The sequence below is a fragment of the Cupriavidus sp. 94F1 genome (assembly GCF_057798875.1).
Genome location: NZ_JBYOJT010000013.1, coordinates 55,709 through 111,339, shown reverse-complemented (window position 1 = coordinate 111,339; position 55,631 = coordinate 55,709). Strand labels below are relative to the sequence as shown.

Below are 55,631 nucleotides of genomic sequence, written 5' to 3'. Positions count from 1 at the left end.
CGCGGCTCTGGTCGACGAATGCCATCTTCACGGTCGGCCCGATCTTGATCTCGCCGCTGTCGGGCTGTTCCTTGCCGGTCAGCATCTTGAAGAACGTCGACTTGCCGGCGCCGTTCGGGCCGATGATGCCGACGATGGCGCCCGGCGGCACCTTGAAGCTCAGGTTCTCGATCAGCATGCGGTCGCCAAAGCCCTTGCTGACGTTGTCGAACTCGATGACCTCGTTACCCAGGCGCTCGCCCACGGGGATGAAGATTTCCTGGGTTTCGTTGCGCTTCTGGTATTCCTGGCTGTTCAGTTCGTCGAAACGGGCCAGACGCGCCTTGGACTTGGCCTGGCGGCCCTTCGGGTTCTGGCGCACCCACTCCAGTTCCTTGTTCAGCGCCTTCTGGCGGGCCGACTCGGTGGCCTCTTCCTGCTTCAGGCGGTCTTCCTTCTGCTCCAGCCACGAGCTGTAATTGCCCTTCCAGGGGATGCCGTGGCCGCGGTCCAGTTCCAGAATCCACTCGGCGGCGTTGTCCAGGAAGTAGCGATCGTGGGTGACGGCCACCACGGTGCCCGGGAAGCGCGTCAGGAACTGTTCGAGCCAGTCCACCGATTCGGCGTCCAGGTGGTTGGTCGGTTCGTCGAGCAGCAGCATGTCGGGGCGCGACAGCAGCAGGCGGCACAGCGCCACGCGGCGCTTCTCGCCACCGGACAGATGGCCGATCCTGGCGTCCCACGGCGGCAGGCGCAGCGCGTCGGCGGCAATTTCGAGCTGAAGTTCGACGTTGTTGCCGTCGCTGGCGGCCAGGATCGCCTCGTACTTGGCCTGGTCGGCGGCCAGCGCGTCGAAGTCTGCGTCCGGCTCGGCGTACGCGGCGTAGATCTCGTCAAGCTTCTTGCGGGCCTCGAACACGCCGCCCAGGGCTTCTTCCACCGATTCGCGGACGGTCTGCTCGGGGTCGAGCTGCGGTTCCTGCGGCAGGTAGCCGATGTTCAGGTTCGGCATCGGCGTGGCCTCGCCTTCGATCTCCTTGTCGAGACCGGCCATGATCTTCAGCAGCGTGGACTTGCCCGAGCCGTTCAGGCCCAGCACGCCGATCTTGGCACCGGGGAAGAAGGACAGCGAGATGTCCTTGAGAATGTGACGCTTGGGCGGAACGATCTTGCCCACGCGGTTCATGGTGAAAACGTACTGTGCCATGGAGCGTGTTCGGTTGGATTCGGTTGGAATGCGGGGAATGGCGGGAGTGTAGCAAACGGACCGGCCCCCATCGGCCCCCCATCGGCCGCTACTCGCCCGGCCCGGCGGCCGATGGCCGCGGCCGGTACAATGGCGGGTTTCGCATCGACGCAGTTTTTACCCCGATTCCCATGAGCAAACCCGCCCTGACCCTCAAGTTCAAGTGCAAGAAGTGCGCAAAACCCGTCACGCTGTATCTGCAGAAGACGTCGGCGTGCTCGCACATCACCCCGTACCAGGGCTTCTGCAAGTGCGGCGAGATGATGCGCCACGCCCTGGGCGACAAGGATGCCGTGGAGTCGTTCGTGCATTCGATGGATAACAGCTGGATGCATCACCACCATCACCACCACTGACATGACCGAAGGCTGGCGGCCGGGCGTGAAAGACCCGATGCGATTCCTGGGCGGCTATCCGCCCAACGTGCTCGACCAAGTGCGCGCCGCGATGGCGGCCGGCACGCTGGGCGACCACATCGCGCGCCGCTACCCCGGGCGTCACACGATCCAGACCGACCGCGCGCTCTACGAATACACGGCCGAGATCAAGCAGGAATACCTGCGCAGCGCCCCGCCGCTGCACAAGGTGGGCTACGACGCGCGGCTCGACACCGCGCAGCACGCGCTGGGCCTGCACACGGCCATCTCGCGCGTGCAGGGCGGCAAGCTGAAGGCGAAGAAGGAAATCCGCGTGGCGTCGCTATTCAAGGAGGCGCCGCCCGAATTTCTACGGATGATCGTGGTGCACGAACTGGCGCACCTGAAGGAATCGGACCACAACAAGGCGTTCTATCGGCTCTGCGAGCATATGGAACCGCAGTATCACCAGCTGGAATTCGATACGCGCCTGTTCCTGGCGTGGCGGGAAACGGACAAGGCGGACAGCCGCGAAGCTGCCCGCCCGTGAGTCCGCCGACTACTGCTCGCAGTCGATTCTTCAAATTTCAGATCCTCAGTCGCAGCTGTAGCGGAACCTGTCGTTCAGCGCGAGCGGCAGCACCAGCGTGTGCAGGTTCAGCGCCTGGGCCTTGGCACAGAGCTTCTGCCGCGTGGCGGCATCTTTCCACTTCGACTGGTATTCGACGTTGAACACGGGCTTGCCCTGCACGGTGAAGGCCGAATAGCCGCTGCACTCGTTGTACTGGAAGCACTGCTCGTTGACCGCGAAATCGAACGACGGCGCCAGGTCGCTCAACTGCGCGACGGCGTTCTTCAGGCCAATGGCCAGGCCCCGGGCATGCGCCTGATCGGCCAGGAAGCGGTTGTAGTCGAGCTGCGTGGCGGCGGTGAGCGGCAGGCCCGGGTTGTTGGTATAGCCATCGACGTTGTCGGCGTCGATACCATCGCAGCCCTTCGATATCGCCAGGTCCATGCGCGCCTGCATGATGGCGCGTACGTTGGCCGAGCGCGTATCGAGCCAGCGTTCGCCCGCCCAGCCATCGAGCGCGTTGCCCATGTCCGCGGGCTTGAACTTCGCGTAGTCGGGGCGCCAGTCCTCGCTGCTGCCCGCAGAGAAATAGCACACCACCCGCTTGCCCTGCGCCTTCAGCGCATCGACAGTGGCTTGCGGTGTATCGAACAGGTCGATGTCGTACACCGCGACGTTGTAGCTGGTGTTGATCGCGCCTTGCAGCTGAAGCTGCCACGTGTCGGTGAGCGAGGGCATCCACCGCGTGGGACTGGCCGTGACATTGGCGGTGACATTGCTGCTGACGGCCTGCCTGGAAAGCGTGGACGCCTCGGACACGCGCACCACCGATCCGCCACTATCGTCCCCACCCCCGCCGCAAGCGGCCAGCGTGGCGACGAGACTTGCCAGGGCCAGACGCACCGGGCGACGGCCTGCCAGTTTGCTATGCATGTTTGACCTCTCCTGTTGTACCCAACAAAGCACTACCACTGATGTCTTGCCCTTTTTGGAAAGGGTCAATCTGGCGTGACGCCGATTATGCGCGAGACAAGCGCCGATGCCATCGCCTTGAGGTTGACCGCCTCAGCGATGGCACCGGACTCCGCAATCCCCGTTGGGGCTTGCCTGCTTTAGCGATATCGGATGCGCGCATGGAAACTGGAGCATTCTTCGAAGGGGGGCGCGTAACGGCTGTCAGGGGCTGAATGAGCAGTCGTTCAGTAGCTAAACGGACACATTCTGGAAATCGAGCAGCAGGCCGAGGGCAATGACGAGGCGCCGGACGCGGCTATCCTGATGGCTGGCTCTTACAATCCCGCCACGGCTACCGCCAAGCAGAAGCATCGCACTGTCATCGGTGGGCGTATCGGTCATCGAATCGACTGGTTGCCGACAGTGGCAGGTCAAGCGCAACTCGCGGCGAATCGTCAGAGCACCATAGGATCTCAACCAACAAGAACGGCCCCAGCCATGTTCCATCTTCACTGCACACGCAAGCTACTGAACCGGTTGAACCAGAAGCCTGTCGATACAACCGGCGATGCGGCAGCGTCAACACTGGGAAACTGGTATGCAACGGCATTGTTTTGGCGGCCACAGGCAGCGCTATTTGTTAACGAGCACACCCTCCTGCCGGTGCTGATGCCCCTGGCACCCGCCGCAACACTGACGACACGCTTTCCGGCCTCACTGGCGGCCGCATTCCGATCGCACGGTTGGGGCGACATGCAGATTGAACCGGAAATATGGCACATGCGGGAATGCGAAATCGCTAAGACCACCAACCGAAGCGTAGTGGGCATGCTCAATGAGTTCACGTTCCTGGCACAGGTATGGCGTGATCAGCACGGTGCGCTTGATCTTCACGATCTTTCAATGCGGCTGGCGGACGTTCCCTGCGGGCCGCTACGCTATGACAGCCCAGCACAACGCGTGCGTGCCCTTGCACTTATGGGATAACACCCTATGCCGCCGCTGGAAACAGCTTCGTCATGAACAAGGAATCGCCACTGCCCGTCACCACCAATTGATGCGTAGCCCGTGTGGCGGCGATATAGAACAATCGTGCCTCCTGTTCGAGGTCTGCTTCCTCAGCAGACAGCAACCCCGCCCCAGGAATCGCGACAAAGGGGTACTCCAGCCCCTTGCTGGCATGCATCGTCAGCACTGTCACAGCGTCAGCAGTCGGTGAATAGGACTTCTTGTCACGCTGCTGCCATTGGTGAGGGATCTTGGCTCGAGCCAATGCATCAACGCAGGTTTGCCCCACCGACCAGGTGCGATAAACGATCGCCATGTCCTGCCACGCAACCCCTTGTTGATGGGCCTGCGCCATACGGCGAGCGATCTCAGCCGCCTCGTCTTTGATGGACGGCAGCTTGATCAGCTGCGGAGGTGGTCCGTCACGGCCGCAGCTGACCGGTCGGATCAGCGGCACGCCGTCGTCATCGGTGGCCTTCGGGTCAAGGATGTCCTTGGCGATCAGCGCTGCCAATTCGAGGATCTGCCGGGTGTTGCGGTAGTTGATCTTGAGAATCGTCGTGCGACCTTGCGCCTGCACGCCGACACTCTTGAAGCTGAAGCCGCGATGGCTTGACCGCTTGAAGATCGATTGCGCATCGTCATACAGGACCAGCAGGTGATTGCTCTCGGGCGATACCATCTGCACCACGAGCTTGAACCAGCCCGGCTCAAAATCGTGCCCCTCATCAATCAGCACCGCTCCGTACTGATTTTTCGGGATATGGCCACGATCAACACTGTCGATCACACGCTGGACCAACGCCGGAAAGAAGGCCTCGCCCTCCGCATTGGGACGAGGTTGGTTGTAGGTCTTCAGCTGATCGAAGCACCATCCGTGGAAGTGGCGGACGGAGACTTTCTCCGACAGGCCCTTGGCCTCCATCCAGCTTTTCAGCCGCTTCGACAGCGGTTCGCTGAAGCACAAAATCAAGACTGGCTTCTCCGACGTGCCGGCAAGGTACTCGGCACGGTAGCCCAGGATCATCGTCTTGCCCGAGCCGGCGACGCCATGGATGACGCGATGGCCATCACCCAAGCTTCGTGCAAGCTGCTCCTGCTGAATATCCATCACCGCCATGATGTCCGGCAACTCGGGCTCATTGCCAAACAGTTCTTGCTGCTTGGCTGATATGCGGACCTCCGGAAAAAGAATCCAGCGAATCCGGTCAATTTGCGGCACGGTCAGCTTATCTCGAAACCGGTACGGGAACATGTTCCACAGGCGCTCCTGGAAACGCTCCGCATCCACCGATTCGGTCATCTCATCGGAGCAGATCACGCGAGCAGGCGGAATTGCATTATCCAAATGCCCATCCGTGAACTGCTTGCGCGTCATGAACGGAAACACTACACCGTACGTCCAGGGAAACCGCAACTTTCCTTGATACGGGTGTCCTGGCGGATTCACAAGCTGCGGATCACGTTCGAGGGCGTGAATGATATCCGTGGTGTAACGTCTGGCCTGCTCAAGCGGATTAGTGACATCCTTGAGGCCATAATCACCTTGGATAGTCCAATCTCCGAGCGTCGCCCGAGCAATGGTGCTCGGCTTCCAGTCCTTCACTTCGAGCACAAGCAGACCATGTAATGGGTGCAGGATTACAAAATCCGGATATTTCTCGAGCGAGGCGATCCGTACGTCGTACCAGATCTTGTAATCGTCATCGAGCTTCTGCTCGAGTCGCTCCGCAAGACGCCTCTCACCCGGCCACATTTTGCCAACACAAGAGGAGAGTGAGGGAACGATGGTTGCCGTTGCCATAAATCAGGACCTTGGAATTTCAGTCCTCTAATCTATCATGCGCCCGCAGTCCTACTGGGGTCTTCCCGCCGGTTAGCAGCATTGGCTGTGCTGCCAGGATCATGGCGATTGCCTCTACAGGTATTTTTAAATCTCCCCCGATATGTTGTGGGTGGGAGCCATTCAGGGTAATAGCGGAGATCAACAGCCCAAAATAACAAGTGGGCAGATATAAGAGGACGCGACTTGCAAAACGCGGCGCCGCAGAAATATGGTCATGGAGCCCCGGTCGATTTTCCGCGTATTTTGTGGCCTAGACCATGGCAAAGGCATGCGAAGTCGGCAACATTGGCGTCTGGCGCAGCGCTTCTGCGCTGCGGATGCTGTGGGCTTCTCAGACGAAGCGCGTGACAGATGAGCACCGCTGCAAACGTGGCAAACCAATGCCCCCGACTTTATCAGATGGTCGCCAATGTAAGCAGTGATTCCCCGAGTAGTGGAGGCTTTGGAGGATATAGCTACAGGAGCAGGACTTGTGGTCACGGACCGGCCTCGGTTCCAACGGCGCACGCGTCGCAGTCGTCAAACAGCATCAAGAACCTCAACACTGTACTGACCCTTTTACTTCCGGTCACTCCAAAAACAAAGGGGTTACGCAAAACTTGCGTAACCCCTTGAATTCTTTGGTGCCGGCTGCAGGACTCGAACCCGCCACCTGATGATTACAAATCAACTGCTCTACCTGATGAGCTAAGCCGGCATGTTTGGTGCAGACCGCGATTCTACTGCATGCGGTGTGTCTTGGCGATGGCTTATTTGACCACCTTCAGGGACGGCTTCTTGCCGCCGATGCGGGGTACGGGCGGCGGGTTCGGGTCGTCGTCCGAGCCCTCTGCGCCCTCTTCCGCCGTGACCGGTGCTGGCGTGTCGGCGTCTACCGGGGCCAGTTTCGGGGGCGGGTTGTTTTCGCGTTCCGTGGCGGCCTGGGTTTCGGGGACGCTGCGTTCCACCGGGAATGCCATGCCCTGGCCGTTTTCGCGCGCATAGATCGCCAGCACGTTTTCCACGGGCACGTCGATCTTGCGCGAAACGCCACCGAAGCGTGCGCTGAAGGTAATCCACTCGTTGCCCATGTCCAGGCCGCTGGTCGCGTCGAAGCTCACGTTCAGCACGATTTCGTTGTTCTTTACGAACTCGCGCGGCACGTTGGTGTTGCCGTCGACAAAGACTGCGATATACGGCGTGAAGCCGTTATCGGTACACCATTCGTAAATGGCGCGGATCAGGTAGGGCTTGGTGGAAGTTTCTGGCATTACGCTTGTGCGGTGGCGTCGGGTCCGTCTTAGCGACGCATGACCTTTTCAGACGGGGTCAGTGCTTCGATGTAGGCCGGGCGGCTGAAGATGCGTTCCGCGTACTTCAGCAGCGGCGCGGCGTTCTTCGACAGTTCGATGCCGTAATGGTCGAGGCGCCACAGCAGCGGGGCGATGGCCACGTCGAGCATCGAGAACTCTTCGCCCAGCATGTACTTGTTCTTGACGAAGATTGGTGCAAGCTGCGTCAGGCGGTCGCGGATGGCGGCGCGGGCACGCTCGTGGTTCTTCTCGGCGGCCTTGCCCTTTTCGTTCTCCAGCACGTAGACGTGGGTGAACAGTTCCTTTTCGAAGTTGAACAGGAACAGGCGAGCGCGCGCACGCTGCACCGGGTCGGCCGGCATCAGCTGCGGGTGCGGGAATCGCTCGTCGATGTACTCGTTGATGATGTTCGATTCGTACAGGATCAGGTCGCGCTCGACGAGGATCGGCACCTGGCCGTACGGGTTCATCACCGAAATGTCTTCCGGCTTGTTGAACAGGTCAACGTCGCGAATCTCGAAATCCATGCCCTTTTCGAACAGGACAAGGCGGCAACGTTGGGAAAACGGGCAAGTGGTACCCGAATACAACACCATCATGGTTGAATTCCTTGGGTGTGAAGTGCGCCAAATCTATTGAAATTTGACGAACTTGGCGGTGCTAACTCTGGACAGGGCAAACATTCTGTCAGAACGGCCCATTGAAAAGCAAATTAGTTACAAATAGCCGATCGGGCTTGCAGGTGTCTTCTGCGACGCTTTCGACCCGGATAGCGCAAAACGAAAGGGCCGGCGCGGTGCTGCACTGCTGCAACTTCCGCGCCGGCCCTTTGGGTGGCGAGTCCTGCGTTGTTACATATTGCGTTACAACTGCCGGCCCTCGCGCGCGCGGGCTTACTTCACATCTTTCCAGTACGCGGCGTTCAGGCGCCAAGCGAACACGGTGAGCACGCCCAGGAACAGCAGTACCCAGACGCCCAGGCGCTTGCGGTGGCTCTGGGCCGGCTCGGCCATCCAGTTCAGGTAGTTCACCAGATCGGCCACGGCCTGGTCGTATTCCTGCGTGCTCATCTTGCCCGGCGTGATCTGCTCCCATCCGGCCAGTTTGTGCACCTTTTCGCCGTGTTCTTCCACCTCGGTGTACTTGGGCGCGCGCTGACCCTGCAGTTCCCACAGCACATGCGGCATGCCCACGCTCGGGAAGACCAGGTTGTTCCAGCCCGTGGCGCGCGCGTCGTCTCGGTAGAAGGTGCGCAGGTACGTGTAGAGCCAGTCGTTGCCGCGGGCACGCGCGATAACCGACAGGTCCGGCGGAATGGCGCCGAAGAAGGCCTTGGCATCCTTCGGCGGCATGGCGATCGTCATCGTTTCGCCAACCTTGTCGGCCGAGAACAGCAGGTTCTGGCGGATCTGATCGTCCGTCAGGTCCAAGTCCTTGAGCCGGTTGTAGCGCATCATCGACGCGCCGTGGCAGTTCAGGCAGTAGTTGACGAACAGCTTGGCGCCACGCTGCAGCGACGATACGTCGCTCGTGTCCAGCGGGGCCGGTTCCAGCGGATAACCGCCTTCTGAGGCCATCGCGGGCAGCGCGGCAAGGCATGCGCCGACCAGTGCGAAGATCGAAAGCAACTTTTTCATCTTGTGTCCTTGTCCTCTTGTAGGGTCGCAGCGTCTTAGTGCGGATGGAACGTGACGCGCTCCGGCACCGGCTTGAACGTGCCGGCACGGCTCCACAGCGGCATGGTCAGGAAGAAGGCGAAGTACAGCAGCGTACCGAGTTGCGACACCTTCTCGCCCACCGGCGACGGCGGTTGGACGCCGAGGTAGCCGAGGACCAGGAACACCACCACGAAGACGATCAGGATCGACTTGTGGAAAGCGGGACGATAGCGGATGGACTTGACCGGCGAGCAGTCGAGCCACGGCATGAAGAACAGCACGATGACCGAGCCGCCCATCACCAGCACGCCCCAGAACTTGGCGTCGATGAAATAGAAGCCGACGGCCAGCACCACCAGCACGGCGATCGAGCCGATGCGGATGCGTGCGTCCTTCGTGCGCAGGAACACCATGCCCAGCACGACCGCGAAGAACAGCCACAGGATCGGCAGGAAGTTCGACGTCGTGGCGCGCAGCATCGAGTAGAACGGCGTGAAGTACCACACCGGCGCAATGTGCGGCGGCGTCTTCAGCGGATCGGCCGGGAAGAAGTTGTTGGCTTCCAGGAAGTAGCCGCCAACTTCCGGGAAGAAGAAGATCACGGCCGAGAAGATGATCAGGAAGCCGGTCACGCCCAGCAGGTCATGCACCGAGTAGTACGGGTGGAACGGGATACCGTCCAGCGGGATGCCGTTCTCGTCTTTCTTCGCCTTGATCTCCACGCCGTCCGGGTTGTTCGAACCCACTTCATGCAGCGCGATGATGTGCGCCACTACCAGGCCCAGCAGCACCAGCGGCACGGCAATGACGTGGAACGAGAAGAAGCGGTTCAGCGTGGCATCGCTCACCACGTAGTCGCCGCGGATGAACAGCGACAGGTCCTGGCCGATCACCGGGATCGCCGAGAACAGGTTCACGATCACCTGCGCGCCCCAGTACGACATCTGGCCCCACGGCAGCAGGTAGCCCATGAACGCTTCGGCCATCAGGCACAGGAAGATCAGGCAGCCGAAGATCCAGACCAGCTCGCGCGGCTTGCGGTACGAGCCGTACAGCAGCCCGCGGAACATGTGCAGGTACACCACGACGAAGAACGCCGAGGCGCCGGTGGAATGCATGTAGCGCACCAGCCAGCCCCACGGGACCTCGCGCATGATGAACTCCACGCTGGCGAACGCCACGGGAATGCCGGCCGCGTTGAGCGTGCCGTCTGGCTTGTAGTTCATCACCAGGAAGATGCCGGTGACGATCTGGATGACCAGCACCAGCAGCGCCAGCGATCCGAAGAAGTACCAGAAGTTGAAGTTCTTCGGTGCGTAATACTTGGAGAGGTGGTCTTCCCAAAGCTGCGTCGCGGGGAAACGGGCGTCGATCCAGCCCAGCAGCCCGGTAGTCTTGACTTCTTTTTCGGCCGCCATGATCACGCTTCTCCTTTCTCGTCCTTGCCGATCACGATCTTGGTGTCGGACAGGAACTGGTACGGGGGTACGTCAAGATTCTGCGGGGCAGGCTTGTTCTTGAACACGCGGCCTGCCAGATCGAAGGTGGAACCGTGGCAGGGGCACAGGAAGCCGGGGTCCGCGCCAAGCTGCGGGTTGGCGCCCGAGGCAAACGGGCCCGAGGGCGAACAGCCAAGATGGGAGCAGATGCCGACCACGACCAGCAGGTCCTTGTGTTCGGCGCGCGAACGGGTCTCGTTCTTGCAATAGTCCGGCGTCTTCATGGTGAAGGGAACGTCCGAACCGGGGTCCGCTACCTCTGCGTCGGTCTTCTTGAGCGAGGCAAGCATTTCGGGGGTACGGCGCAGGATCCAGACCGGTTTGCCGCGCCATTCAACCGTCATCATTTCGCCGGGTTTCAGGCCGCCCACGTCGGCTTCGACGGGCGCCCCGGCGGCCTTGGCCTTTTCCGACGGTGCAAAGGTGCTGACGAACGGTACTGCTACTGCAACGCCTCCTACGCCGCCCGCGACTGAGGTCGCGATCAACCAATTGCGGCGACCTTTGTCTACGTTCTTCACGTCTTGCTGGTCACTCATTCCAAACCCCAGGGGATGTCATCAATTGAATCCTGCGTCAACAAAAAATTATACCTGAGGCACATCTGGCGACGATAGGCGAACTACTGATAGCCGTGGCGCCGATAATCGTTCATGGGATCGGATGGGGAATCGCAGCGGAAAGCGTTCTAATGCGGCATCCAGACTTGCACTCGAGGTTGCGATGATGCAGGCTTTGTCAAATACAAACGTTAATCTGGAACAACAAATTGGAGAAAAACCGATGGGAATGATGAGCGAGTTCCGAACTTTCGCGATGCGCGGCAACGTGATCGACCTGGCTGTGGGTGTGATCATCGGCGCTGCGTTCGGGAAGATCGTCGATTCTGTCGTCAACGACCTGATCATGCCGCTGGTGGGCCGCGTCGTGGGCAAGCTCGATTTTTCGAACATGTTCGTCATGCTGGCCGAGCCGCCGCCGGGTGTGCCGCACACCCTCGATGCCTTGAAGAAGGCAGGCGTGCCGGTGTTCGCCTACGGCAATTTCCTGACCATTGTGGTCAACTTTGTCATCCTCGCGTTCATCATCTTCCTGATGGTCCGGGCGTTCAACAAGATGCGCGAGAAGGAGCAGGAAGCGCCGAAGCCGGCCGAAACGCCCGAGGACATCAAGCTGCTGCGTGAAATTCGCGACAGCCTGAAGGCCCCGCGCGCCTGATTGCGCCCGAGCGGGTCCGATCTGGCCGAAAATTCCGGGGCCCGGCTGCTCAGACCGGGTTCGGAATATCGATAAAGGTGTGGCGCAGGTCGAAACGTTGCACCAGATGTTCGCCCACGGCCCGGATGCCATACCGTTCCGTGGCGTGGTGGCCGGCTGCGATATAGGCTACCCCGCTCTCTCGCGCCAGATGCGTGGTGGGCTCCGACACTTCCCCGCTCAGGTAAACATCCACGCCCGCCGCGACGGCTGCCGCGAAATACCCCTGCGCGCCGCCGGTGCACCAACCCACGCTGCGAACCATCTGATCCGGATCGCCAAGGGTGAGCGGTTCGCGGTCGAGCACGCCGCCCACGTGGGCGGCGAAGGCGTGCAGCGGCATCGGCTGCGGCAACGTGCCCGTCCAGCCCAGTTGGTCGTCGCTGAAACGACCGTTCGGTGCGATGCCCAGTTGCAGGCCCAGTTGCGCGTTGTTGCCCAGTTCCGCGTGATTATCCAGCGGCAGGTGGAAGGCCATCAGGTTGATGTCGGCCGCTAGGAGTTTCTTCAATCTCGCGTGTTTTTGACCGATGACACGTGCATCTTCGTTCTTCCAGAAGTAACCGTGATGCACCAGGATGGCGTCGGCGCCGGCCTCGATGGCAGCGTCGATCAGCGCCAGGCTGGCGGTGACGCCCGTCACGATGTGGGTGACTTCGGGGCGACCTTGCACTTGGAGCCCATTCGGGCAATAGTCCTTGAAGCGGGAAACTTCCAGCAGGTCGTTCAAGTACAATTCCAGCTCTTTGGTTTTCATTTTCTGGTCAAAACTCCGATATGTTGCGCCGATTCTGGCTGTTCTTTGCTCAGGCCGTCACGGTCGTGCTGGCCGTGTGGTTTGTGATAGCCACGCTCAAACCCGAATGGCTGCAACGCGGGCGGGTGGCCGTGCAGTCGGGGTCGCCTATCGTGGCACTGAAGGAAGTCGTGCCCAGCGTGGCCGGCTCTGCAGCGCAGGGTTCCTATAGCGATGCCGCCAAGGAAGCGATGCCTGCGGTGGTCAACATCTTCACCAGCAAGAACGGCACGAAACGGTCGCCCAACCCCCAGGCGGAGGATCCGTGGTTCCGGTTCTTCTTTGGCGATCGGCTGCCGGAACGCCAGGAGCCGGTGTCCAGCCTGGGTTCAGGCGTGATCGTCAGCGCCGAGGGTTACATTCTAACCAACCACCATGTGGTGGATGGCGCCGATGAAATCGAGGTGGCGCTGACCGACGGTCGCAAGGCCAACGCGAAGGTCGTGGGTTCCGATCCCGAGACCGATCTGGCCGTCCTGAAGATCACGCTCAAGGATCTGCCCGCGATCACGCTGGGCCGCATCGAGAACGTGAAGGTGGGCGATGTGGTGCTGGCCATCGGCAATCCGTTCGGCGTCGGCCAGACCGTGACGATGGGTATCGTCTCGGCGCTGGGACGCAGCCACCTTGGCATCAATACCTTCGAAAACTTCATCCAGACCGACGCAGCCATCAACCCGGGCAACTCGGGCGGCGCGCTGGTGGATGCGCAGGGCAACCTGCTGGGTATCAACACCGCGATCTATTCACGCTCCGGCGGCTCGCTGGGTATCGGTTTCGCTATTCCCGTATCGACGGCCAAGCAGGTGATGGAATCGATCATCTCGACCGGCAGCGTGACGCGCGGCTGGATCGGCGTGGAGCCCCAGGACCTGACGCCGGAGATCGCCGAATCGTTTGGCCTGGATGCGAAGGAAGGTGCGCTGATCGCCGCAGTAGTCCAGGGCGGGCCAGCCGACAAGGCCGGCGTGAAGCCTGGCGACGTACTGGTATCGGTCGACAACCAGGTGATTTCGGATACGACTGCGCTGCTCAATGCCATCGCGCAGCTCAAGCCGGGTGCCGAAGTCAAGATGAAGGTGATTCGCCGTGGCAAGCCGGCCGACATCGCGGTGATGATCGGCAAGCGCCCGCCGCCGCCGCGCCGCGCCATGCCGCTGGACGAGGAAGAGTGATGGGTAGCAGGCGGTTTCGCTGCCGCCCTACGGCTAGCTCTAGCTGACGCTCAGCCGAACCCTTAGCGTTACGGCTTCAAAGCGAAAGCCCCTGCCAGTGATGGCCGGGGCTTTTTGTATTCTGGCAGGTGTCCAGCGGCAGTCGATATGACATGCGATGTGGGCTGCGAGCCGATGAAGCGCGCCGGAAACAGTTGCGGCGATCGCTCTCCCCTCGTGCCAGGTGTGCATCTTGTAGCGTGAGACCTGCGGCAAGGGCGCAGGACAGGAACGCTACACGAGATCGAATTACGCGCGCACCATTCCTACCGCCTTGATGCTGTACAGATGCCCTCGGGAATGATCAGCTGGGGCAACCGCGCGCGCGGGGTGTCGATGGGGGCCGCCCCGGCGTCACGATACGGGCCCACGCCGCATTTCGCCTCGCCAGCCACCGCACCCATACGTGAGCCGTGAACCGTGACGCGCAGAGCTATTCGCCGCGCCAAAAACAAAACGCCGGCATCCTTTCGGATACCGGCGTTTTGATCAAGCCGAATCTGAAGCGGGCTTACACCCGCATCAAATTAGAACTTGTGGCGAACACCAACCACAGCGCCGAACTGGTTGTACGAACCTTGCGTCGTACCGAAGCCCGAACCACCTTGGTTGCCGGTTTGACCCGACGACACGCCCAGGGTCGAACCGTCCTTGTTCTTGGCGTACGACAGGTTCAGGTACGCGTCGGTGCGCTTCGAGAAGGCGTAGTCCGTCGACACCACGAACGACCACGGATCAGCCTTGGTGTTGCGGAAGTCTTGGTAGTAAGCGGCGCCCGTCAGCGACAGAGCCGGGGTCAGCTGGTAGCCAGCACCCAGCCAGTACAGGTTCGACACCGTAGCGTTCGACAGCGTACCGTTGTTGGTGGTCACGCCACCCGGCAGGATCGCGCCCGACAGAGCGTGGGCGTAACGATAACCAGCGAACACCTTGGCCGGGCCGAAGGCATACGTACCAGCCACCGAAGCGCGCTGGATCTTGGCGTTCGGGTTCGTACCCGCACCGGCCACCGGAGCGCCCAGGTTGGTTTCGTCGAAGATCGCGCCGATCGAGAACGGGCCGCCGTTGTAAATCAGGCTGGCGCTGTACTCACGACCGGTGTGGTAGTTACCCGGGATTTCTCCCGAAACGCCTTGGAAGGCGTTGGCCGTACCAACGGTGTTGGCGCCGGTGCTGTACAGCAGCGAGCCGGTCAGGCCACCGAACGTGCCGGTGTACTTGATCGAGTTGTCAGCGCGGCTCGAGAAGCCAGCGTCTTGAGCGGTGATCGAGTAGTTCGTCGAGATGGCCATCGGATCGAAGGCCAGACCGAAGTCATAGAACGGCGTCTGATGACGGCCCAGGCTCAGCGTACCGTACTGGCTTTGCAGACCCACGAAAGCTTGACGACCGAACAGACGGCCACCTTGACCCGACGTGCCGGTGTCCAGGTTGAAACCGCTTTCCAGCACGAAGACGCCCTTCAGGCCACCGCCCAGGTCTTCCACGCCGCGCAGGCCCCAACGGCTGCCGGACATGTTGCCCGAGGTCAGGCGAACTACGTCGTGGCTACCGGTCACGCCCGGCTGGTGGTTAGCGTACTCAACGCCAGCGTCAACCACACCGTACAGGGTCACGCTCGACTGGGCATAGGCACCGCCGGCGGCCAGAGCGGCAACGGCAGCTGCAAACAGTTTCATCTTCATATCGACACTTTCCTTGTCAACTGATTGGGAAATCTTGGTTGCCCAAGTGCTTGGGCGACGCATTAACCTTCACGTCTGCGTCGTATTATGTGTCACCCCCCCAGCGCGTCAGAAGTCTTTTTCGCCGTAAACACGGTTTACCGACGCTTCTTGTTGTGACGAAGCAACAGCAAACACGGGGGATTTCACCAATTTGGTGCAAAACACAGCATTCAGACTATCCGGATACAGCCCGTTAACAACTGTCCCGGAACTCAGTCTGCCTGCGTTTCACCTTCGGCAGGGGCGCCAAGCGGCTGCCTTGTCACAAAACGGGCCATCAACAGGCCCAGCTCGTACAGTGCCACTAGCGGAACGGCGAGCAACAGTTGTGACATCACATCAGGCGGCGTGACCACGGCGGCGATGATGAATGCGCCAACAATCACGTACGGACGGATCTGCTTGAGTTTTTCCAGTTCCACCACGCCGAACTTCACCAGCACGATCACCACCACCGGCACCTCGAAGGTGATGCCGAATGCCAGGAAGGTCGTCATGGCAAAGCTCAGGTACTTGTCGATGTCGGTCGACATCTCGGCCCCGAGCGGCGCGTTGTAGTGCGCCATGAAGTGGAACACCGTCGGGAACACCAGAAAGTATGCGAAGGCCACGCCGCACAGGAACAGCACGTAGCTGCTGCTCACCAGCGGCAGGATCAGCTTCTTCTCATGCTGGTACAGCCCCGGCGCGACAAAGCGCCAGATCTGGTAGAGCACCCATGGCAGCGCGATCAGGAACGACACCAGCATCGTGACCTTCATCGGCACGAAAAACGAACCGGTGACATCGGTCACGATCATGCGGCCGTTCTTGGGCAGCGACTGCGTCAGCGGCGCCGAGAACAGGTTGAAGATTTCCGCCGCCCAGTAGACCAGGCCAAGAAAGACGATGATGACCCCCGCCACCGCCTTCACCAGCCGCTCGCGCAGCTCGATCAGGTGGGAAATGAAGGTCTCTTGCTGGGACTCGTCGTTGGGATCGTGGGAGTCGTTGGGGTCTTGGGTGCCCGCCATGCTTACTCGAAGAAGGAACGGTTACGGCCGCTGGCCGTGCGATGACGCTTGACGCGGGCCGCGCCGGACTGCACCCACACGCGCACGTTCTGCTGGCGCTTGAACCAGATCGGCCGCGCGCCCTGCTTGACGCGCCAGCTCTTGCGGCCGTTATGGGATTTGTGCGCGCTGTCCCAGCTGGGCACATAGCCGGCGCTGACGCCGCTGGCGTCGGATCCGCCCGTGCCGGAAGCCTCCACACCGCCCAGTGCCTCGTTCAGCGCCTGGGTGTGTTCGTTGACTTCCTTGTGGATGGTCTGCTCGACGTCGCGCGCGGCGTTCTCGAATTCCGTGCGCATCTTGCGCAGTTCCTCGAGTTCGACCTCGCGGCTGACCTCGGCCTTGACGTCATTGATATAGCGTTGTGCGCGACCGACTAGGGCGCCGACCGTGCGCGCCACCTTTGGCAGACGCTCGGGGCCGATCACGATCAGCGCCACGGCGCCGATCAGTGCCAGCTTGGAAATGCCGAGATCGATCATGCGAAAACCGGAACTGAGACACAGGATTGGCGGGCCGCGCCGTGCGCGGCCGCCGGGAGGATGGCTGACAAGAAAAAAACGGCCGGCGGATTATTCCTGGCGCTGCTTTTCCTTGGCTTCCACGTCGATCGTGGTGGCGTCGCGCAGTTCCTTGGCCGCGGCGGCGGGCTTGGCGCCAGGTTCCTCGGCGTTGCCGTCCTTCATGCCATCCTTGAAGCCCTTCACCGCGCCACCCAGGTCCTGGCCGATATTGCGCAGCTTCTTGGTACCGAAGACGAGCATGACGATCACCAGCACGATCAGCCAGTGCCAAATGCTAAACGAACCCATTTCTTGCTCCTGATAAAGCCGCGGGCGTCGGAATATGATCGCCCGGCCCCGTAGTTCCGTCCTTCAAAGGCCGCGTCGGGGCGACGGTACCCGACGCAACATCTGGCCGGGACATCGCTGCCCCAGCCCCTTCTCATGCCAGGCTTCCCGAACCTGCGTTCAGAACGCCGGTGACTTCCACTGGTCGCGCGGGCCGCCGAGTACGTGCAGATGGAGATGGAACACCTCCTGTCCGCCGTCCGTGCCGGTGTTGATCACCGTACGGAAGCCGTTGTTGCAGCCGGCAAGGCGTGCCAGTTCGGGCACCTTGAGCATTATTCTAGCAAGCACATCCGCATCGCCGGACCCGCAGTCAGCCAGCGAATCGACATGCGATTTCGGAATGACCAGAAAGTGTACCGGCGCCTTGGGATGGATATCGTGAAACGCCAGCAGATCGTCGTCCTCGTACAGCTTGCTGGACGGGATCTGACCGGCCACGATCTTGCAGAAAATGCAATTGTCCTGGGATTTCATGAAGTTCTTGTTGCAGCTTGTCAGCACACTGCACCAAATTGTGCCGTCCTGCTGCCACTTTTGTCGCGATCTTGCCGGTCTGGCTTCAGAACGGCTCGCCCGGATACATCGGCCTGCGGTCGTTCAGGTACAGCCAGCCCTTGACGATACGATACAGTATCCACAGTGACAAAATGCAGAAAACGGCGATTGCCACGGGGAACAGCAACACCGTCACGAACATGATGCCGCCCGCCACGTACCAGACGATCGACCACCAGAACGTGCGGATCTGCCACGCAAAGTGCGAGGCATACACCGTTCCCCGGGTGTCATCGCGCTTTACGTAGTTGACGATGATGGCGATCAGCGCCGTAATGCCGCCCGTAAACCAGTGGATCGCATACAGCGCATAAAGGATGTGCGTCAGCTTGCGCAATCCGTCGAGCTTGTCCGCATCAGCGGTTGTCGTCACCTGCGTGGTGTAGTCCGTCGCCATCGTGCCCTCCAGCGTTGCACCGCGTTATGCCGTGTCCGGAACATTCCGGGCGGCCATAGGCTCAATGCTACTCCTTGCGACTGGCTTTCTCGACCAGCCCCGACAGCCCCTCGCGGCGCGCCAGTTCGTTGACCACGTCGGCCGGCGTGGCGCCGATATGCGAGAGCAGCACCATCGTGTGGAACCAGAGATCGGCCACTTCGTAGACCACCTTGCCCACGGCTTCGTCGGCCAGGCCGGCCGCGCGGGCGTCCTTGGCCGCCATTACGGTCTCGGTGGCTTCCTCGCCGATCTTCTTCAGGATGGCGTCGTCGCCCTTCCTGAACAGCTTGGCCACATAGGATTTGTCGGGGTCGCCGCCGTTTTCGGGCTTGCGCGATTCCAGCGTGGCGGCCACGCGGGCCAGCACGTCTGCCGAGTATGCCGAGCCAGTCGTTTGCGTGTCCTGGCTCATGGCTTGGCCGCGTAGATCGCCGAAGGGTCCTTGATCACCGGCTCGACGGTATGCCAGTCGCCCGACTCGACGTCGCCTTCGAACTTCTGGAAGAAACACGAGTGCCGGCCGGTATGGCAGGCAATGCTGTCGATCTGGGTGACCTTCAGCAGGACCACGTCCTCGTCGCAATCCAGCCGGATTTCGTGCACCTTCTGCACGTGGCCCGACTCCTCGCCCTTGTGCCACAGGCGCTTGCGCGAGCGCGACCAGAACACGGCCTCGCCCAACTCAACCGTGCGCTGCAGCGCCTCGCGGTTCATGAACGCGAACATCAGCACGTCATTGGACCCCGTCTCCTGGACGATCACCGGCACCAGGCCGTTGTCGTCCCACTTCACCTTGTTCAACCACTTCTTTGCCATGATCAGATCCGGACGGGGATGCCCTCGCGGGCCATGAATGCCTTTGCTTCGCCAACGGTGTGCTGGCCGTAGTGGAAGATGCTGGCCGCCAGCACCGCATCCGCGTGACCGAGCTTGATGCCATCGGCCAGATCCTGCAGGCCGCCCACGCCACCTGATGCAATAACGGGTACCGGCACGGCGTCGCTGACCGCGCGCGTCAGTTCCAGGTCGAATCCGCTCTTGGTGCCGTCGCGGTCCATGCTGGTCAGCAGGATTTCGCCGGCGCCGCGGCGCGCCATCTCGCGGGCCCACTCCACGGCGTCCAGGCCGGTCGCCTTGCGTCCGCCGTGGGTAAAGACTTCCCAGCGGGCCGGCTCGCCCGGCGCCGAACTGCGCTTGGCATCGATGGCCACCACGATGCACTGCGAGCCGTACTTGCCGGTCGCATCTGAAACCAGTTGCGGATTGGCGATGGCCGACGAATTCACGCTGATCTTGTCCGCCCCGGCATTGAGCAGCCGGCGCACGTCTTCCACGGCGCGCACGCCGCCGCCCACGGTCAGCGGGATGAACACCTGCGAAGCCACGGCCTCGATGATATGAAGGATCAGGTCGCGACCGTCGCTGGTCGCGGTGATGTCGAGAAAAGTGATTTCATCGGCACCCTGCTCGTCATAGCGGCGAGCGATTTCCACGGGGTCGCCAGCATCGCGCAGTTCGACGAAGTTGACACCCTTGACCACCCGCCCGTTGGTGACGTCGAGGCAGGGGATGATACGTTTGGCTAGCATGTGGTTCCTTGCCTGCCGCGCCCGCCCGGGGCACGGCTGGTTGTGGCGTCCTGCCTGGTGGCGTGACGCGGCCGCCGGTTACTCGGCCGTCAGCTTGTCCGCGTGCGCCTGGGCGTCGGCAAAGACCAGGTCGCCCGAATAGATCGCGCGGCCGCAGATCACACCTTCCACGCCCTCGCCTTCCACGGCGCAGAGCTGGTCGATGTCGGCCATGTTCGACAGGCCGCCGCTGGCGATCACCGGGATCGACATCGACTGGGCCAGCTTGACCGTGGCGTCGATGTTGATGCCCTGCAGCATGCCGTCGCGGCCGATGTCGGTGTAGATGATGGCTTCCACGCCGTAGTCTTCGTACTTGCGTGCCAGATCCGCCACTTCATGGCCCGTCAGCTTGCTCCAGCCATCGGTGGCCACCTTGCCGTCCTTGGCATCGAGCCCGACGATGATGTGGCCGCCGAACGCCGAGCAGGCGTCCTTCAGGAATCCGGGGTTCTTCACGGCCGCGGTGCCGATGATCACGTACGACAGGCCGTCGTCGAGCCAGCGTTCGATCGTGTTCAGATCGCGGATACCCCCGCCGAGCTGGACCGGAATCTCGTCGCCGACTTCCGCGATGATGGCCTTGATGGCTGCCTCGTTGCGGGGCTTGCCAACAAAGGCGCCGTTCAGGTCGACCAGATGCAGGCGACGCGCACCCTGGTTCACCCAGTGACGTGCCATGGCGGCGGGATCTTCGGAAAAGACGGTAGCCTGGTCCATATCGCCTTGTTTGAGGCGTACACACTGACCGTCCTTCAGGTCGATGGCCGGAATGAGCAACATAGCGTAACGAGCGTGGTGGTTGTGTAAAGGAAAAGGGCAGCGATGCCAGCGCGGGCTGCGCGGGCGCTCAGGTCATGTCAGTTTTGCAGTGGATGCAGTCTGGGTCGGTGGCTCTGAACGGCAGGTATCGCTGTTGATCTTGTGGCGCTTCTGGTAACAGGTGCTTCTGACGCTTTACGGATTCCAGTGCACGAAATTCCGGTATAGCTGCAAACCCATCGCGGCGCTCTTCTCCGGGTGGAACTGCGTGGCGAAAATATTATCGCGTGCCACCGCGCTGGTAAACACGACGCCATAGTCCGTCTCGCCGGCAATATGCGCGGGCTCCTGCGCCTGCACATAATAGCTGTGCACGAAGTAAAACCAGCTGTTGTCCGGGATGCCCTGCCACATCGGGTGCGCCATTGCCTGCCGCACGCGGTTCCAGCCCATCTGCGGCACCTTGAAGCGCGAGCCATCCGGCTGCATCATCCCTTCCAGTTCAAAGCGGATCACCTCGCCCGGCATCAGGCCCAGGGCTGGCGTGCTGGCCGCGCCCGACCTGACTTCACTGCTGCGTTCGAACAGCATCTGTTCGCCAACGCACACACCCAGCATCGGCTTCGACGCCGCGGCCTCCAGCACGGCCTGCTGCAGCCCCGAATCTCCCAGGGCGCCCATGCAGTCGGGCATCGCACCCTGCCCCGGCAGCACCACGCGGTCCGCCGCGCGGATCGCCTCGGGGCGGTCCACAACCTGCACGTCCGCTTCCGGTGCCGCGGCACGCAGAGCCTGCGCCACCGAGCGCAGGTTGCCCATGCCGTAATCCACAATTGCTATGGTAGTCATGATTTCAAAACAGGCAACAATGTCTTCAGCCCGTCCACAATGAATTCAACGGCCAGCGCCGACAGGATCAACCCCATCAGGCGCGTGCCGATATTGATCCCGGTCCTGCCAACCACCCGTGCGATGGGGTCCGCCGCACGGAACGTGCCATACACCACCAGCCCCAGCAGCACGCCGATCCCGACCAGGATCAGCAGCTCGTACCAGTGATTCGTCTTGCCCGCATACACGATCACGGTGCTGATCGATCCCGGCCCGGTCAGCAACGGCAGCGCCAGCGGCACCACCGCGATACTGGTCTTGGCCTCGGCCTCGTCCTCTTCCTCGGGCGTGGCCTTGGTCCGGCCCGTCTGGGCGTTGAGCATGTTCATGGCCATCATGATCATGATCAGCCCGCCGCCCACCTGCAGCGACGCCACCGAGATATTGAAGAACTCGATGATCTGCTGGCCCAGCAACGCCGACAAGCCCACCACGATCGCCACGGCAATCGACGCCGTCTTGATCGTCTTCAGCTTCTCCGCCTCGGTCTGCTGGCTGGTCAGGCTGATGAAGAACGGGATCGCCCCGATCGGATTGATCAGCGCCAGCAGCGAGATGAAAGACTTGAGCGTATCCATCGGATGCGGGTGTGTCCGGGGTTGTCAGCGTCGCCGCAACCAGCCGGCACGCCTGCTATATGGGGGCGCAGGTCAGTGTTTCAGGTCAGACACCAGTATGGGTCAGAGCGTACCCTTGGTCGATGGAATCTGGTTGGCCGCACGCGGATCCAGCTCCACCGCCATGCGCAACGCACGGCCAAAGGCCTTGAACACCGTTTCGCACTGGTGGTGGGCGTTGATGCCGCGCAGGTTGTCGATATGGAGCGTCACCCCGGCGTGGTTGACGAAGCCGCGGAAGAACTCGATCGTCAGGTCGACGTCGAAGCTGCCCACCCGGGCGCGCGTGAACGGCACGTGGAATTCCAGCCCCGGGCGGCCCGAGAAGTCGATCACCACGCGCGACAGGCACTCGTCCAGCGGCACATAGCTGTGGCCGTAGCGGGTGATGCCCTTCTTGTCGCCGATGGCGCGCGCCACGGCCTGGCCCAGCGTAATGCCGACGTCTTCCACCGTGTGGTGGTCGTCGATATGGGTGTCGCCCGTGGCCTCCACCTCCAGGTCGAACATGCCATGCCGGGCAATCTGGTCCAGCATGTGGTCGAGGAATGGCACGCCGGAAGCCAGCTTCTGGCGGCCGGTGCCATCAAGGTTCAGCGAAACGCGGATTTGCGTTTCCGAGGTATTGCGGGTGACCTCTGCAACACGCATGGTGGGGTTAATCCTGCAATGAGGCACGGAATGCCTCAAGAAACTGCGCGTTTTCTTCGGGGGTGCTGACCGTCACGCGCAGACAGTTGGCCAGCAATGCGTGCATTTTACTCACGTTCTTGATCAATACCTTCCGCGCCAGCACGCGCTCGAACGTCTGTGCCGCATCCGGCACGCGCACCAGCAGGAAGTTGGCGGCGCTCGGGTAGACCGTCACGCCCGGCATGGCCGCCATGGCGTCGGCCAGCTTCGCGCGCTCGGCACGCAGCTGGGCGGCCTGGTCGTCCAGCACATCCACATGTTCCAGCGCGAACAGCGCGGTGGCTTCGGTCAGCACGTTGACGTTGTACGGCGGGCGCACCTTGTCCAGTTGCGACAGCCATTCCGGCGACCCCGCCATGTAGCCCAGGCGGATACCGGCGAGCCCCAGCTTCGACACCGTGCGCATCACCAGCAGGTTGCCGAACCCGGTCAGGCGCGGCATCCAGCTTTCCTGGGCGAACGGCTGGTAGGCCTCGTCCACCACCACCAGGCTCTGGCATACCTCGCCCTGCGCGGCGCGCACGATCGCTTCCATGTCGGCGGCGTCGAACAGGTTGCCGGTGGGGTTGTTCGGGTAGGCCAGATAGATGATGGCGGGCTTGTGCTCGGCCATCGCGGCCAGCATGGCGGCGCGGTCCAGCGTGAAATCCGCACGCAACGGCACGCCGACAAACCCGAGGCCCGCAAACTGAGCCGACATCGCATACATGACGAAGCCAGGCACCGGCGCCAGCACCTTGGCACCCGGCTTCGATGCGGCCAGCGAAATGATGCTGATCAGTTCGTCCGAACCGTTGCCCAGCATCACGTCCATGCCGGCTGGCACCTTCATGACCGACTTGAGCTGCGCGCGCAGCGCCTCGCTGCTGGGCACCGGGTAGCGGTTCAGGGCCACCTCGCCCAGCCGCGCGGCCAGTTGGCCGCGCAGGTCGGGCGGCAGCCGGTACGGGTTCTCCATCGCGTCGAGCTTCACCAGTCCGTGCGAGTCGGCGACATGATAGGCGCCCATGGCGCGCACGTCGTCACGGATGATGCGTTCGATCAGGGATGGGTCTACGGCTGGCATGATGGTCCTATGGTTTCGTGCCTTGCGGCATGTCTTAACGCTTGAATCGGTACTCGGCGCTGCGCGCGTGGGCCTGCAGCCCCTCGCCATAGGCCAGTTCGGCGGCGATCTGGCCCAGCATCTGCGCCCCGCCCTCGCTGACCTCGATCAGGCTCGAACGCTTCTGGAAGTCGTACACGCCCAGCGGCGACGAGAAGCGCGCGGTGCGCGAGGTGGGCAGCACGTGGTTCGGGCCCGCGCAGTAGTCGCCCAGCGACTCGCTGGTATAGCGGCCCAGGAAGATGGCGCCCGCATGGCGGATCTTCTCGCTCCACTGGCGCGGGTGTTCGGCCGAAATCTCCAGGTGCTCGGGCGCGATGGCGTTGGCGATCTCGCAGGCTTCTTCCATGTCGCGCACCTTGACCAGGGCACCGCGCCCGGCCAGCGAGGCGGCGATGACTTCGCGGCGCGGCATCGTCGGCAACTGGCGCTGGATGCTCTCTTCCACGCGGTTCAGGTAGGCCTCGTCCGGACACAGCAGGATCGACTGCGCCAGTTCGTCGTGCTCGGCCTGCGAGAACAGGTCCATGGCCACCCAGTCCGGATCGGTCGTGCCGTCGCAGATCACCAGGATTTCCGACGGGCCGGCGATCATGTCGATGCCGACCGTGCCGAACACGCGGCGCTTGGCGGCGGCCACATAGGCATTGCCCGGGCCGACGATCTTGTCCACCTGCGGCAGCGTGGCGGTACCGAACGCCAGCGCGCCCACGGCCTGCGCGCCGCCGATCGTGAACACCCGGTCCACGCCGGCGATCTGCGCGGCGGCCAGCACCAGTTCGTTGCGCACGCCACCGGGCGTGGGCACGACCATGATCACTTCCTTGACGCCAGCCACGCGCGCGGGGATCGCATTCATCAGCACCGACGACGGGTAAGCGGCCTTGCCGCCGGGCACGTACAGGCCCACGCGGTCCAGCGGGGTCACCTTCTGGCCCAGCATGGTGCCGTCGGCCTCGGTGTATTCCCAGCTATGGCTGCCGCATTCGATCTTCTGCTTCTCGTGGTAGGCGCGCACGCGGGCGGCGGCGGCCTCCAGCGCGGCGCGGCGCTTCGGCTCCAGGTCTTCCAGCGCCGCTTCCAGTTGGGATTGCGACAGCTCCAGCGCGCCCATCGAGGGGGCTTCCAGGCGGTCGAAACGGCGCGTGTATTCGAGCACGGCCTCGTCGCCGCGGCGGCGCACGTCAGCCAGGATATCGGCAGCGGCGCGATCGATGGCCTCGTCTTCCGACGCCTCGAACGCCAGCACCTGGCGCAGGGCATCGGCAAAGCCGGGCTCGGTCGAGTCGAGCCGGCGGATCGACAGGTTTTCCATATCGGTGTCGTTCATGACTGCTTGTCCTCGGGGAATCCCTGACGGATTCCCGGTCGGGTTCAACTTGTGCGTACCTCAGGCGAGCGCCGCCGAGGCCCGTTCGAATGCTTCCAGGATCGGCGCCAACCGTTCCCGTTTGAGCTTCAGCGCCGCCTGGTTGACCACCAGGCGAGACGAGATCTGCACGATCTCCTCCACTTCGACCAGGTTGTTCGCGCGCAGCGTGCCGCCGGTGCTGACCAGGTCGACGATGGCATCGGACAGCCCCACCAGCGGGCCCAGCTCCATCGAGCCGTACAGCTTTATCAGGTCCACGTGCACGCCCTTCTTGGCGAAGTGCTCGCGGGCGGTCTGCACGTACTTGGTGGCCACGGCCAGGCGCGCGCCCTGCCGCACCGCGTTGGCGTAGTCGAACCCGGCAGGCACCGCCACCGACATGCGGCAGCGCGCGATGTTCAGGTCGATCGGCGCGTACAGGCCGGTCATGCCGTGCTCCATCAGCACGTCCTTGCCGGCCACGCCGAAGTCGGCCGCGCCATACTGCACGTAGGTCGGCACGTCCGACGCGCGCACGATGATCACGCGCACGGCCGGGTCCGACGTGGGCAGGATCAGCTTGCGCGAGGTCTCGGGGTCCTCGGTCACCTGAATGCCGGCCGCGGCCAGCAGCGGCAGCGTTTCGGTAAAGATGCGGCCCTTGGACAGTGCCAGCGTCAGCTGGTTGGGCGAGGCGTTGAAAGCGGGACTCATCGTCAGTTCTTCAAGGTTCGGGGCGGCTTGGGGCGGCGGCTTCTGGTTCAGGCGATCCGGCGGATCTTCGCGCCGACGGCCGACAGCTTGTCTTCCATGCGGTCGTAGCCGCGATCCAGGTGGTAGATGCGGTCGATCGTCGTTTCGCCATCGGCCACCAGGCCGGCAATGACGAGACTGGCCGATGCACGCAGGTCGGTGGCCATCACGTTGGCGCCCGACAGGCGCGGCACGCCGGTCACCACCGCGGTGTTGCCCTCGGCCGTGATGTTCGCGCCCAGACGGTTCAGCTCCTGCACGTGCATGAAGCGGTTTTCGAAGATCGTCTCGGTGATGCGCGCCGTGCCTTCGGCCACCGCGTTCAGGGCCATGAACTGGGCCTGCATGTCGGTCGGGAAGGCCGGGTATTCCGACGTCCGGAAGCTCACGGCCTGCGGCCGTTGCGGCATGGCCAGGCGGATCCAGTCGTCGCCGGTCTCGACCGTGGCACCGGTCTCGCGCAGCTTGATCAGCACGGCGTCCAGGATCAGCGGCGGGACGTCGCGCACGACGATGTCGCCCAGCGACGCGGCGGCCGCGCACAGGAACGTGCCGGCCTCGATACGGTCGGCCACCACGCTGTGCTGCGCGCCGTGGAGCTTGTCCACGCCCTGCACGATCAGGCGGTCGGTGCCGATGCCCTCGATTTTCGCGCCCATCTTGACCAGCAGTTCGGCCAGATCGGTCACCTCGGGCTCGCGGGCGGCGTTTTCCAGCACGGTCTCGCCTTCGGCCAGCGTGGCGGCCATCAGCAGGTTCTCGGTGCCGGTCACGGTGATCATGTCCGTCACCACGCGGGCGCCCTTCAGGCGGCTGGCGCGGGCGTGGATGAAGCCGTGCTCGATGGTGATTTCCGCACCCATGGCCTGCAGGCCCTTGATGTGCTGGTCCACGGGGCGTGCGCCAATGCCGCAGCCGCCCGGCAACGACACGCGGGCCTCGCCGAAGCGGGCCACCAGCGGGCCCAGCACCAGGATCGACGCGCGCATGGTCTTCACGAGGTCGTAGGAAGCTTCAGGCGAATTGATGTCGGCGCCGTTCAGCGTGGCCACGCCATTGACCATGTCGGCCTGCATGCCCATCTGGCGCAGCAGCTTGAGCATGGTGCGCGTGTCCTGCAGGTCGGGCACGTTGGAAAGCGATACGGTATCGGCGGTCAGCAGGCCGGCACACAGGATGGGCAGGGCGGCGTTCTTGGCGCCCGAGACGCGGACTTCGCCCTTGAGCGGCCCGTTGCCCTGGATCTGGAATTTGTCCATGTTTCTGTCTTGTCAGCCGGCGGCGTCGGACCCGCCGGTATGTTGTCTTGTGAGGGATCGACGCCTTACTTGGCGCCGTCGGCCTGCCATTCGGCCGGCGTCAGCGTCTTCATCGACAGCGCATGGATCTCGGCGCGCATGCGGTCGCCCAGCGCCGCGTAGACGCGCTGGTGCCGCTGGATCAGGCGCTTGCCCTCGAATTCCCCGCTCACGATCGTGGCGAAGAAGTGCTGGCCGTCGCCCTCCACGTGCAGATGTTCGCAGGGCAATCCTTGGGCAATGTAATCCCTGACTTGTTCCGGAGTAGGCAGCATGTCTGTCTCTGTGAATTCGGTGATTTGCGGCAAATCAGTGCCGCAGCTTGTAACCCTTGCGCAGCAGGCGCAGCGCCAGCGCGGCCAGCACCACGAACGCCACGACCACCACGGCCAGGCTGTGCAGCGGCGGCACGTCGGACACGCCGAAGAAGCCGAAGCGGAAGCCGTCGATCATGTAGAAGAACGGGTTGGCGTGCGACACGGCCTGCCAGAACGGCGGCAAGGAATGAATCGAATAGAACACGCCGGACAGGAACGTGGCCGGCATGATCAGAAAGTTCTGGAAAGCGGCCAGCTGGTCGAACTTCTCGGCCCAGATGCCGGCGATCAGGCCCAGCGTGCCCAGGATGCCCGCGCCGGCCAGCCCGAACACCAGGATCCAGAGCGGATGCGCAAAATGCAGGTGTGCAAACCAGGCGGTCACCAGCAGCACGCCCAGGCCCACGCAGAGCCCGCGGATGATCGACGCCGCCACATAGGCGCCGAACATTTCCCAATGCGACAGCGGCGGCAGCAGGATGAACACCAGGTTGCCGGTAATCTTGGACTGGATCAGCGACGACGAACTGTTGGCGAACGCATTCTGCAGCACGCTCATCATCACCAGGCCCGGCACCAGGAAGGCGGTATAGCTGATCTGGTCGTAGACGCGCACGCGGTCTTCGAGCACATGGCCAAAGATCAGCAGGTACAGCACGGCGGTCAGCACCGGCGCGGCCACGGTCTGGAACGATACCTTCCAGAAGCGCAGCACTTCCTTGTAGAGCAGCGTGCGGAAGCCGACCAGGCCGCCGACTTTCATCGATGCCAGACGCCGTTCCTCGCGCTGGGCCACATTGATCTCGGCGGGATTCTTCATGCCGCGGCCTCCATGGCGGCGTTCGGCGTGCTGCCGGGCATCTCGCCCTCGCGGCGCATGATCTGCACGAACACATCCTCCAGGTCGGCCTTGCTGATTTCCATGTCTTCGATTTCACAGCCGGCGGCGCGCAGCGCGGCCAGGATGGGTTCCACGGCCTCGTAGCCCGACAGCCGCAGGCGATGCGCGCGCTCGCCCGGGTTGCCCGGCGTGCGCAGTGCGTCCAGTTCGGCCGGCAGCGACCCCTTCGACAGCGTCAGAACCAGTTGCAGGCCCGCGAACTGGTTCAGCAGGCTGCTGGTGCGGTCCAGCGCCACCACCTCGCCGAACTTGAGCATGGCGATGCGGTCGCACAGTGCCTCGGCTTCTTCCAGGTAGTGGGTGGTCAGGATGATCGTGTGGCCTTCGCGGTTCAGCCGCGAAATGAATTTCCACAGGGTCTGGCGCAGCTCCACGTCTACGCCGGCGGTGGGTTCGTCCAGCACGATCACGGGCGGACGGTGCACCAGCGCCTGGGCCACCAGCACGCGGCGCTTCATGCCGCCCGAAAGCTGGCGCATGTTGCTGTCGGCCTTGTTGGTGAGATCGAGGTTGGCCATGATCTCGTCGATCCAGTCGTCATTGCGCGACAGGCCGAAATAGCCCGACTGCAGCCGCAGGGTCTCGCGCACCGTGAAGAACGGATCGAAAACCAGCTCCTGGGGCACCACGCCCAGCATGCGGCGCGCCATGCGGTAGTCGTCCACCACATCGTGGCCCAGCACGCTGACCGTACCCGAATCGGCGCGGTTCAGCCCGGCCAGAATGGATATCAGCGTGGTCTTGCCCGCGCCGTTGGGGCCGAGCAGGCCGAAGAATTCCCCGCGCTCGACGCTGAAACTGACACCCTTGAGCGCCTGCAGGTTGCGGTAACGCTTGCGGACATCGGTAATTTCGATGGCTTTCATGGCCGAATGTCTTGGGATGGGGCCGCTTGGCGGTCAGCCTTACCTGGATTGGGGGGGCGCCCCTGAGGTTAGCCGCGCAGCACCTGTGGATCGTGTCAGGACACTTGGGGGCGACTTGGGGACGAACAACCCGGAATTATAGGGGATGAGGGGGTTCCCCCGCTCTGCCCGGCGCGGCGCCAGGCCATCGGCCCGACGCCGTGGCATCGCATGGCCGCACGCAATGGCACGCGCGGCGACGGATGCCGGTTCAATGTCGGTGGTGGTGGTGTTCCGGGTGGGTAGCGGTGGCGGTAGCCAGGCCCAGCAGGCCTTCGACCCCATAGAGGGTGGCCAGCGACCGCAGCTGCGGCGACGCACCGGCGACAGTCAACGACTGGCCGCGCTCGGCGGCAGCCCGTTGCCAGGCCAGCAGCACGGCGACGGCGGAGGAATCCACCTGCGTCAGCGCGCTGCAATCCACCGTCACGTCGCCCTGCTGCACGCGCGACAGGCCGTCACGCAGCACGACGGCGGCGTTGCGGTTGGTCAGCGAGGCGCCAAGGGCAGGCATGGATGGATGGGAGCTGGAAACGTGAAACGGGCTTGTCGAAATGAAAACTCCCGCCCGGAGGCGGGAGCGTCTGGCCATTGTAGACCAGTTTGGCCGCGCCGTGCTGCGGCGCAACCAGAATCGCGCGGATCGGCCGCTCAGCCCTTGGCGTTGGCCAGCTGGCGGTTGCGGTCCTGCAGCGTCTTGATGACGCCGTCCACGCCCTGCTGGTTGGCGATGGTGTTGAAGCTGCCCTTGTACGCCTCGGTCAGCCAGGCGCCCAGCACGTTGATGTCATAGACCTTCCAGCCCTCGGCCGTCTTTTCCAGGCGGTAATCCATCTGGATCGGCTCGCCCTTGTTGATGACCTGGGTGCGGATCGTGGCGTCGGTGTCGTCAGCCGTGCCGCGATAGGGACGGAACTGCACCTTCTGGTCGCGGATCTGGGCGATGGCGCCGGCGTACGTGCGGATCAGCAGCGTCTTGAACTCGTCGGTAATCACCTTCTGCTGTTCCGGCGTGGCCTTCGACCAGTTGCGGCCCATGGCGATCTGCGTGGTGCGCGTGAAGTTGGCGTGCGGCAGGATCTTCTGCTCGACGAGCTGGGTAATCTTGCCGATATTGCCGGCCTGCATGTCCTTGTCGGACTGCACGGTGGACATCACGTCGTTCACCACGGCCTTGACCAGGCCGTCCGGCGTCGAGGCGTCGGCCTGCTGCGCGTGCGCGGCGCCAGCGCCGGCAAAGGCAACAACAGTGAGGAAGGGAAGCAGCAGTCGCTTGATCATGTGAATTTTTTCCTTTCTTTCCGGGGACGTCACCTGCAGGGTATCGGCAGGTTCGCGCCCATCCGACAGGGCAACAACGCACCGCCATCGGAAATCATTGAAACACAGGCGTCAGCCGGGCATGGTACCTGCACATGCATGGAACGCCACTTTCATACACTTTGTTTCAGGCCTCACAGCGCGCTCACAGGCGGCCCAGGCACTGTCGGGACAAGGCTGGCGGGCAGACCTTCGTGCTGCCCACGGCGCCTCAGCCCTCTTTGGTATCGGCTCCGGCCGGCGCGGGCTTGCTGCCGCCGTCCTGCTCCTGGGGCGCCTTCGGCTGGGGTTGCTGCGGCGCGTCCTCGTCATCCTGCGACGGCGGATTGCCGTCGTGGATCAGGTATTCCCGGCGCTGCAGGTACGAATCGCGCAGGAACGCGTACTTGTCCAGCGCGGCCGCCTCGATCAGGCTCGTGGCACCCAGCAGCTGGGCCCGGCCGTCGACCACGCGCACGGTGGACACCGACAGGCTCGCGTACCACGGTGAAATATAAGTGGTCGGGTCCATGAAGCGATCCACCACCATGCCGGTGCCGTCGCGCACGCTGCTCGGTCCGAACAGCGGCAGCACCAGGTACGGGCCCGGCGGCACGCCCCACACGCCCATGGTCTGGCCGAAGTCTTCCTTGTACTTCGGCAGGCCGGCCGGCGTGGCGATATCGATCAGGCCGCCCAGGCCGAGCACGCTGTTGATGGCCACGCGCATCGTGTCTTCCGCTGCCCGCGACGGCTTGCCTTGCAGCAGGTTGTTGGCCGCCGAGTAGACATCGCTGACATTTGAGAAGAAGTTGCCCACCGCCGTGCGCACCGGCGACGGGATGTAGTCCTGGTAGCCCTCGGCCACCGGCTTCAGCGCGTATTTGTCCAGATTGTCGTTGAACGTGGAAACGCCACGGTTGAACGGCTCCAGCGGGTCTGCCGGGTTGGCGTTGGGTCCGGTGGCGCAGCCGGCCAGGGCCAGCGCGACCAGCGAAGCCGCGCTCAGGCGATGAAAAGCGCTCATTTGCTGCCGCCCATTCCCGGCGCGGCCGGCAAGGCCGCCGCACCCGCGCCGGACGCATTCGCCGAAGAAGGAGACGGGGCCGGGGCCGACGCGTTGCCGTTGCCGCCGGCGCCGGCATCGGCCGCCTTGTTGTACAGGAACTGGCCGATCAGGTTTTCCAGCACCACGGCCGACTGCGTCATCGTGATCTTGCTGCCCTGGGCCAGCATCTTGTCGTCGCCGCCGGCTTCCAGCCCGATGTACTGCTCGCCAAGCAGCCCCGACGTCAGGATCTTGGCCGACGTGTCGCGCGGGAACGCGTAGCGTTTATCCAGATTCATCGTCACCGTGGCCTGGTATTGCTTGTCGTCGAAGTTGATCGACGCCACGCGGCCCACCACCACGCCGGCACTCTTTACCGGCGCACGCGGCTTCAGCCCGCCGATATTGTCGAACTGCGCGGTCACCGCGTAGGTGTCCTGAAACGACAGGCTGCTCATGTTGCCGGCCTTCAGCGCCAGGAACAGCAGGGCGGCGAAGCCCACCACCACGAACAACCCCACCCAGTAGTCGAGCGAATTTTTCTTCATGCGAGTCTCTTGTCGAATGCTTGTCAGCTGAACATCAGCGCGGTCAGCAGGAAATCCAGGCCGAGCACGGCCAGCGACGCCATCACCACGGTCCGCGTGGTGGCGCGTGAAACGCCTTCGGGCGTCGGGTTCGCCTCGAACCCCTGGTACAGCGCGATGAACGTCACCGCAATGCCAAAAATAAAGCTCTTGATCACGCCGTTCAGCACGTCGGCACGCACATCCACGCCGCCCTGCATCTGCGACCAGAACGCGCCGGCATCCACGCCGATCAGCTGCACGCCAACCAGGTAGCCGCCCAGGATGCCCACCGCGCTGAAGATCGCGGCCAGGATCGGCATGGCGATGACACCGGCCCAGAAACGCGGCGCGATCACGCGCTGCAACGGGTTGACGGCCATCATTTCCATCGCGGTCAGCTGCTCGCCAGCCTTCATCAGGCCGATTTCAGCGGTCAGCGACGTGCCGGCGCGGCCCGCGAACAGCAGCGCCGACACCACCGGCCCCAGTTCGCGCACCAGCGACAGCGCCACCAGCAGGCCCAGCGCCTGCTCGGACCCATAGCGGTTCAGCGTGTAGTACCCCTGCAGGCCCAGCACGAAGCCGACGAACAGGCCCGACACGGCGATGATCACCAGCGACAGGTTGCCGACGAAGAACACCTGGTCGGAAATCAGCCGGAATCGGCGCAGCAGTGCCGGCGACAGCGCCAGCACGGCCAGGAACATGCGCGTGGCACGGCCCAGGCCGCCCACGAACTGGCGCACCGCGGCGCCGATGGTAGTGAAGAAGCCGGTCAACGCGCGCCTCCGGCCAGGAAATCTTCGGCCAGCGTGGGGCCGGCGTAATGGAAAGGTACCGGGCCGTCGGCCTCGGCGTGCACGAACTGGCGCACGAACGGGTCGCTGGACGCCCGCAGGTCGTCGGGCGCACCTTCGGCAGCAATCCTGCCGTTCGCAATGAAATACACGTAATCGGCGATCTGGAAGGTTTCCTGCACGTCGTGCGAGACGATGATGGTGCTGGCGCCCAGCGCGTCGTTGAGGTCTCGGATCAGGTTCGCCGTCAGGCCGAGCGAGATCGGGTCCAGGCCGGCGAACGGTTCGTCGTACATCAGCAGGGCCGGGTCCAGCGCAATAGCCCGCGCCAGCGCCACGCGCCGCGCCATGCCGCCCGAGATCTGCGCCGGCATCAGGTCGCGCGCCCCGCGCAGCCCCACCGCGTTGAGCTTCATCAGCACCAGATCCCGGATCATCGATTCGGGCAGGTCGGTGTGCTCGCGTAGCGGAAATGCGACGTTGTCGAATACCGACAAGTCAGTGAACAGCGCGCCAAACTGGAACAGCATGCCCATCTGGCGGCGCACCGCGTACAGCGCGGTCTGGTCCATGACGTCGATGTCGGCGCCATTGAACGTCACACGGCCGCGCTGCGGGCGCACCATGCCGCCCACCAGCCGCATCACCGTGGTCTTGCCACAGCCCGATCCGCCCATGACGGCCACCACTTTCCCGCGCGGAAAGCGCATGGAAAGGCCGGATAGGATGGGCTTGTCGCCAGCCGCGTATGCAAAATCGACATCCGCGAGTTCGACGACGTTGGGGCCTGTAAAAGCCTGGCCAGACGGGTTCGGCACGGTAGCGGTCACAATGTCACCGGATTTGGACAGGCCGCCATTATAAGGGCTACTACCTATCGGTCGCCGTCCCGTGTGGTGATCTCACCATTGCATGGCCGACAACAATCCGAGGCATTCGTGTGATGCCGGCCGGACAAACTTGCCCGATTGCTCACTTCAGGGCTCGCTGCGCGGACCCGCCTGGCGCAGAATCACCTGCCATTGCACCGATTCCGAGCGGATGGCAGTGGCAAAGGCGTCGGGCGAGTCGCGAACTGGCGTAAGGCCGGCAGCCATCAACTGGGCCTGCACGCCGCGCTCGCTGGTCACACTGTCCAGTTCGGTAGCCAGTCGCGCCACGATGGCCCGGGGCGTCTTGGCCGGAGCCATCACGCCATACCAGGCGAGCGCCCCGTAGCCCTCCATGCCCGTTTCCTGCAGCGTCGGCACCTGCGGCGACAGCGGCGAGCGCACCGGCCCGGTCACGCCCAGGATGCGCAGCGCACCCGAGCGCACATGGGTCTGCACCGCGGCCCACGAACAGAAACAGGCGCTGATCCGGCCGGCGAGCATTTCCTGCACCACCGCGCTCTCGCCCTTGGCCATCACCAGCGGCACGCTGGTCGGCATGCCCCGCACCGCGTATTCGGCGTACAGATGCTGCGGGCTGCCCGGCTGGCCATAGCCATAGCTGTAAGATGCCGGGCTCGACCGCACGGCCGTGACCCACTGCTGGGGTGTCGTCATCGGCAAATGACCATCGATCACCAGGAACAACGGCATGGCGGCCACCCGCGCGACGGGGGTGAAATCACGCGTCACGTCATAGGGCACCGGTTCGAGTCCGGGCTGGATCAGCATGTTGGCCTGATGGAACAGCAGCGTGTGGCCGTCGGAACTGGCCTTGGCCACGAGGTCGCCAGCCATGGTGCCCGCCGCGCCGGGACGATTGTCCACGTCGACAGGCACGCCAAGCCGCTGGGATAGCCGTTCGGCCACCAGTCGCGCCACGGCATCGGCAACACCGCCGGCCGGGAACGGCACGATCATGCGCAGCGGCCGCGCGGGGAACGAGACCTGACGGGCCGGCGATTCCGTGCGCGCGGCAGGCGGAATGCTGGCAAGCTGGGCGACCGCGGGAGGCTGAGCGAGGGCCGTCGCCGCGCATAGCGCAACGGCAACCGCGCACCCCGTCCATCTGGCAGCGAGTATTGGCAACTTCGCTATACCTCGCCAAAGCCGCATGCAATTGCGTACTTCGGGCATCAATTTCCTCCGGGCCGTACCCACCGCTACGGCACCAAATCGGCTGAAAGGGATTTCGAGGCAGTCTCTTCTTATCTATTTTGAGGAAATTGTAAGGACATTGCCTGGCAGCGCACAGACCGCGTAAACGCTCTCCGGGCGGACCCCAATGTGAGCGCCCGTATAATCAGCCGATGCCTGAATTCACCCTTCGGCCCATGCGCGCCGCCGACCTGCCCGCCGTGCTTGCCATCCAGGCGCAGTGCTATGGCGATGCGCTGGTGGAGTCCGCCGATGCCCTGGAAAGCCGGCTCACGCTATCGCCCCCCACCTGCTGGGTCGCAGCCCTGTCCACGCCATCGCAAAACGGCCAATCCAGCCCTGCCCTGGCCGCCTACCTGTTTACCCATGCATGGCCAGAGGCATCGCTGCCGCCTCTGGAACGGCCGGCTTGCCCGCGACTGGCCCGATACCGAGCCGCTGACATGGTTCATTCACGACATGGCCGTGGCGCCGATCGGCCGCGGCGCGGGCCTCGCTACCCGCCTCCACCACGCGGCACGCAACGTGGCGATGCACGACGGCCTGCGGGCGTCGCGCCTTATCGCCGTCCAGTCAGCCGATGCGTACTGGCGCAGGCTCGGGTACGCACCGCTGGCCGCCGACAGGCATGCAGACAAGCTGGCAGCGTATGGAGAGGGGGCGGTGTTGATGGGGTGTGTGCTGTAGGTCCAAGCTTGCCGAACCCATAGGCCAGAACAAAAACCCCCGCAGCCTTCCGGCATGCGGGGGTGTTTTCGCGCCAGCGTAGGAACCTCGGCTTAACGCGGCAGTTCGCTGTGGCCCATCAGGAAGGCGTCCACCGAGCGGGCGGCCTGGCGGCCTTCGCGGATGGCCCAGACCACCAGCGACTGGCCGCGGCGCACGTCGCCTGCGGCGAAGACCTTCGGCACGTTCGTCTGGTAGGCGCGGTCGCCTTCGGTCGATGCCTTGGCGTTCTTGCGCGCGTCGGTGTCCACGCCGAAGGCTTCCAGCATGGAGCCCACGGGGTTCGTGAAGCCCATGGCCAGCAGCACCAGGTCGGCCTTCAGCACGAATTCGCTGCCCGGCACTTCCTGCATCTTGCCGTCCTTCCACTCCACGCGGCAGGCCTTCAGCGCCGTGACCTTGCCGTTCTCGCCGATCAGTTCCTTGGTGGCCACCGACCAGTCGCGCGAGCAGCCTTCGTCATGCGACGACGACGTGCGCAGCTTGATCGGCCAGTACGGCCACACCAGCGGCTTGTTCTCTTCTTCCGGCGGCTGCGGCAGCAGTTCGAACTGCGTGACCGATTCGGCGCCATGGCGGTTCGACGTGCCGACGCAGTCCGAACCCGTATCGCCGCCGCCGATCACGATCACGTGCTTGCCTTCGGCGCGGATCTCGTTGACGCCGTCGCCGGCCACTTCCTTGTTCTGCGGAATCAGGAATTCCAGCGCGTAGTGGACGCCGGCCAGTTCGCGGCCCGGCACCGGCAGGTCGCGCGGCACTTCCGAGCCGCCCGCCAGCACCACGGCGTCGAACTGGTCCATCAGCGCCTGCGCCGAGATGGTTTCACGCGCGTAGTTCTTGATGCCGGCCGGCAGCGCGCCGTCGGTCACCATCACGCCCGCACGGAAGGTCACGCCTTCGGCCTGCATCTGCTCGATGCGGCGGTCGATCAGGTCCTTCTCCATCTTGAAGTCGGGGATGCCGTAGCGCAGCAGGCCGCCGATACGGTCGTTCTTCTCGAACACGGTCACGTCGTGGCCGGCGCGCGCCAGTTGCTGCGCGGCTGCCATGCCAGCGGGGCCCGAGCCGACCACGGCCACGGTCTTGCCGGTCTTGTGCTTCGGCACCTGGGGCGCCACCCAGCCTTCTTCCCAGGCCTTGTCGATGATCGCGTGCTCGATCGACTTGATGCCCACCGGCAGCTCGTTGATGCCCAGCGTGCAGGCAGCCTCGCACGGCGCCGGGCAGATACGGCCCGTGAACTCGGGGAAGTTGTTGGTCTGGTGCAGGACTTCGATCGCCGACTTCCAGTCCTGGCGGTACACCAGGTCGTTGAAGTCCGGAATGATGTTGTTGACCGGGCAGCCGTTGTTGCAGAACGGGATACCGCAGTCCATGCAGCGGGCACCCTGGACCTTCGCTTCGCTGTCGGAGAGCGCGAACACGAATTCCTTGTAGTGCTTCACGCGCTTGACTACCGGTTCGTAGCCTTCGTTCTGGCGCGGAAATTCGAGAAAGCCTGTCGCCTTACCCATGTTGCATCCTTGGTCTTGCTGGCGCGAGGCGGCCGGGCCGGCCTCGCGTGGGGTCAGTATCTTGTTGGCGCCGCAGCCGTTGCCGCGGCGCCTCTCGTGGTGTGGCTGCCGGTCAGGCGGCTACCGCCTCGCGGTCGCTGTCGCGGGCTGCCTGTTCCTTTTCGAACATCTCGCCCAGGGCGCGCTTGTACTCGGTCGGGAAGACCTTGACGAACTTGCGGCGAGCCGTGGTCCAGTCGGCCAGCAGCGCCTTGGCGCGCTCCGAACCGGTGTAGCGGAAATGCTGCTCGATCAGGTTGCGCAGGATCACTTCGTCCAGCTGGCGCGTGCCGTTGAACTTGTGCCATTGCGATTCCGGCTGGCCCTTCTGCTGGTCGGCCGACGCGAGCACCGCCTCCAGCGCCACCATCGACGTGTTGCAACGCTTGTCGAACAGGCCGTCCTCGTCATAGACGTAGGCCACGCCGCCCGACATGCCGGCCGCGAAGTTGCGGCCCGTGCCGCCCAGCACGACCACGGTACCGCCGGTCATGTATTCGCAGCCATGGTCGCCGGTGCCTTCCACCACGGCGGTGGCACCCGAGTTACGCACCGCGAAACGCTCGCCGCCCACGCCGTTGAAGAACGCCTCGCCAGCCAGCGCGCCGTACAGCACGGTGTTGCCCACGATGATGTTGCGGGTCGGGTCGCCACGGAATTCGTGCGGTGCGCGCACGATCACGCGGCCGCCCGACAGGCCCTTGCCCACGTAGTCGTTGGCGTCGCCCACCAGGTCCATCGTGATGCCGTGCGCCAGGAACGCGGCAAACGACTGGCCCGCCGTGCCCTGGAACTGGATGTGGATCGTGTCGTCGGGCAGGCCCTCGTGGCCGTACTGCTTGGCCACCACGCCGGACAGCATCGCGCCCACCGTGCGGTTCACGTTCTTGACCGGCTGGATGAACGACACGCGCTCACCCTTGTCGATGGCCGGGCGCGCCTTGGCGATCAGCGTGTGGTCCAGCGCCTTGCCGGCTTCCACCGACAGGCCGTGATCCTGCACGTCGGTGTGGTAGCGCGGCACGTCGGCCGGGATCGGTGCCTGGAAGAAGATGCGGCTGAAGTCCAGGCCGCGTGCCTTCCAGTGCTCGATGCCGTGACGGATGTCGAGCAGGTCGGCGCGGCCGATCAGTTCGTCGAACGTGCGGATGCCCAGCTGGGCCATGATTTCACGCGCTTCTTCCGCAACGAAGAAGAAGAAGTTCACCACGTGCTCGGGCTTGCCCTGGAACTTCTTGCGCAGCGCCGGATCCTGCGTGGCCACGCCCACCGGGCAGGTGTTCAGGTGGCACTTGCGCATCATGATGCAGCCCTCGGCCACCAGCGGCGCGGTGGCGAAGCCGAACTCGTCCGCACCCAGCAGCGCGCCGATCACCACGTCGCGGCCGGTCTTCATCTGGCCGTCGGCCTGCACGCGGATGCGGTTGCGCAGGCCATTCAGCATCAGCGTCTGCTGCGTTTCGGCCAGGCCCAGTTCCCACGGCGAACCGGCGTACTTGATCGACGACCACGGCGATGCGCCGGTGCCGCCGTCATGGCCGGCGATCACCACGTGATCGGCCTTGGCCTTGGCCACGCCGGCGGCCACGGTACCCACGCCCACTTCGGACACCAGCTTGACCGAGATGTCCGACGCCGGATTCACGTTCTTCAGGTCGTGGATCAGCTGTGCCAGATCCTCGATCGAGTAGATGTCGTGGTGCGGAGGCGGCGAGATCAGGCCCACGCCCGGCACCGAGTAACGCAGCTTGCCGATGTAGTCGGACACCTTGTGGCCCGGCAGCTGGCCGCCTTCGCCCGGCTTGGCGCCCTGCGCCATCTTGATCTGGATCTGGTCGGCCGATGCCAGGTATTCGGCGGTCACGCCGAAACGGCCCGACGCCACCTGCTTGATCTTCGAGCGCAGCGAATCGCCGGCCTGGAGTTCCAGGTCTTTCTCGATCACGTGGTCGCCCAGGATGCTCTTGAGCGAGTCGCCCTGCTTGATGGGGATGCCGCGCAGTTCGTTGCGATAACGCTTCTCGTCCTCGCCGCCTTCGCCGGTGTTCGACTTGCCGCCGATGCGGTTCATCGCCACGGCCAGCGTGGCGTGGGCTTCGGTCGAGATCGAGCCGAGCGACATGGCGCCCGTGGCAAAACGCTTGACGATTTCCTTGGCCGGTTCCACTTCTTCCAGCGGAATCGCGCGGGCCGGGTCGACCTTGAACTCGAACAGTCCGCGCAGCGTCATGTGACGACGGCTCTGGTCGTTGATGATGTTGGCGTATTCCTTGTACGTCTGGTACTGGCCGCGGCCATCGTCGGCACGCACCGAGTGCTGCAGCTTGGCGATGGAGTCCGGCGTCCACATGTGGTCTTCACCGCGCACACGGAACGCGTACTCGCCGCCGGCGTCGAGCATGTTGCTCAGCACCGGGTTGCTGCCGAATGCGTCGGTATGCAGGCGCAGCGCTTCTTCGGCCACCTCGAAGATGCCGATGCCCTCGACGTTCGACGGCGTGCCGTGGAAGTACTTCTGCACCAGTTCGCGCGACAGGCCGATGGCCTCGAAGATCTGGGCGCCCGTGTACGACATGTACGTGGAGATGCCCATCTTCGACATCACCTTGAACAGGCCCTTGCCGATCGCCTTGACGAAGTTCTTGACCGCCTTTTCCGGCGACAGGTCGCCCGACAGGCCCGAGGCCATGTCGGCCAGCGTTTCCATGGCCAGGTACGGGTGCACGGCTTCGGCGCCGTAGCCGGCCAGCAGCGCGAAGTGATGCACTTCACGGGCCGAGCCGGTTTCGACGACCAGGCCGGCCGACGTGCGCAGGCCCTTTTCCACCAGGTGGTGGTGGATGGCCGACGTGGCCAGCAGCGCCGGAATGGCCACCTGGGTGTCGTCGACGCGGCGATCCGACACGATCAGGATGTTGTAGCCCGAACGCACGGCGTCCACGGCTTCGGCGCACAGCGATGCCAGGCGGGCCTCGATGCCTTCCTTGCCCCACGCCACCGGGTAGCAGATGTTCAGTTCGTACGAACGGAACTTGCCGCCGGTGTAGTGCTCGATGTTGCGGATCTTGGCGATGTCCTTGAAGTCCAGCACGGGCTGGGACACTTCAAGGCGCATCGGCGGGTTGATGTTGTTCAGTTCCAGCAGGTTCGGCTTCGGACCGATGAACGACACCAGCGACATGACCATGTTCTCGCGGATCGGGTCGATCGGCGGGTTGGTCACCTGCGCGAACAGCTGGCGGAAGTAGTGGTACAGCGTCTTGTTCTTCGACGACAGCACGGCCAGGGGCGAGTCGTTGCCCATCGAGCCCGTGGCTTCCTCGCCGGCCAGCGCCATCGGCGCCATCAGGAACTTGACGTCTTCCTGCGTGTAGCCGAACGCCTGCTGGCGGTCCAGCAGCGGCGACACCGGCTTCTTCTCGGCGGCCACGTCTTCCGGCTTGGCTTCCAGCTCGTCGAGCTTGATGCGCACGGCGTCGATCCAGCTCTTGTACGGCTTGGCGTTGGCCAGGTTGTCCTTGAGTTCCTTGTCGTCGATGATGCGGCCCTGCTCCATGTCGATCAGGAACATCTTGCCCGGCTGCAGGCGCCACTTGTTGACGATGCGCGACTCGGGGAACGGCAGCACGCCGGCTTCCGACGCCAGCACGACGAAGTCGTCGTCGGTCACGTAGAAGCGGGCCGGACGCAGGCCGTTACGGTCCAGCGTGGCACCGATCTGGCGGCCGTCGGTGAAGCAGATGGCGGCGGGGCCGTCCCACGGCTCCATCATCGCGGCGTGGTACTCGTAGAAGGCACGACGGTTGTCGTCCATCAGCGTGTGCTGTTCCCAGGCTTCCGGGATCATCATCATCATTGCGTGGACGAGCGGGTAGCCCGCCATCGTCAGCAGTTCGAGGCAGTTGTCGAACGATGCCGTGTCCGACTGGCCCGGATAGATCAGCGGCCACAGCTTGGGCAGGTCGTCGCCCAGCACCGGCGACGAGATTGCGCCGGTCCGTGCGTTGACCCAGTTCACGTTGCCCTTGACCGTGTTGATTTCGCCGTTGTGGGCGACCATGCGGTACGGGTGGGCCAGTTCCCAGGCCGGGAACGTGTTGGTCGAGAAACGCTGGTGCACCAGGGCCAGGGCCGAGACGGCGCGCGAATCCTGCAGGTCCAGGTAGTACTCGCCCACCTGGTTGGCCAGCAGCAGGCCCTTGTACACGACGGTACGGGCCGACATCGACGGCACGAAGTATTCCTTGCCGTGCTTGAGCTTGAGCGCCTGGATGGCGTGGCTGGCCGTCTTGCGGATCACGTAGAGCTTACGTTCCAGCGCGTCCGTGGTCATGATGTCGCGGCCACGACCGATGAAGATCTGGCGGATCACCGGCTCGGTGGTGCGCACGGTCGGGGACATCGGCATGTTGCAGTCCACCGGCACGTCGCGCCAGCCCAGTACGACCTGGCCTTCCAGGCGCACGGTGCGCTCGAGCTCCTGCTCGCAGGCCAGGCGCGAGGCGTGTTCCTTCGGCAGGAAGATCATGCCGACGCCGTATTCGCCGTTGGGCGGCAGCGTCACGCCCTGCTTGGCCATTTCTTCGCGGTAGAACTGGTCCGGGATCTGGATCAGGATACCGGCGCCGTCGCCCATCAGCGCATCTGCGCCAACTGCGCCCCGGTGGTCCAGGTTCTCAAGGATCTTCAGACCCTGCGAAATGATCTCGTGGGATTTCTTGCCCTTGATATGCGCCACCATGCCGACGCCGCAGGCGTCATGCTCGTTGGTGGGGTCGTACAGGCCCTGGGCCTGGGGGCGTGCGGCGAGATCGGAAGATTGTTGCGAGTGGTCCACGGGCTGAATTCCGGTGAAGGCTGCGCAGCCAGCAAGGGCATAGACCGAACGGGATGGGCTGTCGCGGGGGGCCTCTTGATCGGGCGTGGCAGACAGCTGGGACCGCAGCGGCGTACACGAGCGTGACGCGCCGCACAATGACTGTGGGTGGAGCAACTATAAGAGAATCGTCCGAGCCTCGCAAAATTATTAAATGGGGTCAGAACACATTAAATATTGCACCATCGCGGTCGCCATTTTAAATGGGGACACATTAATTCCTCGGCATTTTCGCACTGATATGGTGCGCTCCATCAGCTCTCCAGCGTGGAGTCGGCCTCTCCGCCCTCGGCATCCGGAATTACCGACTTTCTTGGTCGGCCTTTAGGCAGCGGCTGGACGCGTCGCGTCGCGTGACGCTCAAGTTGCATCAGGAAGGCATCGCTGCCCAGCGGCCAGCCGCTATGGGCATGCTTCTGCAGCGTGGCGAGCGTGCGGCCGGACAAACCCTCGGCCGTCAATGCGCGGTAATTGGACTGCCGCTCGAACGGCGTATTGCCCAGGTCCCAGTAAATGGAGTGATCACTCACAATCGATTGGGATTCGAAGCCAGCGTGGTGCCGATAGCTGCTCCAGCGATCCGCCTCGGGCGTCGTCACGTCGCCGGCGCGCACGGCATTGCCTTCCGTATAGAGCATGGCCGGCAGCAGCCAGGTCTCGGGCTCGATGACCGCGGAGCGGAAGCGGCCTTCCCAGAGGGTGCCCGTGCGATCGGCCACGCGGTTGAAATGGCGGGCGTAGCGGCGCCCTACCGCCTGCATGGTCAGGCTCAGCGAATAGGGGCCCTTCGGGGTCGCCACCAGATGGATATGGTTGGGCCGCAGTGCATAGGCGTGGATGGCCAGCTCATGCTCGCGAGCCGCCATGCGCAGGCAATCGAGGTAGTGCAGGTAGTCGTCCGTACCCAGAAAGACGGACTGGCGGTTGTTGCCGCGCTGCAACACCATGGCCGGCAACCCGGCGGGAGAGAAACGGGGAAGGCGGGCCATCGGGCATCCCGGATACAAGATGCCCGCATGATAACCTGATCTGTCCCCGTTTTTTGACGGACTCCTTCAGCTCAACCGATCGAGTTGCTCTCGCTGACCGCGAAGATGCGCCGGTGCTCGCGGATGGCATAGCGATCCGTCATGCCGGCGATGTAGTGAGCGATCAGGCGCGGCTGGTCGGCGCCGTGGCCAGCCTGGTACTGGGGCGGCAGCAGACGCGAATCCTGCATGAAGGCGCCGAACAGGTCGGTGATGATGCGCTGCGCCTTGGCCGACATGCGCATGACCAGGTAATGCCGGTAAAGGTGGCGGAACAGGAAACGCTTCAGCGCCGCGGCTTCCTCATGGATCTTCGGGCTGAACGAGACCAGCGGCCCGGCAGCGCGCACGTCGGCAATCGACTTCGGATTGGCGGCGGCGATATTGCGGCCGGTGGTCTCGATCAGATCGACGATCAGCGTATTGATCATGCGCCGGACCGTCTCGTTGATCGCCCGGCGCCCGTTGATGCCCGGAAACGCCGCTGCCACCTCTGCGCGATGGCGGCCCCACATCGGCACTTCGTCCAGCTGCTCCAGCGTCAGCAGGCCAGAGCGCAGGCCGTCGTCGATATCGTGGTTGTTGTAGGCGATCTCGTCGGCCAGATTGGCCAGCTGAGCCTCGAGCGACGGCTGCGCGCCCTCCAGGAAACGCCGCCCCAGCTCGCCCAGCGCCGCCGCATTGACGCGCGAGCAATGCTTGAGAATGCCTTCGCGCGTCTCGAACGTCAGGTTCAGCCCGTTGAAGCCGCCGTACCGTTCCTCCAGCTCGTCCACCACCAGCAGGCTCTGCAGGTTGTGCTCGAATCCGCCGTGGTTCTTCATGCAGCCGTTCAGCGCGTCCTGTCCGGCGTGGCCAAACGGCGTGTGGCCCAGGTCGTGGGCCAGCGAGATCGCCTCGACCAGATCCTCGTTGAGCCGCAGGTTGCGCGCGATGGACCGAGCAATCTGTGCCACCTCCAGGCTGTGCGTCAGCCGCGTGCGGAACAGGTCGCCCTCGTGGTTGACGAAGACCTGCGTCTTGTATTCGAGCCGGCGGAAGGCCGTGCTATGGATCACGCGGTCGCGGTCGCGCTGGAATTCACTGCGCGAGGACGAGGCCGGTTCGGCATGCACCCGGCCGCGCGTCTTGGCAGAGCGCGCGGCATAAGGGGCGAGATGGGCTTCGAGGTCAGTCGCTGGAGCGGTGGTCATGCGGGCAATCCGTTAATCCGTTGCTGGTTCAGGGTTGCAAGGCATAACCTGGCGCTTACGCGACCGGTGCCTCTGCGGGAGGTTTCAGGACGGCGTGGCGCAGCGTGTCACGCAGATCCGGGTCCGGTACGGTGGTAATGAATGCCTCGCCAAGCTTGCGCAGCAGAATGAACTTGATGCTGCCGGCCTCGGCCTTCTTGTCCACCTTCATCAGTTCGATATAGCGGTCGATGCCCAGGTCCGGCGCCACCACGGGCAGCATCGCTGCCTGCGTCAGCGTACGGATGCGCGCCCGGGTCTCGACGTCGATGAATCCCAGGCGATGCGACAGATCGGCCGCCATCACCATGCCGCAGCCCACCGCCTCGCCGTGGAGCCACTCGCCATAGCCCATGCCGGCTTCGATGGCATGGCCGAACGTGTGTCCGAAATTCAGAATCGCCCGCAGGCCGCCTTCGCGCTCGTCCTGGGCCACCACGCCGGCCTTGATCTCGCACGAGCGCCGCACCGCCTCGGCCATCATGCCAGTGTCGCAGGCATTGAGCGCGGCGATGTTGTCCTCGATCCAGGCAAAGTAATCCGCATCGACAATCGCGCCGTGCTTGATCACCTCGGCCAGGCCGGCGGCCAGCTCGCGCGGCGGCAGCGTCTTCAGCGTGTCGATATCGGCAATCACCGCGTTGGGCTGGTGGAACGCCCCGATCATGTTCTTGCCGAGCGGGTGGTTGATGCCGGTCTTGCCCCCGACCGACGAATCCACCTGTGACAGCAGCGTGGTCGGCATCTGGACGAACGGCACGCCGCGCATGTAGCAGGCGGCGGCAAAGCCGGTCATGTCGCCCACCACGCCGCCGCCCAGCGCGATCAGCGTGGTCTTGCGGTCGGCGCCCGCCTGCAGCAGTGCATCGAAAATCAGGTTCAGCGTCTCCCACTGCTTGAAGCGTTCGCCGTCCGGCAGCACTACCGTCCGGACGGTCTTGCCCAGGCCGGCCAGCACCGCTTCGACGCGGGACGCATACAGCGGGCCGACGGTCTCGTTGGTAACGATGACGGCATGCTGGCCGCGCACGTACGGCTGCAGCAGGTCGGCGCGGTCCAGCAGGCCGCCGCCGATATGGATGGGGTAGCTACGCGCCCCGAGATCGACTTCCAGCGTGATCATGAATGGGTGTCCTGCGCCGGCTGCCCGGCCACCGGATCGGTGTCGGGCACCGCTTCCACGGACGGAAACGTGAAGCCGGCCATTTCGAGTTGCATGAGAACCATATTAGCAAGCTGCGCCACGGTCGGCTTGCCGGTTTCGATAATGAAATCCGCCACTTCGCGGTAGAGCGGGTCGCGCTGGGCGTAGAGCGCCTCCAGCCGGCCTTTGGGGTCTTCGGTCTGGAGCAGCGGACGGTTGCGGTCATGGCGCGTACGCAGCCACAGGTCATGCGGACTCGCGCGCAGGTAGACCACGGTGCCGTTGGCTTTCAGGGCCGCCCGGTTGGCTTCGCGCAGCACGGCGCCGCCGCCCGTGGCCAGCACGATGCCGGTGCGGCCGGTCAGCTCGGCAATCATCTGCGCTTCGCGGTCCCGAAACCCGGTCTCGCCCTCGTGCTCGAAAATCACCGGGATCTTCACGCCGCAACGCGCTTCGAGCTCGTGGTCGGAGTCGAAGAACGGGTAGTCGAGGCGTCGGGCCACCGAGCGGCCGACGGTGGTCTTGCCGGCGCCCATCAGGCCAACAAAGAAAAGATTCGGGCGATTGGCTGTCACTGGACTGTCTTGCGCGAAAAGGCTCGGGGCATCTGGCACGCCGCCCGGCCCACCTCGCTGGCGTGATTCATACGCCATTGTGCATCATTGCGGTCCGGTTCCGGCTGGCCGTCGGTTCCGCCAACGATGCCGCGAAAAGGAAAAAGGCCGCGTCGCATACCGACGCGGCCTGCCAGTCTACTGCATCCGGGCGCCCTGCTGCACCCGAACGGTGTTATTTCAACGATACGCTGTCGTTCAGGATACGGGGCGTCAGGAACACCAGCAGTTCGGTCCGGTTGTTGACCTTGGCGTTGTTCTTGAACAGGTTGCCCAGCACCGGGATATCGCCCAGCCAGGGCACCTTGTTGACGGTATTCGACTCGTCCTGGCTGTAGATGCCCCCGATCACCACGGTGCCGCCGTTCTCCACCAGCACCTGCGTCTGCACGTGCTTGGTGTCGATGGCGAAGCCGCTGACGGTCTGGATACCCACGCTGTCCTTGTTGACGTCGACGTCCAGCAGCACGTTGCCTTCCGGCGTGATCTGCGGCGTGACCTCCAGCTTCAGGTTTGCCTTGCGGAACTGGACCGACGTGGCGCCGCTCGACGTGGCGGACTGGTACGGCAGTTCGGTACCCTGCTCGATCAGCGCCTTGATGTTGTTGGCGGTCACGACTCGCGGGCTGGAGATGATCTTGCCCTTGCCGTCGGCTTCCAGCGCGGACAGCTCCACATCCAGGAACCGGCCTGCTGCGGCATTGAAGATGCTGAATGCCGCGGTGGCCGGATTCGTGCCGTTGATGGCCGCTGCCGGTAGGCTCAGGGCCGGCGAGAAGTCGTTCGTGGCACCGGGCAGCGAATTGCCGTAGTTGGTGCTCAGCGAACTGCCCGCCTTCGGCAACGCAAAGCCCAGCTTCACACCGAGGTTGCGGCTGAAGGTGTCGCTCGCCTCGACGATACGTGCCTCGATGATCACCTGGCGCACCGGAATATCGATCTTCTGCAGGAATCCCTGCACTTCCTCGAGCTTCGAACCGATGTCGGACACGAACAGCTGGTTGGTACGTGGGTCCGCCGTCAGCGAGCCGCGCTTGGACAGCATCCGCGTGACGCCCGCAGCACCCGCACCGCCGCCAGCCGCCGGGACCGCCGATCCGCCACCGGCACCACCGGTGACCGCCAACCCCAGAAGCATGCGGCGAACGTCGTCGGCACGCTGGTAGTTCAGCTGGAACACCTGGCTGCGGATCGGTTCAAGCTCGTTGATTTGCTGCTGCGCTTCGAGCTCGAGCTTTTCCTTCGTGGCCAGTTCGGCCTTGGGCGCCACCCACAGCACGTTGCCGTTGCGGCGAGAAGCCAGGCCCTTGGAATCGAGCACGATCTGCAGCGCCTGATCCCACGGCACATCCTTCAGGCGCAGCGTCAGGTTGCCCTGCACGGTGTCGCTGGTGATGATGTTCAGGTTCGTGAAGTCGGCAAAGACCTGCAGCAGCGAACGGATGTCGATGTTCTGGAAGTTCAGCGACAGGCGCTCGCCCCGGTAGCCCTGGCCGGAAATCAGCTTGTTCGGGTCTTCCTTGACCTGGCGCACCTCGACCACGAACTGGTTGTCCGTCTGGTACGAGCTGTATTCCCAGTTGCCGCGCGGCTCGATCGTCAGCCGTGCGGCGCCGTTGGCGTCGCTGGCGCGCATGGCCTGCACCGGCGTGCCGAAGTCGGTCACGTCGAAGCGGCGGCGCAGGTCGTTCGGCAGCCCGGTGCCAATGAAGTCGACCACCAGGTTCTGGCCCTGCTGCTGGATATTGACGCCCGAATCGCGCGACGACAGGTCCACCACCACGCGGCCCGAACCGTCGCTGCCACGCCGGAAGTCGATATTGCGGATCAGCGTGCGGTTGGCCGCCACGGGCTGCATCGCGGGCGCCGCCGGCGCGAACGTCGGCGCCGCCGCGGCCGCAGACTGCGTCACGTTGTCCATCAGCACCACGAACTGCTTGCCGCGCATTTCGGTGCGATACGTGGCATTGCGGGCCAGGTTCAGCACCACGCGGGTGCGGTCCCCGATCTGCATCACGTTGGCGCTCTTGAGCAGCTTGCCGGCGTATTCATACTGCGCCCGGCCCTGCGCGAATCCCGTATCGAAGAAATCGATCGCGATCTTTGCAGGATTCTGCGTGGAGAAGTCCACCGGCTTTTGCGCAAGCGGACCTTGCAGGTCGACCGTGAAAACGGTCTGCTCGCCAACCACGTTGGCTTCCACCTGCCTGAGCTGGTTGTTTTGTGCCAGTGCGGCCGGAGAGGCCAGCACCAACGCCATCGCTGAAGCGCCCGCAAGCGCCCGGACCCAACGTGCCGTGATCATGCGGATGCCTCCAGCTTCAGGCTGGTCATTTTCTCTTTCCAATCTGAGACCCCTTCCCGAACCAATTCGCGCAACACGATCTCTTGATCGCTGATGCGGACCACCCGGCCATAGCTCTGGCCGAGATACTGACCCACCTTGACGTGATGGATCTTGTTATCTACGCGTACGACACCGTAGGTCTCGCCGTTTTTTTTCAGCATGCCGAGCATCTTGAAGTTCTCCAGCGGATAGTCTTCAAGCGGCTCGTGTCGCCGTCCGGCCTCCGGCGACTCAGACATCGTCTTGTTCAGTTCGCCGATCTTCGTCTGCGCAAACGGTTCCGGCGATGCGCGCCCGCCGTACTCGCGTGGCGTGTACGACTTGACCTCGGGCAATGGTTCCGGCGGCGGAGCCTTGGCGGCGCGTGTCTGCGCCATCCATTGGTGCAGGCCATCGTCGTCGCTCTGGCCGCAGCCGGCCAAGGCCACCACGGCCAGCGCGGCGGCGGCCAGCGCCTGCAGCATGGCAGGCTGGGGTCGGGTCAGGCGGCTCACTTGGCGCCTCCCTTCTTGTTCTTCGCGGCGGCATCGGCGGCAGCCTTGCGCTGCGCGGCCTGCTCGTCCGGGTCCAGCGCGCGATAGGCCATCGCCACCCCTTCCATCGACAGCGTGCCGTCCTTGCCGACCGACATGTTCAGGTTACGCATGGAGACGATCCGCGACAGCGCCGCCACGTCGGCGTTGAACAGCGCGACGTCGTGGTAGCGGCCGGTGACCTTCAGGTTGACCGGAATTTCGGCAAAGTACGGCTTGATGGCCGCCGGCTGCGGCTTGAACAGTTCGAACTGGAGACCCCGCGCCACACCGGCGTGGTTGACGTCGGCCAGCAGCGCGTCCATTTCCGTGCTGTTCGGCAATTGCCGCTCGGCCAGCGCCACGCGTTTTTCGACTTCGGCCTTCTGCGTGCGCAGTGCGTCCAGATTGGCCACCTGCGCCACCTTCGACTTGAACTGCTGCTTCAGCTGTTCGTGTTCGGCGTGCTTGCGGTCGAGTTCGTCGCTCTTGTCGCTCCAGTAGAACTGCCAGCCCAGCACCAGCACGATCACGGCCGCCAGGATCGAGAACAGCACGCGGGGGGCGGCGGGCCAGGTTTCGGGCTCGTTCAGGTTCAGGCCACGGAACTGCGTGGTCAGGTCCTGCAGGGAGATATTGGAATTCAGCGCCATGATCAGACCTTGCCTCCCGCCGGCTTGGCCGCGGCAGCCGATGCGCCTGCCCGCTTCTTGTCAGCCGGTTGCTCCGGCGCGCGATAGGCGAAACGCATCGAGAAATCGAACAGCCGGCGCTGTTCGCGCAGGTTGTTGGTCATCATGATGGCCTTCGACTCCACCAGCTCGGCGTGGTCCAGCCATTGCACCTGGCTGAAGTTGCGCAGCAGTTCCGACACGCGTTCGTTGGACTGCGCCACACCGGTGATGACGAACGTGTCCCCCGACTGCTTGAGCGTGGTCAGGTACACGCCCTCGGGCACCTGGCGCACCAGTTCCTCAAGCAACTGCACGGGCATGTTGCGCTCGGCCTGCAGGCTTTCGATGGCGCGCTGGCGATCCAGCAGCGCCTCGATATCCTTCTTGAGCGTCGTGACCTCCCTGATCTGCCCGTCCATGCGGGCGTTCTCGGCCGTCAGCGTCTGATTGAGATGGGTCATCTCATCGACCTTGGAATCGATGTAGAAGCCGCCGATCAGCACCACGAGCGCTCCCGCGCCCGCCGCACCGCCCAGCATGCTATAGACCTTCTTGCGCCGGGCTGCCTTGCGCGCCTCGTGATACGGCAGCAGGTTGACCGACGGAACGGTATTCGTCGTCGTGGACATGCGGGTCCCCCCGGTGACTTATTGGAGGCCGCGCAGCGCCAGTCCCGCACTGACGATGTAGGCAGGCAGGTCGCGCTGGAGATAGCGCTCGTTGACCTTGCCGGCGGTCGTCATGTTTGCGAAGGGATTGGCCAGCGTGGTCGTGATCTGTGTCTGTTGCTGGATCGCCGCCTGGACACCCAGCAGCGAGGCGTGCCCGCCGGAGAGCAGGATCTCGTCGACGCGGCCGAGGCTGGAGCTGGCAATGAAGTTGCCGATGGCGCCCTGCACCTCCATGGCCAGCGCCTCCAGCGACGGCTTGAGCAGTTGCCCTCGCCACGCTTCGGGCAGCGTGTTCTTGCGCTTCTTGATTTCGGCCTTGAGCGCATCGAGCGTGAACATGCGTGCGGCGCTTTGCGTCAGCTGATCGCCATAGCTGTTCAGCGGCTGCTCGTAGAGTTCCTTCCAGCCCTGGTAGAAGATGGCCTTGGAACGGCTGCCGCCCAGATGGACCACGGCCACCACGGGCAGGTCCTTGGCATCGGTTTCGTTCAGGCCGGCGGGGACGCCGAGCATCTGCACGACCGATCGCTGCACGGCGTACTCTTCCACGTCCATCACCTGCGGCTTCAGGCCTGCCAGTTCGGCAGCCGTCACGCGCTCCTGGACACGATCACTGTTGGCAGCCGTGACGCGTACGCCAATGCCGCCTTCGGTTTCGCTGGGACCAATCACCGCGAAGTCGAAGTTCACCGCCTGCGACGGCGGATAGAGGCGGTGCGCCTCGGATTCGACCTGCGAATAGAGTTCGTCTTCGGACAGGTTGTCCGGCAGACTGACCGTCTGGGATTCCGTCAGCATGGACGGCACGCCCAGGACCACGTCCCGGGTGCGGATGCCGGCCTTGCCGAGCGCGCGCTTGAGCGCAATCCCGACGGCTTCGATGTTGACCACGTTGCCATCGGCAACGGCGTTGCGGTCCAGCAGTTCGCTGGCGCATTTTTCCAGCCGATAGTCGTTTTTGCCCATCCCAACGGACAGCTCAACGACCTTGACGCTGGACGAACCAATATCCACGCCGACCGTAGTCTGGCGCAGAAGACCCGACAAGATGCCCCGTCGCAAGGTTGACCCCCTGACATTTGAACTCGCCCACGGCATGTCCGCTCTAATGGTGCGAGCCAGTTTCTTGGATGAAACGTTTGCTCTTTTATGTTCGTCGATTCTTACAAAATCCGGAGGCGCTGGCAATGTGCCGGTTTGACCACGCTTTCTTTTTCGGAAGGTCCCCGGAAATCCGTTGCCAAAATCCGACGGTCTGCAACCCCGCCGTCGGGTGGCATCGGCCTGACATGATCCGGGCACGCCAGCTTGCCCTCGCACCCGCCACGCGCACCCCTCCCTGAGGCATCGCCCGCCAGCCCGCGCCACGCCTGCGTCCTGCAGCCCGTGACAGACTGATCTCAACGGCATTACATCTTGTAACAGCACGGTAGCGACTTTCGCGCCACTGGCCCGCGGGAGCGGCCTGGTACCGACGATATAATCCGGGCACTCTTGTTAGGTAAACCCTTATGGCCACAGCACAACAGAAGCCGTCCCTTCCCGTCCGCCGTCCGTTGTGGGCGCGCATCGCGTTCTGGGTATTCGGGCTGCTTGCTGCCGGCGTCGTCGCCGTGGCGCTGCTGGTTGGCTATGCGCTGGTCGTGGCCGCCCCCAACCTGCCGTCGCTGGACACCATCACCGACTACCGGCCGAAGATTCCGCTGCGCATCTATACGGCCGACAACGTGCTGATTGGCGAGTTTGGCGAAGAGCGCCGCAACTTCGTGCCGATCACCGAGATCCCCGACGTCATGAAGAAGGCCGTGCTGGCCATCGAGGACGACCGCTTCTACGAGCACGGCGGCGTGGACTTCGTCGGCGTGATGCGTGCCGGGCTGGCCAACCTGCGTGGCGGCCTGTCGCAGGGTGCATCGACCATCACGATGCAGGTGGCGCGCAACTTCTTCCTGTCGAGCGAGAAGACCTACACGCGCAAGATCTACGAGATGCTGCTGGCGTACAAGATCGAGGCGAACCTGACCAAGGACCAGATCCTCGAGCTGTACATGAACCAGATCTACCTGGGCCAGCGCGCCTACGGCTTCGCCAGCGCCGCGCGCGTGTACTTCGGCAAGTCGATCAAGGACGTCACCCCGGCAGAGGCGGCGATGCTGGCCGGGCTGCCGAAGGCCCCGTCGGCCTACAACCCGGTGGTGAATCCGCGCCGCGCCAAGGTACGCCAGGAGTACATCCTGCAGCGCATGCGCGACCTGCGCTACATCACGCCCGAGCAGTATGACCAGGCCGTGCGCGAGGAACTGAAGGTGCGCAGCGAGGGCAACGAATTCTCCACGCACGCCGAGTACGTGGCCGAAATCGTGCGCCAGCTGATGTACGCGCAGTACCGCGAAGAGACCTACACGCGCGGCCTGACCGTCTACACCACGCTGAACAAGGCCGACCAGGACGCCGCCTACGAGTCCGTGCGCAACGGCATCATGACCTACGAGCGCAAGCACGGTTACCGCGGCCCCGAGGCCTTCATCGACCTGCCGTCCGATCCGGCCGACCGCGAGCAGGCCATCGACGACGCGCTGGTGGAGCATCCGGGCAGCGACGACCTGCGGTCCGCCGTGGTGACGAGCGTGTCGCCCAAGCAGGTGAAGGCCACGCTGCTGTCCGGCGAAGTGGCCACCATCGAAGGCACCGCGCTGCGCTTCATCGCGCCGTCGCTGTCGGCCAGTGCCCAGCCGAAGGTCAAGATCCGTCCGGGTGCGATCATCCGCGTGACGCAGGACCCGAAGGACAACACGTGGTCGGTGACGCAACTGCCCGAAGTGGCCGCCGCGTTTATCTCGCTGAGCCCCGAGGACGGTTCGATCCGTTCGATGGTGGGCGGCTTCGACTACAACCGCAACAAGTTCAACCACGTGACGCAGGCCTGGCGCCAGCCCGGTTCCAGCTTCAAGCCGTTCATCTACACGGCGGCGCTGGAAAAGGGGTTCTCGCCGGCCACGGTGATCAATGATGCACCGCTGACGATCGGCCCGGACACCGGCGGGCAGGTCTGGGAACCGAAGAACTACGACGGCAAGTTCGAAGGCCCGATGACCATGCGCCGCGCCCTGGCCAAGTCGAAGAACCTGGTGTCGGTGCGCATCCTGCGCGCCATCGGCACGCAGTACGCCCAGGACTACATCACGCGCTTCGGCTTCGAGGCCGACAAGCATCCGGCCTATCTGCCGATGGCGCTGGGCGCCGGCAGCGTGACGCCGCTGCAGATGGCGGGCGCCTATTCGGTCTTCGCCAACGGCGGCTATCGCGTGAATCCGTACCTGATCCAGCGTGTGGAAGACTCGCGCGGCAAGGTCATTTCCGAGACCCATCCGCAGAAGGCCGGCGAAGACGCCGTGCGTGTGCTGGACGCCCGCACCGCGTTCATCGCCGACAGCATGCTGCGTGAAGTGGTGCGCAGCGGCACGGCCAATCCGGCCAAGCAGCGCCTGGGCCGCAATGACCTGGCGGGCAAGACCGGTACCACCAACGACGCCGTCGATGCCTGGTTTGCAGGCTACACGCCCAAGCTGGTGGCCATCGCGTGGATGGGTTACGACCAGCCCAAGAGCCTGGGCGTACGCGAAACGGGCGGTGGCCTGGCGCTGCCGATCTGGGTCGGCTACATGGGCAAGGCGCTCAAGGGTGTGCCCGAGAGCCCGGACCGCCAGCCGCCGGAGGGCGTGGTGATGGCGGCCGGCGACTGGACGCTGGAAGAGAACGCGGCCGGCGCCGGCGTGGCGTCGGTGGGCCTGGGCGATCCGTGGCCGGGCAAGCCGGAAGAAAGCTCGCGTCCGCCGCAGGATACCGAGCAGGAAAAGAAGAAGATCCTGGAAATGTTCGGCGGCGCCTGACGGCCTGCTGGCCTGCCAACCTTTCCCAGCAACAAGAAACCGGCCCTGGCGGCCGGTTTTTCGTTGGGCCGCGCGGGCTTACTTCAGCGTCAGCGTGGTGCCGGCCTGCAGGCTCATGTAGCCGGACAGCGCCGCGTACAGCTCGGCGCCGCTGCGCGTGTCCACCCAGCGGGCGCCATCGTATCGAAAATGGAAGCCTCCGGCCTTGGCCGCCACCCACAGTTCCTGCATCGGCGCCTGGCTGTTGACGATGATCTTGGAGCCGTCCTCGAACTCCAGTTCCATCACGTTGCCGGTACGGTTGATTTCCACGTCGGCGTCGGCGGCATCGGCAGCCGCTTCGATATCGGCTTCCAGCTTGTCCAGGGCCGCGCCGGCCAGTGCCAGGAACTCGGTCTCGTTGAGGGGGGGCATGCTACACTCCAAGGCCGCCGGCAGCCCGTTTCCACGGGCATTCGGACCGGCAAATCAGATTGATGGAAAACGGGAAAGCCGTGCGCTTTCCACAGCCATCCGAAAGCCATCCAGACAATGAAGGACTCCCCGATGCTGCGTCGTGGTGCGATTGTATCGGCCTTTGCCGCCCTGCTCGCGATGCCCCTTGCCGGGTGCGGCATTCGCGGCCCGCTCTATATGCCCCGCGTACCGCCCGAGCCCACGCCGCCCACGGTGGCCGATCCGGGCCTGGGCCAGCCGGGCGCAACCCCGCCCGCGGCGCGTCCGATGGGCGAGCCCGCCACATCGACGCCCGCCGTCGCCGAGCCCGCCAAGGGCAGTTCCGCCCCCTCCGCACGCTGAGTGCATGCCAGACCATGAATGATTTTTTCCATCGCCGCGAAGACGGCACCCTGACCGTCGAACAGGTACCGCTGGCGCGCATTGCCGCCGAATTCGGCACGCCTGCCTACGTCTATTCGCGCGCGGCGCTGACCAAGGCGTACAACGCGTATGCCGCCGCCTGCAAGGGACGCAACGCGCACGTGCAGTACGCGGTCAAGGCCAACTCCAACCTGGCCGTGCTGCAGGTGTTCGCAAAG

Annotated in this window: 57 protein-coding genes, 1 tRNA gene and 1 pseudogene (2 of these 59 running past the window's edge); 9 read left to right on the top strand and 50 right to left on the bottom strand. The window is 64.0% G+C overall.

The annotated features are described in order from the left end of the window. A protein-coding gene (ettA, locus tag AC3FJ6_RS24125) for an energy-dependent translational throttle protein EttA (RefSeq protein ID WP_092602075.1) crosses the window boundary here: on the bottom strand, positions 1-1,186 show its 5' portion. It extends 482 nt beyond the left edge of the window; the window shows 1,186 of its 1,668 coding nt (coding positions 1-1,186); the start codon lies at positions 1,184-1,186; its stop codon lies off the left edge, out of view. 170 nt (positions 1,187-1,356) lie between these two features. On the opposite strand from ettA, the gene AC3FJ6_RS24120 reads away from it, so the two are divergent. Beyond that, on the top strand, positions 1,357-1,581 hold the full coding sequence (locus AC3FJ6_RS24120) for a hypothetical protein (protein WP_092602214.1): 225 nt from the start codon (positions 1,357-1,359) through the stop codon (positions 1,579-1,581). 37 nt (positions 1,582-1,618) lie between these two features. Beyond that, positions 1,619-2,131, top strand: a complete 513-nt coding sequence (locus tag AC3FJ6_RS24115) for a M48 family metallopeptidase (RefSeq protein WP_400396287.1) — start codon at positions 1,619-1,621, stop codon at positions 2,129-2,131. A gap of 45 nt (positions 2,132-2,176) precedes the next feature. On the opposite strand, the gene AC3FJ6_RS24110 is transcribed toward AC3FJ6_RS24115, so the two are convergent. Continuing rightward, positions 2,177-3,085, bottom strand: coding sequence for an endo alpha-1,4 polygalactosaminidase (locus tag AC3FJ6_RS24110; RefSeq protein WP_488774029.1), 909 nt, complete (start codon positions 3,083-3,085; stop codon positions 2,177-2,179). A 273-nt stretch (positions 3,086-3,358) separates the two neighbouring features. Beyond that, a complete protein-coding gene (locus tag AC3FJ6_RS24105) occupies positions 3,359-3,508 on the bottom strand; it encodes a hypothetical protein (protein ID WP_488774028.1) in 150 nt (49 codons plus the stop codon). Positions 3,509-3,604: 96 nt separating this feature from the next. Here AC3FJ6_RS24105 and AC3FJ6_RS24100 point away from each other — a divergent pair, with 96 nt between their 5' ends. Continuing rightward, positions 3,605-4,093 carry a DUF6933 domain-containing protein gene (locus AC3FJ6_RS24100; RefSeq protein WP_488774027.1) on the top strand — a complete coding sequence of 163 codons (489 nt, stop codon included), beginning with the start codon at positions 3,605-3,607 and terminating at the stop codon, positions 4,091-4,093. 4 nt (positions 4,094-4,097) lie between these two features. Here AC3FJ6_RS24100 and AC3FJ6_RS24095 read toward each other — a convergent pair whose 3' ends face one another. The 7 genes from AC3FJ6_RS24095 to petA all read right to left on the bottom strand — a co-directional run bounded on the left by AC3FJ6_RS24095 (position 4,098) and on the right by petA (position 10,948). Next, a complete protein-coding gene (locus tag AC3FJ6_RS24095; RefSeq protein WP_488774026.1) occupies positions 4,098-5,918 on the bottom strand; it encodes a 3'-5' exonuclease in 1,821 nt (606 codons plus the stop codon). 663 nt (positions 5,919-6,581) lie between these two features. Continuing rightward, a tRNA-Thr gene (locus AC3FJ6_RS24090) sits at positions 6,582-6,657 on the bottom strand. A gap of 52 nt (positions 6,658-6,709) precedes the next feature. After that, on the bottom strand, positions 6,710-7,210 hold the full coding sequence (locus AC3FJ6_RS24085; protein WP_066731122.1) for a ClpXP protease specificity-enhancing factor: 501 nt from the start codon (positions 7,208-7,210) through the stop codon (positions 6,710-6,712). A 29-nt stretch (positions 7,211-7,239) separates the two neighbouring features. After that, positions 7,240-7,851 (bottom strand): glutathione S-transferase N-terminal domain-containing protein, encoded by a 612-nt coding sequence (locus tag AC3FJ6_RS24080; protein ID WP_008643086.1) that lies wholly within the window; start codon positions 7,849-7,851, stop codon positions 7,240-7,242. A 294-nt stretch (positions 7,852-8,145) separates the two neighbouring features. Continuing rightward, on the bottom strand, positions 8,146-8,889 hold the full coding sequence (locus tag AC3FJ6_RS24075) for a cytochrome c1 (RefSeq protein WP_400394392.1): 744 nt from the start codon (positions 8,887-8,889) through the stop codon (positions 8,146-8,148). Between the two features lie 35 nt (positions 8,890-8,924). Further along, positions 8,925-10,328, bottom strand: coding sequence for a cytochrome b (locus AC3FJ6_RS24070; RefSeq protein ID WP_092602083.1), 1,404 nt, complete (start codon positions 10,326-10,328; stop codon positions 8,925-8,927). 2 nt (positions 10,329-10,330) lie between these two features. Next, complete coding sequence (gene petA / locus AC3FJ6_RS24065) at positions 10,331-10,948, bottom strand: ubiquinol-cytochrome c reductase iron-sulfur subunit (RefSeq protein WP_092602085.1); 618 nt, start codon at positions 10,946-10,948, stop codon at positions 10,331-10,333. Positions 10,949-11,192: 244 nt separating this feature from the next. Between petA and mscL the strand changes: the two genes are divergently transcribed. Then, complete coding sequence (gene mscL, locus AC3FJ6_RS24060; protein ID WP_488774062.1) at positions 11,193-11,627, top strand: large conductance mechanosensitive channel protein MscL; 435 nt, start codon at positions 11,193-11,195, stop codon at positions 11,625-11,627. Between the two features lie 49 nt (positions 11,628-11,676). On the opposite strand, the gene AC3FJ6_RS24055 is transcribed toward mscL, so the two are convergent. After that, a complete protein-coding gene (locus AC3FJ6_RS24055) occupies positions 11,677-12,423 on the bottom strand; it encodes a Nif3-like dinuclear metal center hexameric protein (protein WP_488774024.1) in 747 nt (248 codons plus the stop codon). Between the two features lie 20 nt (positions 12,424-12,443). Between AC3FJ6_RS24055 and AC3FJ6_RS24050 the strand changes: the two genes are divergently transcribed. Further along, positions 12,444-13,637 (top strand): Do family serine endopeptidase, encoded by a 1,194-nt coding sequence (locus tag AC3FJ6_RS24050; RefSeq protein WP_153949130.1) that lies wholly within the window; start codon positions 12,444-12,446, stop codon positions 13,635-13,637. Between the two features lie 566 nt (positions 13,638-14,203). Here the strand turns inward: AC3FJ6_RS24050 and AC3FJ6_RS24045 are convergent. The 27 genes from AC3FJ6_RS24045 to AC3FJ6_RS23915 form a co-directional block, all read right to left on the bottom strand. Beyond that, positions 14,204-15,361, bottom strand: coding sequence for a porin (locus tag AC3FJ6_RS24045; RefSeq protein ID WP_488774023.1), 1,158 nt, complete (start codon positions 15,359-15,361; stop codon positions 14,204-14,206). Positions 15,362-15,615: 254 nt separating this feature from the next. After that, positions 15,616-16,416, bottom strand: a complete 801-nt coding sequence (gene tatC, locus AC3FJ6_RS24040) for a twin-arginine translocase subunit TatC (protein ID WP_488774022.1) — start codon at positions 16,414-16,416, stop codon at positions 15,616-15,618. A gap of 2 nt (positions 16,417-16,418) precedes the next feature. After that, entirely contained in the window at positions 16,419-16,937 is a 519-nt protein-coding gene (gene tatB, locus AC3FJ6_RS24035; RefSeq protein ID WP_488774021.1) for a Sec-independent protein translocase protein TatB, read from the bottom strand. Positions 16,938-17,027: 90 nt separating this feature from the next. After that, on the bottom strand, positions 17,028-17,267 hold the full coding sequence (gene tatA, locus AC3FJ6_RS24030) for a Sec-independent protein translocase subunit TatA (protein WP_488774020.1): 240 nt from the start codon (positions 17,265-17,267) through the stop codon (positions 17,028-17,030). A gap of 159 nt (positions 17,268-17,426) precedes the next feature. Continuing rightward, entirely contained in the window at positions 17,427-17,783 is a 357-nt protein-coding gene (locus tag AC3FJ6_RS24025) for a histidine triad nucleotide-binding protein (RefSeq protein WP_153949125.1), read from the bottom strand. Positions 17,784-17,868: 85 nt separating this feature from the next. Next, on the bottom strand, positions 17,869-18,261 hold the full coding sequence (locus AC3FJ6_RS24020) for a DUF4870 family protein (RefSeq protein ID WP_488774019.1): 393 nt from the start codon (positions 18,259-18,261) through the stop codon (positions 17,869-17,871). A gap of 67 nt (positions 18,262-18,328) precedes the next feature. Further along, complete coding sequence (locus AC3FJ6_RS24015; RefSeq protein ID WP_488774018.1) at positions 18,329-18,715, bottom strand: phosphoribosyl-ATP diphosphatase; 387 nt, start codon at positions 18,713-18,715, stop codon at positions 18,329-18,331. Then, the gene (hisI, locus tag AC3FJ6_RS24010) at positions 18,712-19,119 is read right to left on the bottom strand and encodes a phosphoribosyl-AMP cyclohydrolase (protein WP_488774017.1); all 408 of its coding nucleotides are present in this window, start codon (positions 19,117-19,119) and stop codon (positions 18,712-18,714) included. The genes AC3FJ6_RS24015 and hisI overlap by 4 nt, the downstream gene beginning before the upstream one ends. Positions 19,120-19,121: 2 nt before the next feature. Further along, a complete protein-coding gene (gene hisF, locus AC3FJ6_RS24005; RefSeq protein ID WP_066731152.1) occupies positions 19,122-19,892 on the bottom strand; it encodes an imidazole glycerol phosphate synthase subunit HisF in 771 nt (256 codons plus the stop codon). 78 nt (positions 19,893-19,970) lie between these two features. Beyond that, the gene (hisA, locus tag AC3FJ6_RS24000; protein WP_153949121.1) at positions 19,971-20,714 is read right to left on the bottom strand and encodes a 1-(5-phosphoribosyl)-5-[(5-phosphoribosylamino)methylideneamino]imidazole-4-carboxamide isomerase; all 744 of its coding nucleotides are present in this window, start codon (positions 20,712-20,714) and stop codon (positions 19,971-19,973) included. A gap of 174 nt (positions 20,715-20,888) precedes the next feature. Next, complete coding sequence (hisH, locus tag AC3FJ6_RS23995) at positions 20,889-21,542, bottom strand: imidazole glycerol phosphate synthase subunit HisH (RefSeq protein ID WP_488774016.1); 654 nt, start codon at positions 21,540-21,542, stop codon at positions 20,889-20,891. Then, on the bottom strand, positions 21,539-22,162 hold the full coding sequence (locus tag AC3FJ6_RS23990) for a YchE family NAAT transporter (RefSeq protein ID WP_488774015.1): 624 nt from the start codon (positions 22,160-22,162) through the stop codon (positions 21,539-21,541). Before AC3FJ6_RS23990 ends, hisH begins: the two co-directional genes overlap by 4 nt. Positions 22,163-22,264: 102 nt before the next feature. Further along, positions 22,265-22,852 carry an imidazoleglycerol-phosphate dehydratase HisB gene (hisB, locus tag AC3FJ6_RS23985; protein WP_066731163.1) on the bottom strand — a complete coding sequence of 196 codons (588 nt, stop codon included), beginning with the start codon at positions 22,850-22,852 and terminating at the stop codon, positions 22,265-22,267. Between the two features lie 7 nt (positions 22,853-22,859). Continuing rightward, the gene (hisC, locus tag AC3FJ6_RS23980; RefSeq protein WP_488774014.1) at positions 22,860-23,960 is read right to left on the bottom strand and encodes a histidinol-phosphate transaminase; all 1,101 of its coding nucleotides are present in this window, start codon (positions 23,958-23,960) and stop codon (positions 22,860-22,862) included. Positions 23,961-23,994: 34 nt separating this feature from the next. Then, positions 23,995-25,329: a histidinol dehydrogenase gene (gene hisD / locus AC3FJ6_RS23975; RefSeq protein ID WP_400391793.1), complete on the bottom strand. Its 1,335-nt coding sequence runs from the start codon at positions 25,327-25,329 to the stop codon at positions 23,995-23,997. A 60-nt stretch (positions 25,330-25,389) separates the two neighbouring features. Beyond that, positions 25,390-26,064, bottom strand: coding sequence for an ATP phosphoribosyltransferase (gene hisG, locus AC3FJ6_RS23970; protein ID WP_153949116.1), 675 nt, complete (start codon positions 26,062-26,064; stop codon positions 25,390-25,392). 47 nt (positions 26,065-26,111) lie between these two features. Further along, on the bottom strand, positions 26,112-27,362 hold the full coding sequence (gene murA / locus AC3FJ6_RS23965) for a UDP-N-acetylglucosamine 1-carboxyvinyltransferase (RefSeq protein WP_488774013.1): 1,251 nt from the start codon (positions 27,360-27,362) through the stop codon (positions 26,112-26,114). A gap of 65 nt (positions 27,363-27,427) precedes the next feature. Then, on the bottom strand, positions 27,428-27,676 hold the full coding sequence (locus tag AC3FJ6_RS23960; RefSeq protein WP_092602220.1) for a BolA family protein: 249 nt from the start codon (positions 27,674-27,676) through the stop codon (positions 27,428-27,430). 34 nt (positions 27,677-27,710) lie between these two features. Next, positions 27,711-28,538 carry an ABC transporter permease gene (locus AC3FJ6_RS23955; protein WP_488774012.1) on the bottom strand — a complete coding sequence of 276 codons (828 nt, stop codon included), beginning with the start codon at positions 28,536-28,538 and terminating at the stop codon, positions 27,711-27,713. Next, positions 28,535-29,485 (bottom strand): ABC transporter ATP-binding protein, encoded by a 951-nt coding sequence (locus AC3FJ6_RS23950; RefSeq protein WP_488774011.1) that lies wholly within the window; start codon positions 29,483-29,485, stop codon positions 28,535-28,537. Before AC3FJ6_RS23950 ends, AC3FJ6_RS23955 begins: the two co-directional genes overlap by 4 nt. A gap of 250 nt (positions 29,486-29,735) precedes the next feature. Continuing rightward, the gene (locus AC3FJ6_RS23945; RefSeq protein ID WP_153949113.1) at positions 29,736-30,038 is read right to left on the bottom strand and encodes an STAS domain-containing protein; all 303 of its coding nucleotides are present in this window, start codon (positions 30,036-30,038) and stop codon (positions 29,736-29,738) included. Between the two features lie 137 nt (positions 30,039-30,175). Continuing rightward, positions 30,176-30,805, bottom strand: coding sequence for an MlaC/ttg2D family ABC transporter substrate-binding protein (locus AC3FJ6_RS23940; RefSeq protein ID WP_400391777.1), 630 nt, complete (start codon positions 30,803-30,805; stop codon positions 30,176-30,178). A 250-nt stretch (positions 30,806-31,055) separates the two neighbouring features. Next, entirely contained in the window at positions 31,056-31,850 is a 795-nt protein-coding gene (locus AC3FJ6_RS23935) for an MlaA family lipoprotein (RefSeq protein ID WP_488774010.1), read from the bottom strand. Further along, complete coding sequence (mlaD, locus tag AC3FJ6_RS23930) at positions 31,847-32,419, bottom strand: outer membrane lipid asymmetry maintenance protein MlaD (RefSeq protein WP_488774009.1); 573 nt, start codon at positions 32,417-32,419, stop codon at positions 31,847-31,849. The genes AC3FJ6_RS23935 and mlaD overlap by 4 nt, the downstream gene beginning before the upstream one ends. A 23-nt stretch (positions 32,420-32,442) precedes the next feature. After that, positions 32,443-33,219, bottom strand: coding sequence for a lipid asymmetry maintenance ABC transporter permease subunit MlaE (gene mlaE / locus AC3FJ6_RS23925; RefSeq protein WP_101680505.1), 777 nt, complete (start codon positions 33,217-33,219; stop codon positions 32,443-32,445). Beyond that, a complete protein-coding gene (locus tag AC3FJ6_RS23920; RefSeq protein WP_400391767.1) occupies positions 33,216-34,067 on the bottom strand; it encodes an ABC transporter ATP-binding protein in 852 nt (283 codons plus the stop codon). The genes mlaE and AC3FJ6_RS23920 overlap by 4 nt, the downstream gene beginning before the upstream one ends. A gap of 147 nt (positions 34,068-34,214) precedes the next feature. Continuing rightward, positions 34,215-35,303, bottom strand: a complete 1,089-nt coding sequence (locus AC3FJ6_RS23915) for a Bug family tripartite tricarboxylate transporter substrate binding protein (RefSeq protein ID WP_488774008.1) — start codon at positions 35,301-35,303, stop codon at positions 34,215-34,217. Between the two features lie 173 nt (positions 35,304-35,476). Here AC3FJ6_RS23915 and AC3FJ6_RS23910 point away from each other — a divergent pair. After that, positions 35,477-36,011 (top strand): annotated as a pseudogene (locus AC3FJ6_RS23910) (GNAT family N-acetyltransferase). A gap of 92 nt (positions 36,012-36,103) precedes the next feature. Here AC3FJ6_RS23910 and AC3FJ6_RS23905 read toward each other — a convergent pair. From AC3FJ6_RS23905 to pilM, 11 genes are all read right to left on the bottom strand, one after another. Continuing rightward, positions 36,104-37,567, bottom strand: coding sequence for a glutamate synthase subunit beta (locus tag AC3FJ6_RS23905; RefSeq protein WP_400394569.1), 1,464 nt, complete (start codon positions 37,565-37,567; stop codon positions 36,104-36,106). Between the two features lie 112 nt (positions 37,568-37,679). After that, positions 37,680-42,347, bottom strand: coding sequence for a glutamate synthase-related protein (locus AC3FJ6_RS23900; protein ID WP_488774061.1), 4,668 nt, complete (start codon positions 42,345-42,347; stop codon positions 37,680-37,682). 389 nt (positions 42,348-42,736) lie between these two features. Then, on the bottom strand, positions 42,737-43,471 hold the full coding sequence (locus AC3FJ6_RS23895) for a transposase (protein ID WP_488774007.1): 735 nt from the start codon (positions 43,469-43,471) through the stop codon (positions 42,737-42,739). Positions 43,472-43,542: 71 nt separating this feature from the next. Beyond that, positions 43,543-44,703, bottom strand: a complete 1,161-nt coding sequence (locus AC3FJ6_RS23890; RefSeq protein WP_092602142.1) for a deoxyguanosinetriphosphate triphosphohydrolase — start codon at positions 44,701-44,703, stop codon at positions 43,543-43,545. Between the two features lie 55 nt (positions 44,704-44,758). Continuing rightward, positions 44,759-45,865 carry a 3-dehydroquinate synthase gene (gene aroB / locus AC3FJ6_RS23885; protein WP_488774006.1) on the bottom strand — a complete coding sequence of 369 codons (1,107 nt, stop codon included), beginning with the start codon at positions 45,863-45,865 and terminating at the stop codon, positions 44,759-44,761. Then, positions 45,862-46,461, bottom strand: a complete 600-nt coding sequence (locus tag AC3FJ6_RS23880) for a shikimate kinase (RefSeq protein WP_488774005.1) — start codon at positions 46,459-46,461, stop codon at positions 45,862-45,864. The genes aroB and AC3FJ6_RS23880 overlap by 4 nt, the downstream gene beginning before the upstream one ends. 214 nt (positions 46,462-46,675) lie before the next feature. Continuing rightward, positions 46,676-48,805, bottom strand: a complete 2,130-nt coding sequence (locus AC3FJ6_RS23875) for a type IV pilus secretin PilQ (RefSeq protein WP_488774004.1) — start codon at positions 48,803-48,805, stop codon at positions 46,676-46,678. Then, positions 48,802-49,311 (bottom strand): pilus assembly protein PilP, encoded by a 510-nt coding sequence (locus AC3FJ6_RS23870; RefSeq protein ID WP_488774060.1) that lies wholly within the window; start codon positions 49,309-49,311, stop codon positions 48,802-48,804. Before AC3FJ6_RS23870 ends, AC3FJ6_RS23875 begins: the two co-directional genes overlap by 4 nt. Before the next feature lie 26 nt (positions 49,312-49,337). Beyond that, on the bottom strand, positions 49,338-50,012 hold the full coding sequence (locus AC3FJ6_RS23865) for a type IV pilus inner membrane component PilO (protein WP_153949101.1): 675 nt from the start codon (positions 50,010-50,012) through the stop codon (positions 49,338-49,340). Positions 50,013-50,014: 2 nt separating this feature from the next. Then, positions 50,015-50,662: a PilN domain-containing protein gene (locus tag AC3FJ6_RS23860; RefSeq protein WP_488774003.1), complete on the bottom strand. Its 648-nt coding sequence runs from the start codon at positions 50,660-50,662 to the stop codon at positions 50,015-50,017. 18 nt (positions 50,663-50,680) lie between these two features. Next, positions 50,681-51,751, bottom strand: a complete 1,071-nt coding sequence (gene pilM / locus AC3FJ6_RS23855; protein ID WP_153949099.1) for a type IV pilus assembly protein PilM — start codon at positions 51,749-51,751, stop codon at positions 50,681-50,683. A 464-nt stretch (positions 51,752-52,215) separates the two neighbouring features. Between pilM and AC3FJ6_RS23850 the strand changes: the two genes are divergently transcribed. Next, on the top strand, positions 52,216-54,594 hold the full coding sequence (locus AC3FJ6_RS23850) for a penicillin-binding protein 1A (protein WP_488774002.1): 2,379 nt from the start codon (positions 52,216-52,218) through the stop codon (positions 54,592-54,594). 78 nt (positions 54,595-54,672) lie between these two features. On the opposite strand, the gene cyaY is transcribed toward AC3FJ6_RS23850, so the two are convergent. Next, positions 54,673-55,008 carry an iron donor protein CyaY gene (cyaY, locus tag AC3FJ6_RS23845; RefSeq protein ID WP_488774001.1) on the bottom strand — a complete coding sequence of 112 codons (336 nt, stop codon included), beginning with the start codon at positions 55,006-55,008 and terminating at the stop codon, positions 54,673-54,675. A 132-nt stretch (positions 55,009-55,140) separates the two neighbouring features. Between cyaY and lptM the strand changes: the two genes are divergently transcribed. Further along, positions 55,141-55,392 carry an LPS translocon maturation chaperone LptM gene (gene lptM / locus AC3FJ6_RS23840; protein WP_254776063.1) on the top strand — a complete coding sequence of 84 codons (252 nt, stop codon included), beginning with the start codon at positions 55,141-55,143 and terminating at the stop codon, positions 55,390-55,392. Positions 55,393-55,406: 14 nt separating this feature from the next. Beyond that, on the top strand, positions 55,407-55,631 hold the start of the coding sequence (lysA, locus tag AC3FJ6_RS23835) for a diaminopimelate decarboxylase (RefSeq protein ID WP_153949096.1). Its footprint extends 1,038 nt past the window's final position; 225 of the gene's 1,263 nt are visible here — the first part of the coding sequence; the start codon lies at positions 55,407-55,409; its stop codon lies beyond the right edge, outside the window.

Coding starts and splice junctions, on each gene's coding strand:
- AC3FJ6_RS24120 (WP_092602214.1), top strand. CDS start 1,357: ATGAGCAAACCCGCCCTGACCCTCAAGTTCAAGTGCAAGAAGTGCGCA.
- AC3FJ6_RS24115 (WP_400396287.1), top strand. CDS start 1,619: ATGCGATTCCTGGGCGGCTATCCGCCCAACGTGCTCGACCAAGTGCGC.
- AC3FJ6_RS24110 (WP_488774029.1), bottom strand. CDS start 3,085: ATGCATAGCAAACTGGCAGGCCGTCGCCCGGTGCGTCTGGCCCTGGCA.
- AC3FJ6_RS24105 (WP_488774028.1), bottom strand. CDS start 3,508: ATGACCGATACGCCCACCGATGACAGTGCGATGCTTCTGCTTGGCGGT.
- AC3FJ6_RS24100 (WP_488774027.1), top strand. CDS start 3,605: ATGTTCCATCTTCACTGCACACGCAAGCTACTGAACCGGTTGAACCAG.
- AC3FJ6_RS24095 (WP_488774026.1), bottom strand. CDS start 5,918: ATGGCAACGGCAACCATCGTTCCCTCACTCTCCTCTTGTGTTGGCAAA.
- AC3FJ6_RS24085 (WP_066731122.1), bottom strand. CDS start 7,210: ATGCCAGAAACTTCCACCAAGCCCTACCTGATCCGCGCCATTTACGAA.
- AC3FJ6_RS24080 (WP_008643086.1), bottom strand. CDS start 7,851: ATGATGGTGTTGTATTCGGGTACCACTTGCCCGTTTTCCCAACGTTGC.
- AC3FJ6_RS24075 (WP_400394392.1), bottom strand. CDS start 8,889: ATGAAAAAGTTGCTTTCGATCTTCGCACTGGTCGGCGCATGCCTTGCC.
- AC3FJ6_RS24070 (WP_092602083.1), bottom strand. CDS start 10,328: ATGGCGGCCGAAAAAGAAGTCAAGACTACCGGGCTGCTGGGCTGGATC.
- petA (WP_092602085.1), bottom strand. CDS start 10,948: ATGAGTGACCAGCAAGACGTGAAGAACGTAGACAAAGGTCGCCGCAAT.
- mscL (WP_488774062.1), top strand. CDS start 11,193: ATGGGAATGATGAGCGAGTTCCGAACTTTCGCGATGCGCGGCAACGTG.
- AC3FJ6_RS24055 (WP_488774024.1), bottom strand. CDS start 12,423: ATGAAAACCAAAGAGCTGGAATTGTACTTGAACGACCTGCTGGAAGTT.
- AC3FJ6_RS24050 (WP_153949130.1), top strand. CDS start 12,444: ATGTTGCGCCGATTCTGGCTGTTCTTTGCTCAGGCCGTCACGGTCGTG.
- AC3FJ6_RS24045 (WP_488774023.1), bottom strand. CDS start 15,361: ATGAAGATGAAACTGTTTGCAGCTGCCGTTGCCGCTCTGGCCGCCGGC.
- tatC (WP_488774022.1), bottom strand. CDS start 16,416: ATGGCGGGCACCCAAGACCCCAACGACTCCCACGATCCCAACGACGAG.
- tatB (WP_488774021.1), bottom strand. CDS start 16,937: ATGATCGATCTCGGCATTTCCAAGCTGGCACTGATCGGCGCCGTGGCG.
- tatA (WP_488774020.1), bottom strand. CDS start 17,267: ATGGGTTCGTTTAGCATTTGGCACTGGCTGATCGTGCTGGTGATCGTC.
- AC3FJ6_RS24025 (WP_153949125.1), bottom strand. CDS start 17,783: ATGAAATCCCAGGACAATTGCATTTTCTGCAAGATCGTGGCCGGTCAG.
- AC3FJ6_RS24020 (WP_488774019.1), bottom strand. CDS start 18,261: ATGGCGACGGACTACACCACGCAGGTGACGACAACCGCTGATGCGGAC.
- AC3FJ6_RS24015 (WP_488774018.1), bottom strand. CDS start 18,715: ATGAGCCAGGACACGCAAACGACTGGCTCGGCATACTCGGCAGACGTG.
- hisI (WP_488774017.1), bottom strand. CDS start 19,119: ATGGCAAAGAAGTGGTTGAACAAGGTGAAGTGGGACGACAACGGCCTG.
- hisF (WP_066731152.1), bottom strand. CDS start 19,892: ATGCTAGCCAAACGTATCATCCCCTGCCTCGACGTCACCAACGGGCGG.
- hisA (WP_153949121.1), bottom strand. CDS start 20,714: ATGTTGCTCATTCCGGCCATCGACCTGAAGGACGGTCAGTGTGTACGC.
- hisH (WP_488774016.1), bottom strand. CDS start 21,542: ATGACTACCATAGCAATTGTGGATTACGGCATGGGCAACCTGCGCTCG.
- AC3FJ6_RS23990 (WP_488774015.1), bottom strand. CDS start 22,162: ATGGATACGCTCAAGTCTTTCATCTCGCTGCTGGCGCTGATCAATCCG.
- hisB (WP_066731163.1), bottom strand. CDS start 22,852: ATGCGTGTTGCAGAGGTCACCCGCAATACCTCGGAAACGCAAATCCGC.
- hisC (WP_488774014.1), bottom strand. CDS start 23,960: ATGCCAGCCGTAGACCCATCCCTGATCGAACGCATCATCCGTGACGAC.
- hisD (WP_400391793.1), bottom strand. CDS start 25,329: ATGAACGACACCGATATGGAAAACCTGTCGATCCGCCGGCTCGACTCG.
- hisG (WP_153949116.1), bottom strand. CDS start 26,064: ATGAGTCCCGCTTTCAACGCCTCGCCCAACCAGCTGACGCTGGCACTG.
- murA (WP_488774013.1), bottom strand. CDS start 27,362: ATGGACAAATTCCAGATCCAGGGCAACGGGCCGCTCAAGGGCGAAGTC.
- AC3FJ6_RS23960 (WP_092602220.1), bottom strand. CDS start 27,676: ATGCTGCCTACTCCGGAACAAGTCAGGGATTACATTGCCCAAGGATTG.
- AC3FJ6_RS23955 (WP_488774012.1), bottom strand. CDS start 28,538: ATGAAGAATCCCGCCGAGATCAATGTGGCCCAGCGCGAGGAACGGCGT.
- AC3FJ6_RS23950 (WP_488774011.1), bottom strand. CDS start 29,485: ATGAAAGCCATCGAAATTACCGATGTCCGCAAGCGTTACCGCAACCTG.
- AC3FJ6_RS23945 (WP_153949113.1), bottom strand. CDS start 30,038: ATGCCTGCCCTTGGCGCCTCGCTGACCAACCGCAACGCCGCCGTCGTG.
- AC3FJ6_RS23940 (WP_400391777.1), bottom strand. CDS start 30,805: ATGATCAAGCGACTGCTGCTTCCCTTCCTCACTGTTGTTGCCTTTGCC.
- AC3FJ6_RS23935 (WP_488774010.1), bottom strand. CDS start 31,850: ATGAGCGCTTTTCATCGCCTGAGCGCGGCTTCGCTGGTCGCGCTGGCC.
- mlaD (WP_488774009.1), bottom strand. CDS start 32,419: ATGAAGAAAAATTCGCTCGACTACTGGGTGGGGTTGTTCGTGGTGGTG.
- AC3FJ6_RS23915 (WP_488774008.1), bottom strand. CDS start 35,303: ATGCCCGAAGTACGCAATTGCATGCGGCTTTGGCGAGGTATAGCGAAG.
- AC3FJ6_RS23905 (WP_400394569.1), bottom strand. CDS start 37,567: ATGGGTAAGGCGACAGGCTTTCTCGAATTTCCGCGCCAGAACGAAGGC.
- AC3FJ6_RS23900 (WP_488774061.1), bottom strand. CDS start 42,347: ATGGTGGCGCATATCAAGGGCAAGAAATCCCACGAGATCATTTCGCAG.
- AC3FJ6_RS23895 (WP_488774007.1), bottom strand. CDS start 43,471: ATGGCCCGCCTTCCCCGTTTCTCTCCCGCCGGGTTGCCGGCCATGGTG.
- AC3FJ6_RS23890 (WP_092602142.1), bottom strand. CDS start 44,703: ATGACCACCGCTCCAGCGACTGACCTCGAAGCCCATCTCGCCCCTTAT.
- aroB (WP_488774006.1), bottom strand. CDS start 45,865: ATGATCACGCTGGAAGTCGATCTCGGGGCGCGTAGCTACCCCATCCAT.
- AC3FJ6_RS23875 (WP_488774004.1), bottom strand. CDS start 48,805: ATGATCACGGCACGTTGGGTCCGGGCGCTTGCGGGCGCTTCAGCGATG.
- AC3FJ6_RS23870 (WP_488774060.1), bottom strand. CDS start 49,311: ATGCTGCAGGCGCTGGCCGCCGCCGCGCTGGCCGTGGTGGCCTTGGCC.
- AC3FJ6_RS23865 (WP_153949101.1), bottom strand. CDS start 50,012: ATGGCGCTGAATTCCAATATCTCCCTGCAGGACCTGACCACGCAGTTC.
- AC3FJ6_RS23860 (WP_488774003.1), bottom strand. CDS start 50,662: ATGTCCACGACGACGAATACCGTTCCGTCGGTCAACCTGCTGCCGTAT.
- AC3FJ6_RS23850 (WP_488774002.1), top strand. CDS start 52,216: ATGGCCACAGCACAACAGAAGCCGTCCCTTCCCGTCCGCCGTCCGTTG.
- cyaY (WP_488774001.1), bottom strand. CDS start 55,008: ATGCCCCCCCTCAACGAGACCGAGTTCCTGGCACTGGCCGGCGCGGCC.
- lptM (WP_254776063.1), top strand. CDS start 55,141: ATGCTGCGTCGTGGTGCGATTGTATCGGCCTTTGCCGCCCTGCTCGCG.